Source organism: Streptomyces sp. NPDC055749 (genome assembly GCF_053617235.1).
Map to the genome: position 1 here is coordinate 9,235 of NZ_JBSHFH010000038.1, position 57,031 is coordinate 66,265.

A 57,031-nucleotide genomic window follows, 5' to 3' on the forward strand; every position below is an offset into this window, starting at 1 on the left:
CGCCGGGCCCCGCCCGCCCCCGGGCGGCGGCCTTTGCCCCCTACCCGCCGTTCCCCTAACCGGGGGTTCGGCCCGGCCCCCGGATCCTCAAACGCCGGAGGGGCTGGAGGGTGGGCCGAGGGGTGGGGTAGGTGGGCCGAGGGCCTGGAGGGGGAGGCGGGTGGGGCGAGGCGCCGGGTAGGCCGGGGGCTGGGGGCAACGGGCTGGGGGGCCGGGGCTGGGAGCAACGGGGTGGGGACCGGGGGCTGGGTGAGCACAGGGCGAGGTAAGCACCGGGCGAGGTAAGCACCGGGGGGACTCGTGGCCCCGGAGGGACCCGTGACCCCAGGGGCTGATGGGCCCGAGCCGAGGTCAGGCGGAACCGGCTGAAGCCGGCGCAGCGATTAACGGACCAGACGTGCGTCAGGCTCGGATCAGGGTCAGGACCTCGTCGCGTACCGCCGTCAGCGTCTTCTCGTCCCGGGCCTCCACGTTCAAGCGCAGCAGTGGTTCCGTGTTGGAGGCGCGGACGTTGAACCACCAGTCGTTGGACGTCACCGTGAGGCCGTCCAGTTCGTCGAACGTAACGTCCTCGCGGTTGCCGTACATCGCCTTGATCGCGGTCAGTCGGTCGGCCTGGTCCTCGACGGTGGAGTTGATCTCGCCGGAGCCCACGTACCGGTCGTACTGGGCGAGGAGTTCCGAGAGCGGGGTCTCCTGGCCGCCGAGGGCCGCCAGGACGTGGAGGGCGGCCAGCATGCCCGTGTCCGCGTTCCAGAAGTCCCGGAAGTAGTAGTGCGCGGAGTGCTCGCCGCCGAAGATCGCACCGTGTTCGGCCATCTCGGCCTTGATGAAGGAGTGGCCTACGCGGGTGCGGACCGGCGTTCCGCCGTTCTCGCGGATCACCTCCGGTACCGACCAGGAGGTGATCAGGTTGTGGATGACGGTGCCCTTGCCACCGTTGCGGGCGAGTTCGCGGGCCGCGACCAGGGCCGTGACCGCGGACGGGGAGACGCCGGCGCCGCGCTCGTCGACCACGAAGCAGCGGTCCGCGTCGCCGTCGAAGGCGAGGCCCAGGTCGGCGCCCTCGGCCAGTACGCGGGCCTGGAGGTCGACGATGTTCTTCGGGTCGAGAGGGTTGGCCTCGTGGTTCGGGAAGGTGCCGTCCAGTTCGAAGTACATGGGGACGAGGTCGAACGGGAGGCCCGCGAAGACGGTGGGGACCGTGTGGCCGCCCATGCCGTTGCCCGCGTCCACGACGACCTTCAGGGGGCGGATCGAGGACAGGTCGACCAGGCCGAGGAGGTGGGCGGCGTAGTCGGTGAGGGTGTCGCGTTCGGTGATCGTGCCGGGGACCGTGGGGGGCCGGCCGGGGGCGCCGTGCGTGGACCAGTTCTCGACCAGCGTGCGGATCTCGGTCAGGCCGGTGTCCTGGCCGACCGGTGCGGCGCCTGCCCGGCACAGCTTGATCCCGTTGTACTGGGCCGGGTTGTGCGAGGCCGTGAACATCGCGCCCGGCAGGTCCAGTGCGCCCGATGCGTAGTACAGCTGGTCCGTCGAGCAGAGGCCGATCAGGGTGACGTCGGCACCGCGCGCCGCCGCGCCGCGGGCGAAGGCCGCGGCAAGGCCGGGTGAGGAGGGCCGCATGTCGTGGCCGATCACGATCGCGTCCGCGCCGGTGACCTGCACGAAGGCCGCGCCGAACAGTTCGGACAACGACTCGTCCCACTGGTCGGGCACTACTCCGCGCACGTCGTACGCCTTCACGAGCTGCGACAGATCAGCAACCACGGCCGGTCCTCCTGGGGTCTCTGCGGAGCGCCCAAACTACCCGGCCGGGGTGAAGGCTGCGGCGGGATGCCCGTCAGGGATGCGGCCAAGGGCCGGTAGGGCCGTGCTGTGCGCTTCTCAGGAGTCGGGCGAGCGGAGCACCCGCAGGTGGCCGCGGCGCGCGACCTCCACCGGGTCGGCCGTACGCGGTCCGCGGTTGCCGGCGCCCGGTCCGCGGTCATGCGGCCTCGCCGCTTCCCGTACCGCGTTGGCGAGGGCTTCGAGATCGTCACCGCTGGGGCGGGTGGGTGCGGAGGGGTCGGAGAGCCGGACCACTTCCCAGCCGCGTGGCGCGGTAAGCCGCTCACTGTGTTCGGCGCACAGGTCGTAGCAGTGGGGCTCGGCATAAGTGGCGAGCGGGCCGAGGACCGCAGTCGAGTCGGCATAGACGTACGTCAGTGTCGCGACGGCAGGACGGCCGCACGCGGTTCGCGAACAGCGACGTACAGGGCTCACGATGTTGGACGGTACCGCACTCTTGAGCGGGCTGCGACGACTCCCCCGCACCTCACCCCCACGTGTCGCCCTGTGACCTCCGGCACGACTCTCTTCCGGGCAACTGCCCTGACCTGCACGGCGACAGAGGGGCGACGGTCGCTGCCCCCGTCGATTCCGGTCATCGGCCCGAGCGCAAGCTGTCATGAGGCGCGGATCGGCTGTCGAAGTCGGGGCCTGATCCGGACTCACCTTGGCCGGAATGTTCAGGAGTGGACACACGCCGGGCCTGCGCGGGAGCCGCGATCGGCATGCCGCGCGGAGAGTTACGCTGCGTCGGTGATGGACAGTTCCGTACCTCCCCGCCCGTCCGAGCCCCACCCGTCCGAGCCCCGCCCCCGCCGCCGCGACCGCCACGGGCGCGGCATGCGGGGGCCCGTCGCGCCGCCCCAGGTGCCGCTGTCGGTGAGCAGGGCCGAGTCGTTCCGCGATCTCGTGCAGGACTCGGTGGAGCGGCTGGAGCGGCGCTGGCCGCAGCTGGCGGATGTCGACTTCCGGGTTCTCGACGTTCCGGGAACGCTGGGTGACAGCGTGCCGCTGGGGCGTGCGGTCGCCGCCGAGAAGGGGCAGCCCGCGCAGGTCGTCGTCTACCGGCGCCCCGTCGAGATCCGCACCAAGAGCCGCGACGAGCGCGCCATGCTGGTGCACGAGATCGTGGTCGAGCAGGTCGCGGAGCTGCTCGGGCTGGCGCCGGAGTCGGTCGATCCGAGGTACGGGCAGGAGTAGGGGCCCCGGGGCCCCTGACGGCGGATCAGTCGTCCAGCAGTGAGAGGTCCTGTTCCGCCCTGGGGACCTCGACCGTGCCGCCGTCGTCGGCCGGTGTCTGCACCGTGAACATCTCGACGCCGTCCTCCGGAAGAGCGAGCGTGCGGGCCGCGTGGACCGGGCCGCCCGACTCCGGCTCGACCGTCAGCGCGTAGCTGCCCTTGAGGCCGGAGGGGACCGGCGGGGTGACGGCGATCGTGGTGCCGCCCTTGACCGTGTACGTCTTGACGACCTGTTCGCCGCCCTCGGTGCCCGCCGACGCGGTGACCTTCACCTCGGCCGTCGCGCCCGGGGCCGTGAGGGAGAGGACCGAGCCCTTGGCCCTGTTGTCGGCCACGGTCGCACGGGTGCCCACCGGGCCGGTCGCCGGGATGAAGGCGACCTCCCGCTTGGCGCCGGTGCCCCGGACCACGCGCAGCGCGGCGACGATCGGGGTGGCGCGGCTGCTCTCCACGGGCGTCAGCCGCAGTGAACCCGGTTCACCCTTGGTGACGTCCCGCAGGTCGACGCTCGCGGTCATGTTCGACTTGATGTGCAGGGTGTCGTTCCCCGCCGGGGAGAACGTCGCGTTCTTCCCCATCAGCTGGACCTTCACATCGGCGTCGTCGTCGCCCGGCGCGAAGGCCACCAGCTGTACGGAGGTGGCGTCGGCCGGGATGCCGGGCAGCACGAGTGTGCCCGTCGGATCGACGGAGGAGGCCAGCCAGTCGCTTCCGGCGGTGTCGTCGGCCGCTCTGATGAGGGCCCCGATCCGTCCGGTACGGGTGGTGACGTGGACCGCCACGTCGTCGACGGCCTCGCTGGTCAGGGTGGAGATCAGCAGCGCGACGCTCGAGCGGGCGGGGATGGTGGTGCCCTCGCCCCCCTCGGACTTGAGCGGGCCGTCGGGGCCGTACAGCTCGATGTCGGCCACGGCCGGGGTGTCGTCGGGGTTGGTGAGGTGGACGTAGTCCTGGCGCGCCTTCGATGTGCTCGCGCCGGGGAACCAGAAGTCCGTGTCGGGGCGGGTGCAGCTCGCCCCGAGCAGACCGCGCGCGCCGCCCGCGGTGACCGTGGTGGTCTGCTGGGCGGTCCAGCCGGGTGCCAGGCGGCCGGTGGCGGTGCCGATCAGGGCGGGGGCGTCCGACTCCGAGGTCTCGGCGCCTGACGGCTTGCCGGGCTCCTTGAGGGCGACGACCGGCTTGTCGGCCTTCGCCGCGGCCTTCTTGTCCTCCTTCGGGTCCGGTTCGGTCCCCTCGTCCGGGGGGAGGGGGGTGGCGGGCTTCAGCTCGGCACCGTCGGCCTCGCCTTCGCCGTCGCCCTTGCCCGCCGGGGTGAAGGACGTGTACGTCGTGGATGCCAGGTCGGAGCTGCTGGGCGCCGGGCAGAGCAGGCTGGAGCGTTCGACGGGCAGGCGGGACGCGGCCTTGGCCTCCGTGGTGACCGCTTCGCCGGGCGCGTTGAGCGCGGCGAAGCCGGTGACGGCGGCGAGGGCGGCGGCGCCCACGATGAGGGAAAGGGGGGTGGACTTCACTCGGACTCGCCTCGCGATGCGTTACCGGTATGCCACGGGCCCTCGCCCGGGGCGGTGCTTTCGTCCTGCTCGTCGTTCTGGGTGGTGTGCGGCTGCTGGTAGTGGCCCTGGCTGTCGTACGGGGCGGCTTCGCCCGTACCCGTGGCGTAGGGCTGCTGGGCGTAGCCGTACGGGTCGTACGCGGCGTTCTGCTGGTAGGGGTCGGCCTGGTACTGACCGGCCGCCGGGTACTGCTCGCCGCCGTACTGGCCGCTCTGGTACTGCCCGGCCTGGTACTGCCCGTCCTGGGGCTGGGTGCCGTCCTGGTACTGCGTGTAGTCGGCGTTCTGGTACTGCTGCGCGTCCCACTCGGCGTACTGCTGCTGCGGCACCGCCGCGTACGTACCGGTGTCACCCTGCTGGGAGAAGGCGTCCGATCCGTCCGGGGCCGCGGCGTACGGGTCCGCGGACTGCTGCGCCGGGATGTACTCCTGCGGCGCCGCCATCGGTTCCGGAACGAGCGCGTCGCCCTCGTCACCGTCCTCCGCCTCCGCCTGGGCGGCTGCGCGGAGCCTGCGGGCCCTGCGGCCCTCCCCCGCGACCGGCTCCAGCGGCACGGCGACGGCCTCATCGGGCAGGTCGTCGTCGATCTCCCGGCGCCGGCCGGGCAGGGCCAGTACCAGCAGGACGACGGCGAACAGGGCCTGCGCCCAGATCCACGCGGTGTGCGTGACCGGGGTGTCGTACGTGAGGTCCAGCGTGCCGCCCCCGGCGGGCAGTTCGAAGCCCTGGGCCCAGCCGTCGACGGTCTTGCCCGTCAGGGGCTTCCCGTCGAGCGTGGCCTGCCAGCCGGGATCGGCGGCGTCGGCGATCCGCAGCACGCGGCCGGAGCCGCCCGAGGGGATCTTGGAATGCGCGTCGACGGGGAGCGAGGAGACGGGCAGCCACTCGCCGCCCTCACCGGAGGCCCCGTTCTCGCCGGACGCCGGGACGATCATGACCCGGGCGACCTGGCGGTCGACCCGCCACAGGGCGCTGCCGTCCAGCTGGCTGAGCCGGCTCAGGCCAGGGGTCGAGTCGAGCACCCGGCTCATCTGCCGCGGCGCCCCGTCCCGTACGAGGACGTAACGGATCGCGAAGCCGCTGAGCTGGCTGCCCTGGTCGGCGCCGGAGCCCGCGACGAGATTGGCGACGACCTTGTCGAGGTGGGTGTTGCTGCCGCCCGACTCGGTCAGTTCCGCGTCGCCGAGGCGGGCGCCGGAGCCGCGGACCAGGGTGTAGGTGACGGAGGCCGGCGACGTACCGCCGAGTACCAGGGTGCGGGGCTGGTCGCGGGTGACGCTCTCCTCCGCGACGAACGCGGGCACCTGCACCGGGTCGCGGCGCTCCAGCGGCCCGGTCGCTCCGCCGGCCATCCAGACGAACGCGGCCAGGGCGGGAGCGGCCAGCGCGGCAAGGGCGATCAGGGCGGCGACGGGCTGGCGCCAGCCGAAGCTGAGCTCGGCGACCCGGACCCGTGCGCCGTCGGCGCCGAGCAGGGCGGCGGCGATCAGCGCGATGCCGTAGACGAGCGTGGCGGGTCCGGCCCACGTCGAGCCGTTGGCGATGCCCGCGAAGAGCAGCGCGACGAGCGCGACGGCCCAGGCGGTACGGATCGCGAACTGCCGCTCGCCGCGCAGCAGGGCGGCCAGGGCGGCGAGCACGATGCCCAGGAGGAGGACGCCGCCCGCCGCCTTCGGGCCGCCGGGGCTGATCCCGAGGAGGTCCAGGGGGGAGGCGGAGCCCGTACCCATGTCGAGGCCCGCTTCCCTGAGGAAGCTCGACGGGCTGGTCAGCAGGGTCAGCGACCAGGGCGCCAGGACGAGCAGCGGGGTGCCGACGGCGGCCAGGAAGCGGAGCCCGTACGCGGTGATGTCGCCCCTGCGCAGGACCAGCACGCCGATGCCGAGTGCGACGGCGAGCGGCCAGACGATGGGGGTGAAGGCCATCGCGAAGGTGAGCAGCAGGGTGTACGCCCAGGTGGCGCGCCAGCTGCCGCGGGCGGTGCCCGAGCCGGGTGCGCCGTGCAGCCCGTGGGCCGATACGGCGGCGCGGGCGATCAGCGGGAGCAGGATGGCGAGGACGGCCGTGCCGAGGCGGCCGGTGGCCAGTGCGCCGGTCGCGGCGGGCAGGAAGGCGTACGCGATGCTCGCCCAGGCCCGCAGCAGCCGCGATTCGATCAGCGGCCGGGAGACGAAGTACGCGGTGATTCCGGCGAGCGGGACCGAGCAGACGAGCAGCAGGGTGAGCGCGAAGCCGGTGGAGCCGAGGAACAGGGCCGACAGGGCGGCGATCACGGCGAGGTACGGCGGTGCCGTCTGGGTGCCGCCGGTGCCGACCGGGTGCCAGTCGTCCGCGTACCGCCCCCAGAGTTCGGAGACGTCCCCGGGCGCGGGCAGCAGTGCGCCGCCGGCGAGTGCGCCGCCGCTGAGGAGGCCGCGGCAGGCGATGAGGGAGACGAGGAGCAGGAGAGCGAAGAGGACGGGTCCCGGCCTGCGTGCCAGCCGCTTCAGCCGGGCGAACTGCTCGATCTCCAGGAAGTCGGCGTCGTCACCGCCGGGTCCCGACTCGACGACTCCGTGGCGGGAGCCGCCGGATTCGGCGTCGGACCGGCCGCCGAAGTTGCCCGCGACCTGTTCGACGGTGGCGCGGACGGTCGCGCCGGGCGGCGGGAAGAGGGAGCGCAGTTCGCTCGCCTCGACCACCGCTCTGCCGCGTCGGCGCCGGGCCGCGATGATCCTGCCGGGCCGCAGCAGGGTGCCGAGGAGGCCGGTGACCTCGTCGACGGCCTGTCCGGGGACCTTGCCGACCAGGTAGGCGAGGGTACGGAGCAGGGTGCCGAGCACCAGCCGGAGCAGGACCCAGGGCAGGGCTTTGGCGTGGGCGTTGACGAGCATCGCGTAGACGGCGCCCGCCTTGTCGACGCGGTGCGGGCTGGAGACGGAGCGCCCGGCGCAGTCGATGGGACGGCGTTCCCGCGCGGATGCCTCGGCATGCCGCAGGATCGCGTCGGGGGCGATGAGCACCCGGTGTCCGGCCATGTGGGCACGCCAGCAGAGGTCCACGTCGTCACGCATCAGCGGGAGACTGCGGTCGAACCCGCCGAGCTCCTCCCAGACGTCACGGCGGATCAGCATGCCGGCGGAGGAGACGGAGAGCACGGTACGGACCTGGTCGTGCTGGCCCTGGTCCTGCTCGCGGCGGTCGAGTCCGGTCCAGCGGCGCCCGCTGTTGGCGATGGAGACGCCGACTTCGAGCAGTTGCTTGCGGTCGTACCAGCCGCGCAGCTTGGGTCCGACGATCGCGGCATGACGGTCGCCGTCGACGATGCGGAGCATCTCGGCGAGCGCGTCGGGCTCGGGTGCGGAGTCGTCGTGCAGCAGCCAGAGCCACTGGACCGGTTCGCCGTGCGGGAGCTCGGGCAGGTCGTAGTTGTCGTCGCGCCAGGAACGGCTGACCGGGTCCCAGCCGCTGGGGCGCTTCAGGTACGGCAGCTCTTCGGGAGTGAGGACACCGGCCGTACGGACCGCCTCGTCGACGGCCGTGCCGAAGCTCGTACGGCGTGCGAGATGAAGGACCCGCTCGTCGCCGAGCGCCTCGGTGGTCAGCCTGGCGGAGTCGTCGGCGCTGCCGGTGTCGGCCGCGACGGCGTTCTGTACGGGGCGTTCCTGCCCGAGCAGCCCGGCGAGCACGTCGGGCAGCCAGCGTGCGCCGTCATGGGAGACGAGCACGGCGGTGACGACATGCCGGGGGAACTCTGGGGCGGCGGCGGCCGGGTTCGGCGCCGCCGAGTGGCTGTGCACGGACATCGAGGTACGGGCCCTCCGGCCGGGTCCGGGGGGCGTCCCCCCGGGGGCTGCATCGGTGTACACGCGCGCCCCGGCGGGGCGTTGGCGCGTCTCGGACGGGGCCCCACACTAACGGTACGGATAACTGCGGCGGCGCCGAGCGGCTGAACGGGGGCCGGGGCACGGGTTCCGGGGCCCTGCCGCGTGGTGGTGGCGCGGGCTGCGGACATGGCGATGGCCCGTGGTCCGGGCCCTGCGGGGCAGGGTGCGGACCACGGGCCATCGGCCGATTGCACGGGCCTGGACGGCGGCCTCAGATAGAGGCCTTCTTCAGACGTCGTCGCTCACGCTCGGAAAGCCCGCCCCAGATACCGAACCGTTCGTCGTTGGCAAGCGCGTACTCAAGGCATTCGGAACGGACTTCACAAGCGAGACAGACCTTCTTGGCCTCGCGGGTGGAACCGCCCTTCTCGGGAAAGAAGGACTCGGGATCGGTCTGGGCGCACAGTGCGCGCTCCTGCCAGCCGAGTTCCTCGTCCGCGTCCTCGACCAGCAGTTGCTGGAACAGCTCGGTCATGTGCGCCCCTCGTCTGTCTCTTGCGTCCCCGTGTTGCGGCCGTTACTGATTGCGGCCGAACGACACGAGTGAAATTACAAGTGTGTAGCTCCGGGCCAGTCAAGCGGAGATCTGGTATTGGCCCCGGGATTCACTCTGCGGAACCAAGGGTATGCGGAAAGTGTTCAAATCACCAAAAACCTGACATATGCCATGCGCCTGGCGCGTCATCCACTCTCACCGTGTGAGACGACCGGAACCCTCGCCGTGTTGCGATTCGATCACCGAAGCGATCAAGATCACATTCGGGTCACGGGACCTCAACGGCGTTTACGGGTGCGGTTGATGCGCCACATCTCCGCTCCGTCGGCTGCACAAACCTTTCTCCGGACTCAACAACCGGATGAGGTGAAACATAGACCCCAAATCGGGCATTGGGTTGACAGGGGTGCATGTAGCCGGTCTCCTTGACTTCATGCCAGCGACCGCAGCGATGTACGCCACCCACGTCCGTGGGTTCCGCACCGCTGTCCAGGCCCGCTGTTGCTGTTCCAGCTGTCACAGCTGTTGATGCCCTAGTGCTCCAGCTCTGATCCAGCTCTTCGTTTCCGCGCGACTCCTGCTCCCGCGACTCGTTAGCCCCGCGATTCCTTCTCCCGCGACTCACGCGACGCCCCCCGCACGTGCCACCCACGCCGAGGAACCACGCACCGATGAACAGCGACAGCGACCTCCAGATCGCAGGCGACATCCTTGAGGTCCAGCACCTCCTCCAGCCCGCCCGCGAGCACCCCTCCACCGTGGCCGAGTTCGTCGGCCTGGCCCGTTCCCTCGCGGCCGACCGCGCCCAGTGGGCGCCCCTCGTCCAGTACGACACCGCGTCCCGCTGGTACCACCGCCTCCGCACCGGCCCCGGTTACGAGGTCTGGCTGCTGAGCTGGGTGCCCGGTCAGGGCAGCGGGCGCCACGACCACGGGCTGTCCTCCGGCGTACTGACGGTCCTGGACGGAGAGTTGACCGAGCACACCAACCGCGGTGCGCGGCCCCTGAACGCCGGTGCGCAGCGTGTCTTCGCGCCCGGTTACGTCCACGAGGTCGTCAACGACTCGCTGGAACCGGCCGTCAGCCTGCACGTCTACTTCCCCGGACTGACCGACATGCCGATGCACGCGGCGCAGTGCGCCCCGGCCGCCGCGGATGTCGTACCCGCCTGACAAACTGCTCCGCATGCGCATTGTGGTTCTGGCCGGCGGTATCGGTGGTGCTCGTTTTCTGCGTGGCCTCAAGCAGGCCGCGCCCGACGCGGACATCACGGTGATCGGCAACACCGGCGACGACATCCATCTGTTCGGGCTGAAGGTCTGCCCCGACCTGGACACCGTGATGTACACCCTCGGCGGTGGCATCAACGAGGAGCAGGGCTGGGGGCGTACCGATGAGAGCTTCCACGTCAAGGAGGAACTCGCGGCGTACGGCGTGGGACCGGAGTGGTTCGGGCTCGGCGACCGTGACTTCGCGACCCATATCGTCCGTACGCAGATGCTCGGCGCGGGCTTTCCGCTGAGCGCGGTGACCGAGGCGCTGTGTGCGCGCTGGAAGCCGGGGGTCCGGCTGCTGCCGATGTCCGACGACCGCATCGAGACGCATGTGGCGGTCGATGTCGACGGCGAGAGCAAGGCGATTCACTTCCAGGAGTACTGGGTGAAGCTGCGCGCCTCGGTCGAGGCGCAGGCGATCGTGCCGGTCGGCGCGGATCAGGCCAAGCCGGCGCCGGGCGTGCTGGAGGCGATCGCGGAGGCCGATGTCATCGTCTTCCCGCCGTCGAACCCGGTGGTCTCGGTGGGGACGATTCTGGCCGTGCCCGGGATCCGGGAGGCGATCGCCGAGGCAGGGGTTCCGGTCGTCGGGCTCTCGCCGATCGTGGGGAACGCTCCGGTGCGGGGCATGGCCGACAAGGTGCTGACCGCGGTGGGTGTCGAGACGACGGCCGCGGCGGTGGCACAGCACTACGGTTCCGGGCTGCTCGACGGCTGGCTGGTCGACACGGTGGACGCCGGTGCGGTCGACGAGGTGGAGGCGGCGGGCATCCGGTGCCGCGCCGTGCCGCTGATGATGACGGACGTGGACGCGACGGCCGAGATGGCGCGGCAGGCGCTGGCGCTGGCCGAGGAGGTACGGGCGTGAGCGACGCTCCTGCCGAGGCGCCCTCGTACCGGGTGTGGGCGCTGCCCGGCATGCCGGAGGTACGGGCCGGGGACGACCTCGCGAAGCTGATCGCGGGTACGGAGCCGGGGCTTGTGGACGGGGACGTCCTGCTCGTCACCTCCAAGATCGTCTCCAAGGCGGAGGGCCGGATCGTGCGGGCCGCCGACCGGGAGGCGGCGATAGACGACGAGACGGTGCGGGTGGTCGCGCGGCGCGGGACCCTGCGGATCGTGGAGAACCGGCAGGGACTGGTCATGGCGGCGGCCGGGGTCGACGCTTCGAACACGCCGTCAGGGACGGTGCTGCTGCTGCCCGAGGACCCCGACGCGTCGGCGCGGGCGATCCGGGACGGGCTGCGGGACACGCTCGGCGTCGAGGTCGGAGTGATCGTCACGGACACCTTCGGGCGTCCCTGGCGCAACGGTCTGACGGATGTCGCGATCGGGGCGGCGGGGGTGCGGGTGCTGGACGACCTGCGCGGCGGCACGGATGCGTTCGGCAACCCCTTGAGCGCGACGGTCGTCGCCACCGCGGACGAGCTGGCCTCGGCCGGTGACCTGGTGAAGGGCAAGGCCGCGGGGCTGCCGGTCGCGGTGGTGCGGGGTCTTTCGCACGTGGTGGATCCGGACGAGGCGGTGGGCGGCGCGCGGGCGATGGTGCGGGTCGCCGCCGATGACATGTTCCGGCTGGGGACGTCGGAGGCGGTGCGCGAGGCGGTGACCCTGCGTCGGACGGTCCGGGAGTTCACGGACGAGCCGGTGGACCCGGGGGCGGTGCGGCGTGCGGTGGCGGCTGCGGTGACGGCTCCCGCGCCGCATCACACGACGCCGTGGCGGTTCGTCCTGCTGGAGTCGGCGGAGTCACGGACCCGGCTGCTCGATGCGATGCGGGATGCGTGGGTCGCCGATCTGCGGCGCGACGGTCGCAGCGAGGAGTCGATCGAGCGGCGCGTGCGGCGGGGCGATGTGCTGCGCCGGGCGCCGTATCTTGCGGTGCCGTGCCTGGTGATGGACGGCTCGCACACGTACGGGGATGTGCGGCGCGATACCGCGGAGCGCGAGATGTTCGTGGTCGCTGCGGGTGCGGGGGTCCAGAACTTCCTGGTGGCACTGGCGGGCGAGCGGCTGGGCTCGGCGTGGGTGTCCTCGACGATGTTCTGCCGTGACGTGGTGCGGGAGGTGCTGGAGCTGCCGGCCTCGTGGGATCCGCTGGGTGCGGTTGCTGTGGGGCATGCGGCGACCGCGCCGGCCGAGCGGGCCGGGCGTGCCGTGGAGGACTTCGTCGCGGTGCGGTGAGGCCTGATCCGGGTCGGGTGATGCCTGATCCGGGTCAGATGCGGGCGATGTCGCCTCTGGTCATTCGGGGTGCTCTGCGGGGCGGGGTGTGGCCCGAGAGCAGGATCAGGCGGGTCGCCCGGTGGCGTTGGCCCTCGTACGGGGAGAGCAGCGCCAGCATCTCTTCGTCGTCGGCGTTTCTGTTGTCCGCCAGGGCGTAGCCGACGATGCCCGGGAGGTGGAGGTCGCCGACCGTGACCGCGTCGGGGGCTCCGTTCGAGCGCTGGAGGGTCTCGGCCGAGGTCCAGGGGCCGATGCCCGGGATCAGTTCCAGGCGGGCGGTGGCCTCGGGCAGGGCCATGGACGCCGCCTCCTCCAGCCTGCGGGCCACCCGGACCGCGCGCAGGACCGTCCCCGAGCGCTTGGCGTCGACGCCCGCGCGGTGCCACTCCCAGGAGGGGATCAGGGACCAGGTCCGGGCATCAGGCATGACGTACAGCTGGAGTGCGGTGAAGCGGGGGTCCGCGGGGCCGGGGGCCGGGGTGCCGTGGGCCCGGATCAGGAGGCGCCAGGCGCGGTACGCCTCGTCGGTGGTGACCTTCTGTTCCAGGATCGACGGGATCAGGGATTCCAGGACCAGGCCGGTGCGCAGCAGGCGCAGCCCGGGGCGGCGGTGCCGGGTCAGGGCCAGCAGGCGGTGGCGCGGGCGGAAGGCGTCCGGGTCGTCCGTCTCGCCGAGCAGCACCGGGAGCTGGTCCAGGAGCCACTGCGCGCCGGGGCCCCAGGCCGATGCCTCGATGCGGCCGTCGCGGGCGGTGAGCCGGAGTGTGCCGGGGCCGGCCGGGGTACGGGTGGCCCGCCAGACCGACCCGTCGGGCAGCGCCCGGAAGGTGGGGTCCGCCGGGCCTCTGCGCAGCGGACCGAGGACCAGCCGCAGGTCCAGCGGTCCCGGCGGGGTCCATTCCCGGGTAAGAGCCTCCACCGGGGCGCCCGCGGCCGGCGTCGTCGCCTGGTGCGGCAACGTCGCTCGGTGGGTGCGGGGTACGAAACGTCCTGCCACGGGTGCGGTCCTCGGATTCGGTGGGTGCCTATCGAGGGTAAGGCCGGCCGGCCTCAAGGCGGTGCGCGTCCGTTTACTGGTCGGAGGAGAAGCGGACCGATGCGTCCGGGAGGACGGCGCCGCACCAGACGCGGACTCCGTCGCGCAGTTCGTTGTCGGCGCCGACGGTGGCCCCGTCGCCGATGACCGCGCCCGCCAGCACCGTACGGCCGCCTATGCGGGCGCCCGCTCCGACCAGCGAGTCGGTGATCACCGCGTAGGGTTCCACGACCGCGTCGGCCAGCACCGTCGATCCGTGGATCCGGGCGCCCTCGCCGATCACCGCGCGGTCGCCGATGACCGTGCCGCCGGTGAGTTTGGCGTCGGGGGCGACGGTCGCGGTGGGCAGGACCAGACGGTCGCCGCAGCGGCCCGGGACCGCCGGGGAGGGTGCGCGGCCGAGGACGAGGTCGGCGGAGCCGCGTACGAACGCCTGCGGGGTGCCGAGGTCCAGCCAGTACGTGGAGTCGACCATGCCCTGGAGGTGGGCGCCCGAGGCGAGGAGTCCGGGGAAGGTCTCACGTTCCACGGAGACCGGGCGGTCGGCCGGGATGGTGTCGATGACCGACCTGCGGAAGATGTACGCCCCCGCGTTGATCTGGTCGGTGACTATCTCCTGTGGCGTCTGGGGCTTCTCCAGGAACGCGGTGACCCTGCCCGTGTCATCCGTCGGTACGAGACCGAAGGCGCGCGGGTCCTCGACCCGGGTGAGGTGCAGGGAGACGTCCGCGCCCGATGTGGCGTGCGAGGTGACCAGCGCGCGGATGTCGAGGCCGGTGAGTATGTCGCCGTTGAAGATGAGGACCGGTTCGTCGGGTCCCGAGGTGAGCCGGGAGGCCACGTTGCGGATGGCGCCCCCGGTACCGAGCGGCTCGCGCTCGGTGACGTACTCGATGGAGAGGCCGAGCGAGGAACCGTCGCCGAAGTACGGTTCGAAAACCTCCGCCAGGTAGGACGTGGCGAGCACGATGTGCTCCACACCCGCCGCCCTGGCGCGTGCCAGCTGATGGGTGAGGAACGGGACGCCCGCCGCGGGCACCATCGGCTTCGGGGTGTGCACCGTGAGCGGACGCAGCCGGGTGCCCTTGCCGCCGACCAGGAGGATCGCTTCTTTTGCCTCTGTCACAGCACTGTCTCTGCTTCCTGCTGGGGCCGGGCCTCGATTCGGCTGGCCAGTGTATGCAGACCCGGGGATCGACCCCGGTCAGCGGCCCTGCAGGCGGGCGGAGGTGGACCGGGCCGTGCCGAGCTTCTTGTAGAGACGCCATCCGGGGCATTCGGTTGCGAATCCGTCCCGATGTCCTGAGATGACGTTGAGGCTGACCTTCTTGCCCTTCTTGAACCGGTTGCCCCCGCCCGACACCAGCTTGGTCCTGCCCTTGGGGTTGGCGCCGAACAGACCGAGCTTCCAGGCGGTGAGCTTGGCGACCGCCTTCACGGAGGCCGCGGGCGGGTTCGACGAACCGTACGTCCCGAGGACCGCGATGCCCATGCTGTTGGTGTTGAAACCGAGCGTGTGTGCTCCCAGGACGGGCTTCGCCACGCCTCCCGCGCGGCCCTCGTAGATGTTTCCGCACCTGTCGACGGCGAAGTTGTAGCCGAAGTCGCGCCAGCCACTGCTCTTGACGTGGTAGCGGTAAATACTGCGGAGGACGGAGGGCGACTGTGAGCAGCGGTAGTTGTTGCCCGTGGCGGTGTGGTGCACGAAGGCGGCCTTGACCCGCTTGGTGTACGCGAACTCGCGCTCGCGGAGCTTCTCGTCCGCGCCCCAGCCCTTGCGCGTGACGATGCGGGGGCGGGGTCCCACGAACGGCTTGGCACCTGCCGCGACTCCGGCCTGTTCTTCCGTCTCGGCCTTGCTGAGGGCGGGGATCACGGTGGCGCCCAGGGGGGCGAGGTCGGCGTTGACGGCCGCCGCGGCGGCGGACTCGGCGGTGAGCGGTGCGAGCGCCGCGGACTCGGTGGTGCGGCCGGCGCCGGGGGTGCCTCCGGCGGGGGGCCGGGGCGAGTCCTCGCCCGGGTCGACGAGTTCCAGGCGCAGGCCCGCGGGGAGTTCCTGCGGGGCGGCTGCCCGGTGTCGCGGACGGTCGGCCTCGGGCCGTACGCGGACCTCGACGCCGTCGGAGTCGCCGACCCAGAGCGGGGCCGTCGAACCTCGTACCGTGCCCGCCTCGCGTTCGGCGGTGCCGGGGTCGGCGGCGTGCTCGGAGTTGTGCGTCTCGACGTCCTGCCAGCCGGACCACCGGGTGCCGCCGGTGGCGCGGGTACGGACCTGGACCGTGCCGTGGAGTTCGGCGTCCGCGTCGTCCCAGACCACGCCGACGAGCGAGAAGGGGCTGACGTCCTGCTGCCGCAGCCCTTGTCCGGCGGAGGCGGTGGGACCTGTGGGCGCGCCGGTGGCCCGGGGCGCCGCGGGAGTCAGCGGCGACAGGGGCAGGGACTGGGTCGAGCCCGGCAGTTCGGCTGCGGAGGGCTCCGCCGACGCGGCTGCTTCGGCGGACTCCGCCGTCCCGGAGCTCTCGGCGCGATCGGCGGCGGGGGCGGGGGCGGCATGGGTGGCGGAGGTGCGGACGACGGGGACGGCATGGGCGGGCGCGGCGAGCGGCAGGGTGAGGGCCGCCGCACAGGTGACGCCGATCGAGGTTGCAAGAAATGCACGCATACACATGATCCTTGGCATACAGGGACAACTCCGGCCACCGGGGCGTACGAGGGTTCCTGACGCCTCGTCTGCCGAACCGGTGTACGCGAGGCGCGGTACACCATTCCCCGCCGCCTCGGCCCGCGTACCCTTGCGCGGATGAACTCCAGCGACCGCACCCCCGCCGACCTGCTGCGATCCGCGCTCGCCGCGGACCCGGCCCGTCCCCTGATCACTTTTTACGACGACGCCACCGGAGAGCGTGTCGAACTGTCGGTGGCCACCTTCGCCAATTGGGTGGCGAAGACCGCCAATCTGATCCAGGGCGACCTGGCCGCGGAACCGGGCGACCGGCTCGCTCTGTTGCTTCCGGCGCACTGGCAGTCCGCCGTCTGGCTGCTGGCGTGTTCGTCCGTCGGTGTCGTGGCCGATGTCCAGGGCGACCCCTCGTCGGCCGACCTCGTCGTCACCGGCCCGGACACGCTGGACCGCGCCCGCGCCTGCCGCGGCGAGCGGGTCGCACTGGCCCTGCGTCCGCTGGGCGGGCGTTTCCCGCAGCCGCCGGAGGGGTTCCAGGACTACGCGGTTGAGGTGCCGAGCCAGGGCGACCGCTTCGCTCCGTACGCGCCCGTGGACCCGGACGCGCTCGCGCTGGTCGTGGGCGGTGTCGAGCTGACGGGGGCACAACTGGTCGGCCGGGCCCGTGAGGACGCCGCCGGGCTGGGGCTCGCACCCGGGTCGCGCCTGCTGTCGGGACACACGTACAACACCTGGGAGGGACTCTCCGCCGGGCTCTTCGCGCCGCTGGCCTCCGGGGCGTCCGTGGTGCTGTGCCGGCACCTCGGACAGCTGGACGAGGAGGGGCTCGCGAAGCGCGTCGAGAGCGAGCGCGTCACCAACACCGCGGTATGACAAGCGCCCTGAGTGTCACCTGTACGGCCCATGACGGGCCGAGCCCCCAGGGCTGAGCGACAACCGCGGTACATGATCGGCGGTACAGACCAGTCTCCCGAGATGCACAACCAAGCGTGAGGTTCAGCCGTCTACTCCTGCGACCGGCGGCCCATCGCGCCGCCGACCGTGAAGGATGGACGCAGACGTGACGGACAGTGCTGGCACGCCGGCCGACCCGGATCAGCCGGGCCACCAGGCCGAGGACGAGCCGCGGGCCGGGGAGCAGGACGGGTCCGGGGCCGCCGCCCCGCAGGACGGACCGCGTGCGGGTGAGGAGGACGCGGCCGACGCGGAGGGCGCGGACGGGGCGAGCGGGTCCGATGACGGTGCCGTGCAGACCTGGTCCGAGCGGTCCGAGCTGGAGCTCCCTTCCGGGTACAAGCGCCACTGGCTCCGCTGGACGGCCCTCGCCGCCTCGTTCGTCGTGCTGATCGCCGCCGGTGGCGGCTGGTGGCTGTACAAGAAGCTCGACGGGAACATCAAGACCGATACGAGCGCCGCCGCCGAACTCAAGGCGTACGAGAAGGAACGGCCCACGCCCATCGCGGTGGACGCCCAGAACATCCTGCTCATCGGCTCCGACAGCCGGTCCGGTGACAACAGCAAGTACGGCCGCGACGACGGCGGCAGCCAGCGCTCGGACACCACGATCCTGCTGCACCTCGCAGCGGACCGGAAGAGCGCCACCGCCGTATCCATCCCGCGCGACCTGATGGTGGACATCCCCACCTGTCACACGGCTGACAAGAAGACCACGAAGGAACAGTTCTCCCAGTTCAACTGGGCCTTCGAGGTCGGCGGCACAGCCTGCACGATCCGCACCGTGGAGCGGATGACCGGCATCCGTATCGACCATCACATGGTCGTCGACTTCAACGGTTTCAAGGACATGGTCGACGCGGTGGACGGCGTCGAGGTCTGCCTGAAGGAGCCCATCAAGGACGCGGACGCCCATCTGGAGCTCCCCGCGGGGCGGCAGAAACTCGATGGCGAGGAGGCGCTCGGATACGTACGCGCCCGTAAATCCATCGGCAACGGCAGCGACACCGAGCGAATGGACCGGCAGCAGAAGTTCCTGGGGGCTCTGGTCAACAAGATGCAGAGCAATGGCGTTCTGCTGAACCCCACGCGTCTCTATCCGGTCCTGGACGCGGCGACCAAGTCGCTGACCACCGACCCGGGGCTCGACTCGCTGCGGGATCTGTACGACCTGGTGCGCGGAATGCGGAACGTACCGACCGACAAGGTGCAGTTCCTGACCGTGCCCCGCCAGCCCTACAGGGCGAACCCCAACCGGGACGAGCTCGTCGAGCCGGACGCGGGCCGCCTGTTCAAGCAGCTGCGCGAGGACGCGCCCGTCGCCGTGGTTCCCGCCGACGAAATCAAAGCGTCGAAATCGCCGGAGAGCGACACGGCCGGGAACGACGCATCCGACGGAAAGCCGGACGATTCGGGCTCCACGAATCCGAGCCCCGCGCCGACCTTTTCGGGCTCGAATGCTGCGGATGACCTGTGTAATCAGTAAAGCAATTCCCAAGGCACCGACAGCAATCGGCGAGGAATGGGAAGTATGCCCGGTTGTAAGGGGCGTGGAATGTGTCACGACCGTCCCTCAAGGGCTTAGTGGCCGGATAGTGTGACGCGATCCGGTGCTCCCGACCCCAGGTCGCGCACTGCTTCAGCGAAGGACCGAGCGCCTTTTCGGGGGAGGCGCCTCGCGTGGCACCGACGGAGGACCCAAGCAACCGTGGATGCGCATAGCCGTGGGCGGGCGGACGGAACCGACCCCGCAGACCAGTGGGTTCTCAACCCGCAGACCGGTGATTACGAACTGCGACTGGACCACTCCGGACCGCGTCCGGCGGCGGACCGTCCAGGCACCGGCCGCAGAAGCGACTCCCCCGCCGGTGACCCCCGTGACGGCTCCGACGAGCTCTCCGATCCGCAGCCCCGGCTGCCCGGCCAGCGCAGGCGCCGCGCGGCGGAGAACGGCCGCACCCCCGAAGCCGCCGGCGCTCCCGTCGGCCGCCGTAAGCGCAAGCCTTCGAAGTCCGGCAAGAAGAAGGCACTGCTGTGGACGGGCGGGGTGATGGCCTTCGTCGTCGTCGCCGGTTCCACCGGTGCGTACGCGCTCTACCAGAAGTTCAACGGGAACCTCGACACCATCGATGTCGGCGACGCCGGAAGCAAGAGCGTCACCGCCGACGGCCCGCTCAACATCCTCATCATCGGTACGGACAAGCGGACGGGTGAGGGCAACGAGGGGTACGGCGACAAGGGCAGTACCGGCCACGCCGACACCAACATCCTCTTCCACGTCTCCGAGGACCGCACCAACGCGACGGCGATGAGCATCCCCCGCGACCTGATGACGGACATACCGGACTGCGAGACGAAGCAACCCGACGGCTCCGAGAAGGTCATTCCGGGCACGGAGAACGCGCGCTTCAACGTGAGCCTCGGCCAGGAGGGCCGCGACCCCGGCTGCACCATGCGCACGGTCAAGGAGATCACCGGCATAGCGCCGAACCACTTCATGATGGTGGACTTCAACGCCGTCAAGGAGCTCTCCACCGCTGTCGGAGGCGTCAAGGTCTGTCTGGCCAAGCCGGTCAAGGACCCCGACTCCCACCTCGACCTGCCGGCGGGAGTGTCCAAGATCCAGGGCGAGCAGGCCCTTGCCTTCGTACGCACCCGGCACAGCTTCGGCAATCAGAGCGACCTCGACCGGATCAAGATCCAGCAGCAGTTCCTCGGCTCGATGATCCGGCAGATGAAGTCGGACGACACACTGACCAGTGCCCCGAAGCTCTACAAGCTCGCGGACGCGGCGACCAAGGCCCTCACGGTCGACTCCGGCATAGGCTCGATCAACAAGCTGACGTCCCTCGCCCAGGAACTCGGCAAGGTCGACACCAAGAACATCACCTTCGTCACCATGCCGGTGATCGACAACCCTGCCGAACCCACTCCGATCACCGTGGTCGTGGCTCCGCAGAAGGGCGAGCAGCTGTTCGCCATGATGCGCAACGACACCTCGCTGACCGAGGTGAAGAAGCAGGAGACGAAGAAGAAGCAGGCCGCCAAGAACAAGCAGGCGGCGCTGCTGGAGGGCCCGCAGGCCGAGGCGGCAGATGTGCGCGTCGACGTCCTCAACGGCGGCGGCATCGCCGGCGCCGCGGGCGCGACCGTCACCTGGCTGCAGAACGAGCAGGGCGTCCTCAAGTCCACGAACAAGGCGAACGCCCCGGCGAAGATCAGCGAAACGACGCTGGAGTACGCGCCGAACCAGGCGGACCAGGCCCGCAAGCTCGCCGAGCTGATGGGGCTGCCCGCCACAGCGATGAAACAGGGCACCACCGACGCCGAGGGGCTTCAGGCGATGGTGCTGACCCTGGGGGCCGACTTCAAGGGTGCGGGAGTTCCCGTCACCGGTCCGGCAAAGGCGCCGGACGACATTCAGAGGGCCAGCGCCGACAAGGCGGAGTGCGCCAAGTGACCTTGTGTCGGCGCGCTAAACGGAAAGTCTGAGCAGGGGGGCCTGGTGGGACGGAGCAGTACGCCTGGGGAGGGGACGCGATCGCGCGTCCGGCACGAACGTCAGCCCGCGAGGGACGACGATTTCCACCGGAGCGAGGACGGCGGAGGGCGGCGGGGGAACCGGGGCGGGGGGCGCCGGGGCCGCGGGGACGACGGCGGGCCGCCTGCCCCGCCGGAAGGCGGGCACCGGCGCGGCGGTCCCAACCGCCGCTCCAGGCGGTCGGCCAAACGCGGCAAGCGCCGGATACTCCGCTGGGTCGCGTCCGTTGTCGCCCTGCTCATACTCACCACCGGCGCCGCCGGTTACGTGTATTACGAGCACCTCAACAGCCAGCTCCGCAAGGGCAAGCGGAGCGCGGGCAACAGCGCGGCCAAGAAGACCGAACCGAACGCCGCCGGACAGACCCCCCTGAACATCCTGCTGATCGGCTCGGACAGCCGTAACTCGGCGGAGAACCTCAAGCTGGGCGGCTCGAAGAAGTCCGTCGGCGCCAAGCCGCTCGCCGATGTCCAGATGCTTCTGCACGTGTCCGCCGACCGTAAGAACGCCTCGGTGATCAGCATCCCGCGCGACACCCGGGTCGACATCCCCGCGTGCGAGGACCCGGACACCGGCGAGAAGTTCCCGGCCAAGAACACCCTCATCAACGAGACGCTGGGCCGGGGCGGTGCCGGCTGCACGCTCGACACCTGGGAGAAGGAAACCGGCATCTACATCGACCACTGGATGATGGTCGACTTCGCCGGTGTGGTCTCCATGGCCGATGCGATCGGCGGCGCCGAGGTCTGTGTGAAGCACGGCGTCTATGACGGCCCCAAGCCCAACGTGCCGGGTGGTTCCGGTCTGCGTCTCGAGGCGGGCAAGACCAAGATCAAGGGCAAGCAGGCCCTGCAGTGGCTCCGCACCCGCCACGCCTTCGAGAGCGACTTCGGGCGGGCCAAGGCCCAGCACATGTACATGAACGCGGTGATCCGCGAGCTGAAGAGCCAGAACGCCTTCACGGACACCGGCCGGCTGACGAACCTCGCGGAGACGGCCACCGAGTCGCTCCAGGTGTCCGAGGAGATCGGCACGGTCAAGAAGCTCTTCGACCTCGCCATGCAGCTGAAGAACGTGCCGCTGGACCGCCTCAACATGCTGACCATGCCCCGCATCCCCGACCCGTTGGACCCCGACAGCCGGGTGCTGCCGAAGCCCGGTGCGGCCGAGAAGCTCTGGTCGCTGCTGCGCGACGACCGGCCGCTCGACGCCAAGGGCCGTGACGCGGAGGCCGAGAAGCGCAAGAAGGAGCAGGCCAAGCTGGAGGCGGCGAACGCGCCCGAGCCCGCGGCCGCCGGTTCCCTCGACGTGACCGTGGTCAACGGCACGGCAGCGGACGGCGCCGCGGCGACCCAGGGGCGGGCGTCCACGGTGGCGGGGCTGCTCCAGACGGACGGCTTCACCAAGGCGGAGGCGTCCCAGGAGGCCGGATCGGCCCTCACCAGCCAGGTGACGTACCCGAAGTCGGCCGGAGTCCAGGGCAAGGTGGACGCGCTCTCGCTCACCAAGGCGCTGGGGATGCCGGACTCCGCGGTGAAGGTGTCGTCGGAGGTCGAGTCCCTGACGCTGACCGTCGGTTCGGACTGGCGGACGGGCAACGCCTACCCCAAGGCGCTGGACGACGACAGCGACCCGCTGGAGGACACCGAGGCGGAGAACGCGGCCGACAAGGAGGCGTGCATGCCCGTCTACTGGCCCTACCGCACGTGACTCCGACGCTGTGACGAGAGGGGGCCACCCGGCGATCCGGGTGGCCCCCTCTTCCGTACAGATACGTACCGGCGCGCGTCAGGCGGGCTGGTTCACCGCCGGGCGGCGGCTGGCGATGACCTTCTTCGCCAGCGAGCGCGGGCTCGTCAGGAAGCCGTATCCCCAGCACATGTGCATGGTGGCCAGCGCCACGGGAATCTGGGCGCGCGCCTTCAGCGACAGGCCCTTCCCGGCGGGCAGCGACCCGGCGACGATGGCCGCGGCATAGCCGGCGGGCACGACGAGGGCCCACGGGGCGACGGCCACACCGGCCACGATGCCCGCCGCTATGGCGACGACGGCGGTCGGCGGAGCCAGGTAACGCAGGTTGATCGAGCCGGAGTGGTAGCGGGCGACGACGTGGCGCCAGCGGCCGTAGTCCTTGTACTGCTTCGCGAGCGCCTTGACGGACGGGCGGGGGCGGTACTGGACCTTCAGCTCGGGCGAGAACCAGATCAGCCCGCCCGCCTCACGGATCCGGAAGTTCAGCTCCCAGTCCTGGGCGCGGATGAACTCCACGTTGTAGCCGTCCGCCTTCTCCAGGGCCTCACGGCGGAAGACGCCCAGATAGACGGTCTCGGCCGGTCCCGCCTGGCCACCCGTGTGGAAGGCCGCGTTGCCGACGCCGATCTTCGACGTCATCGCGGCGGCGACGGCGTCCTCCCAGGCGTTCTCGCCCTCGGCGTGCATGATGCCGCCGACGTTCTGCGCGCCCGTCTCCTCCAGGAGGCGGACGGCGGTCGCGATGTAGTTCGGCGAGAGCATGCCGTGGCCGTCGACCCGCACCACGACGGGGTGCCGGGATGCCTTGATCGCCGCGTTGAGGGCGGCAGGGGTGCGGCCGGTGGGATTGGGGACGGTGTGGATACGGGAGTCCTCCCGTACGAGCTCGGCGGCGATCTCGTCGGTGCGGTCCGTCGAGGGGCCGAGCGCGATCACCACCTCCATCTCACCGGCGTACTCCTGCTCCAGGATGTGCCGGACCGAGTTCCGGAGGTGACGCTCCTCATTGAGCACCGGCATGATCACGGAGACGGCGGGGTACTGCGCGGCAGACATGTGGTCCTCAGAAAGTCCTCGGGGGCGCCGGGGGTCCGTACCCCGGAGGGCGGCGCGATTCGGCCGCCACGTTACCGCGAACGAGGGACACGGTCGCGCGCCGCCGGGTCGCAGCCCGGAATGCAGATCGTATGGGCCTACTGTGCGAACGGTCCCCCTTGCACCGCGGAGGTGTCCCCCCGTGCCCACGCCTCACCGCTCGCCCCGTCCACCGCACCCCCGCACCGCTCCCCCGCAGCGCAGGCCGAGAAAGCAGCAGACGGCGGCACCCCGCCCGGCGCCCCGCTCCCGTAAACAGGACGAGCGGCCCCGGTGGGGCATGCGCGTGGCCACCGGCATCTCCGTGCTGGTGCTCGGCGCGGGTGGCATCGGTCACGCGGTGGTGAGCAGTCTGGAGACCGGGATCGACCGCGTCGACGCGTTCAAGGACATGAAGAACCGGCCCGCGGCCGGTCACGGCACGAATCTCCTGCTCGTCGGCACGGACGGCCGGGACAAGATCACCCCGGCGGAGAAGAAGAAGTACCGGCTCGGCGGTGCTCCCTGTCACTGCACCGACACGATCATGCTGGTGCACCTGTCGGCCGACAAGAAGCGGGCGAGCGTCGTGAGCCTGCCGCGCGACAGTTACGCGGAGATGCCCGCCCATACGGACGGGACGACCGGGGAGAAGCACGAAGGCCACCCGGTGAAGCTGAACGCCGCGTACGCGGAGGGCGGGCCGAATCTGACGGTCCGGACCGTCGAGCACATGACCGGCGTGAAGATCGACCACTATCTGGAGGCCGACTTCACCAGCTTCATGAAGACGGTCGACACCGTGGGCGGGGTGAAGATCTGCACGGCCCGGCCGATGAAGGACTCGTACACGGGTCTCGACCTCCCGGCGGGCACGCATGAGCTGGACGGGGGTCAGGCGCTTCAGTACGTACGCTCCCGCCACATCGACGGCGCGGCCGACCTGGGGCGGATGGAACGCCAGCAGAAGTTCATGGCGGCGCTGATCAACAAGACCACCAGCAGCGGCGTGCTCCTGAACCCCGTGAAGTTCCAGCAGGTCGTCTCCTCGATGCTGAGCTCGGTCCGGGCCGACAAGGGCTTCGGTACGGAACAGATGCTGGCGCTCGGCAAGGCGATGCGCGGATTCACCGCCGCCTCGTCCGAGTTCACCTCCGTACCGATCGAGAACACCTCGTTCGCGGTCAAGGGCATCGGCTCGACGGTGAAGTGGGACGCGAAGAAGTCGAAGAGGCTGTTCCAGGCCCTGCGCGAGGACAAGCCGCTCGCGCCGGCGCGGCCGAAGCAGCCCAAGGCGACCCTCGTCGACGTCTCGCCGAAGCAGATCCGGGTGCAGGTCTACAACGGCACTCCGAAGGACGGGCTCGGCATGGACGTCGACGCGGCGCTGCGGGGTACGGGATTCAACACGACACGCGCCCCGCTCAACGGTGACCTGCGCGATCTGAAGCGGACCCTGGTGACGTACGACCCTCGCTGGGACCGCTCGGCGAAGTCCCTGGCCACCGCGTTGCCGGGGTGCGAGCTGAAGGCGGTGAAGGGCCAGGGCGCGACGATGAAGGTGACCGCCGGGTCCGATTACCGCAAGGTGCAGCGCGTGAAGGCGGAGAGCCCGCAACAGGGCGAATTCGGTGCGCTGACGGGCGACGAGGTGGTGTGCCCGTGATCGGGCATCCCGGCATCCGGCATCCGGCATCCGGCATCCGGCCGGAGGGTGATCAGTCGTCGATGCCGTCGGCCACGCGCTTCTCGCGCAGTTCCTTGATCGCGCGCCGCCTGGCCAGCCGGTGCGTGCGGCGGATCTGGGCCTCCTGGTAGCGCCGCTTGTCGCGCTCCGTCTCGGGGATCACCGGCGGTACGGTGCGCGGCTTGCCGTCCGCGTCGACGGCGGCGAACACGAGGTACGCGCTGCCGACCTGCTGGGCGGGCGTCGACTCGTTCCAGCGCTCGGCCATGACGCGGACGCCGACCTCCATGGAGGAACGGCCGGTCCAGTTGACCTGGGCGCGTACGTGAACAAGGTCACCGACGCGGACCGGCTCCAGGAAGACCATCTCGTCCATGGACGCGGTCACGGCGGGCCCGCCGGAGTGCCGGCCGGCCACGGCGCCCGCGGCGTCGTCGACCAGTTTCATGATCACGCCACCGTGCACCGTACCGAGGAGATTGGTGTCGCTGCCGGTCATGATGTGGCTGAGAGTCGTCCGTGAAGCCGCGGTCGGCTTGCCCGGAATCTCGCCCTCCGGGCGTGGGGCCTGATCTGTCATGCCCTCCACCTTATGCGCGGGCTTGCGTACCGCAGAATGCATCAGCTTCGCAACAGCCCTGGACCGATTTCGCTCACCCCCTGTAAGACCTGTGGGCCCGACCTGCACACTGGTCCGCATGAATGATTGGCCCGAAGGACGGACCGGCGACCGCAACCGCTACGGCCGGGGAAGCTCCAGCCCCCAGCCGGAGGGCGCACGCGCCATGCCGCACATCCAGCGGCGCCCCGCGCCGCCGCAGGCGCCCCAGGTCCCCCCGCAGGGTCAGGGCTATGACGACCGTTACTCGAACAACCCCGGCTACGACAGCGGGTACAACACGGGCCAGGTCTACGGCGGCGGGAACGGCGGCGGCCAGGGCGGCGGCGGTTACGGCGGAGGTGGCGGCGGTCGCGGGTACGACGACGGCGGTTACGTCCAGGGCCGCCCGGCTCCCGACTGGCGGCGCCGGATCAAGGTGGGCGCGCTGACCCTGGTGGTCGTGCTGCTCGCCGTCTCCATCGGCACGTACTTCTGGGCCGATGGCAAACTCAAGCGCGAGGTCGACCTCTCCAAGGTCATCGAGCGCCCCTCCGAGGGCGACGGCACGAACTACCTGATCGTCGGTTCCGACAGCCGTGAGGGCATGACGGCCGAGGACAAGAAGAAGCTCCACACCGGTTCCGCGGAGGGCAAGCGGACCGACTCGATGATGATCCTGCACGACGGTTCCAACGGCCCGACGCTGATCTCGCTGCCGCGTGACTCGAACGTCGAAATACCGTCGTTCGTCGGCTCCGAGTCCGGCAAGTCGTACAAGGGCACCGGCCGTACGGTGAAGCTGAACGCCGCGTACGCGGAGGACGGCCCCGAACTGCTGGTCCGCACGGTCGAGTTCAACACCGGCCTGCACATCAACCACTACGTCGAGATCGGTTTCGGCGGCTTCGCCCAGATCGTGGACGCGATCGGCGGGGTGGAGATGGACATCCCGAAGGCGTTCAAGGACAAGAAGTCCGGCGCCGACTTCCAGGCCGGCAAGCAGACCCTGAACGGCGAGCAGTCCCTCGCCTTCGTCCGCACCCGGTACGCGTTCGCCAACTCCGACCTGGACCGTACGAAGAACCAGCAGAAGTTCCTCGCGGCGCTGGCGAGCCAGACGGCGACGCCGTCGACGATCCTCAACCCGTTCAAGCTGTACCCGACGATGGGCGCGGGCCTGGACACGCTGATCGTCGACAAGGACATGTCGCTCTGGTCCCTGAGCCAGATGTTCTTCGCGATGAAGGGCGTCACGGGCGGTGAGGGTACGTCGATGAACATCCCGATCTCGGGCAGCGTCAACGGCAACCTCGTCTGGGACAAGGAAAAGGTCAAGCAGCTGGTGCAGGAGCTCAACAACGACGAGAAGGTCACCGTCAAGGGCGACTGACTGATCGTATGCACGTATGACGGAGGGGCCCGGACGGTTTCGTTTCCCGTCCGGGCCCCTCCGTCATCACACGCTCAATCGACTGCTGCGACGGTCAGCTTGCACTGTCCGTCCTCGCAGCTGCGCTGCAGGCGGCCCCGCGAGATGGTCTGCATCAGGCCGATGGCCCAGCACATGGGACACCCGCGCAGTACCAGCGCACCGACCGGCAGAAGCAGCAGGCTGACCGGGCCGATGGCCGGGATGAGCGCGACCGAGGCGATCAGACTGCCGAAGCCGATCACGCCCCGGGCCAGGTGGCGGGGCAGGGACGAACTCGCGAAGTCAGGGCCGCCGGCCTTGGCTGTCGTCATGGGCATCTCCAGGCGCAGATTCAGATGCAGCTTCGGGTGTGGCTTCGGGTGTGGCAAGCAGGGACCGCTGCACCGCGGTGCGGGCGCGGTGCAGTCGCGATTTCATCGCGGCGGTACTGAGACCGAGCGCGTCAGCGGTCATCCGTCCGCTGCAGCCCTGGATGTCCCGCATGATCAGCACGCGGCGCTGCTCGTCCGGCAGAGCGGCGATGGCCGCCGCGACCTTGCCGGCCTCGATGCGCTGCAGAACCACGTCCTCGGCCGAACGCACGGCGGTGTCCGTCAGGGGTGCGTGGGTCCGCATCGTCCGCGCGCGCCGCAGGCACTCGTTGCGGACGATGCGGAACATCCAGGACGCCAGCGCACCGGACGCCCGTAGCATCCCGATCTTCCGATAGAGAATGATCAGGGCTTCCTGCGCCGCGTCCTCGGCATCCTCGGGAGTGGCGCAGAGCGAGCGTGCGAATCGCTGCACGTTCGGGTGCGAACCCGACACCAGCGCGGTGACCGAATCGACGTCGCCGCGCTGGGCGGCGACGATCAGCTGTTCACCGGGCCAGGACGAGGACGAGTCAGCCACGGGCTTGCTTTCGCTTGCGCAGGACGACGTAGCTGCACGTGCAGAGGAGCACGGCTCCGGCGGCGATGGCGATTCCTACGATCATGATGACCTCCCGATCCGGTCCCGACGTCTGTCGGCACATGTATAGGAGGCGGGGGCCCGCGAAAAGGATTCGGCCCGCGCCGGGAAATCACCGGGAGCGGCGCCTGCTTCGCGCGCTCACACAGTGCCCCCGGTCGGCCCCGACGGCTCCACTTCACTCAGGTCCTCGTAGAGCGCACCCAGGACGCGCCCAGTGGGCTCGCCCTGCGGGGACAGCTCGGCCAGGCGCCACCGGGGCAACTGAACCTCGACCTCGGGCGGGAGGTCGCCGTCCGCCGGGTCGGCCAGTCCGTAGAGCAGACCGAACGCGGTCTCCCTGGCGACCTCGCGGGCCAGCTCCCCCAGCTCACCGGGCGTCAGCCCGAGACTCAGCGCCCGCTCGACGACCCCACTCGCCGGGCCTTGCGCGCGGTACGCCTCGACCCACTGGGGCGCCGCCGAACTCCATGCGTCGATGTCCTGCCAGACCATGCGCAGGAACCGGTAGCGGGCCAGCTGAGGAATGTTCTCCTCGGCCTCGGATTCGGCCCAGCCCTGAGCGTCGTCGGCACCCAGCGCCTCGAAGAGGCGGGTGAGCTTGTCGATGTCGGTCATGGACAGGGAAGGTACGCCACGGGGCGCCCGAGAGCCCTGATCTGCCCGCCTGCGATGATGAGTTGGTTGCATACCTTCGCCCGCGAGGTGGTTTTTTGAGGAAGGTGGCGCTGCGTCCCTACGCATTGTTGCCTCGGCAGTACGACGACAAGAAGGTCCTGGCTACCACGGTGGACGCGTGGGGCAGGGCTCTGTGGCTGCTCTGCCCCACGGCGGAGCTCGTACCGAACCGGTGGGGGAATCCTTGGCCCAGGCCCCCGAGATACCCGTATGACGCACTGCTCGTCATCAGCGACGCGGGAGCTGTACGGGAGCGTGTGCTGCGGGACCTGACATTGCTGGCCCGGCGCATAGACGCTCTGCCCAACGGGCGGCTCGTTCTGCAGAGTCATGGTGCTGTGGGCGAGCAGAACGCGCAGATATTCGGCCGCGACGGCCGACGACGGCACAGCTTCGTCATGGGAAGCGCGATGGAGTTCATGGTCGCGGACCGGCGGAACAACCTGTGGAGCGCGTACTTCGACGAAGGGGTCTACGTCGACCCGGTCAGCTCTGCCGGCCTGGTCCGCTGGGACAGTGGTGGTAACCGGTTGTGGGGCTACTCGGCGCCGCCGGGCGTCGAATACATCGACACGGTCTATGCCTTCAACGTCACGGACAAAGTCGCGTGGGCCGCGTACTACCCCACTTTCCCTCTGCTCGAAGTGCGCGACAACGGGAACGTTCGCGTGCGGAAGAGCCCCGTTGCAGGCCCCCGGGGCCTGGCCGTCCAAGGAGACCAGGTGCTCATGCTGGGTGGAAGCACGCGCGGCGGCCGGGGGCGGCTGCATTACTGCCGCATGACCGACGACGAAGTCGTCGTGGTCGAGGAGGCGGACGCCACGATGCCCAACGGCGCCCCGCTCAAGCGGTACGCGCACCCCGTCGGACGGGGGCCGCGCCTCTATCTGCGTGGCCCATCGACCAGGCAGTGGTACATGTTGGGCATGTAGCCCGGAGAGCGTGGACGGGCGGGCGCCGCCCGTCCGGTCCGAACCGGCGCGTGCCGTTGGTAACTTGGGCGGCTTCTGCCTGTCTTCGCTCCTCGGGGGAACCATGAGCCAGCCGCCCCAGCCACCCCAGTACAACCCGTACAGCCAACCGCCCCCCATGCCGCCCCAGGCACCACCGGGATACGGCGCCCCGCAGCAGCCGCCCATGCAGTCCTGGCAGCAGCAGCCGATGCACCCGGGTCAGCCGTATCCGCAGCAGCCGATGCCCTTCGGGCAGCAGGAGAAGCTCGGCCACCCGGTCGGCGCGTTCTTCCTCGGATACTTCGCCTCGGTCGTCGTCTCGCTGGTCTACAGCGGCCTTGTCCTCGCGACGTACGAGGACCAGACGAAGGACGTCGCACAGATCCTGTACATAGCCCACGCCCTCCTCAACGGAGCGGTCGTGGGAACCCTGATCGGGCTGGTGGGGCGCCGCAGCGGCGGCGCCTGGATCTGCGGCGCGATCATCGCGCCGCTCGGTGTCTTCTTCGGCCACACCAACGCGGTGCCGATGATCATCGCCGACGTCAACGGGATGGCCGCCATCGGCGACATGATGGAGGCCGACCCGTTCATCCCGGCCAAGGCGTGGTGGGGCAGCGCGGGGGACACGGAATGGATCTCCCTGCTCGGCCTCGCGATCGCGGCGGCAACGGCGTGGGTACTGGCGTACGCAACCGGCCGGCGCCGCTGACCCGAACGCACGGGTCCGGACGACGAGCGGTGCGTCCGGACTTCGGGGGGTGCGGCGGTCAGTTAGTGGAGGCGTACGAGACGAAGGCCGCCCATGCTGTCGGGGCGAAGCCGAGCTGCGGGCCCGGGAGGTGCTTGGAGTCTCGGACGTGGACTGTTCCGGGGGCGGATCCGCGTACCGGGGCCGGGGCCGTGCTCAGCGACATCCACCCCACGCCGAACGGCCCGCGCTACGCCACGCGCAAGGACTTCCTGTACGGCGAGGACGTCACTATCGACAAGTGGACAATCTCCACGGAGAGCCTTCCCCGCTACGACGCGTAACGCCGTCGTTTGCGGATTCTTCGTTGCATCTGACGGTACGTCCGAGCACGCGCGCCGACGAACATCGCGAACTCTCTGCGCACGCTCGGTCACACCGCCTCCCCCGTACGCCACGTGCTCCCGCGGCCGGGAAGGATGAGCGCACCATCCACCAGCGGCCTGCGGTGCTTTCCCTCCGGGCCCGGTACTCAGAGGATCCACCCTTGATTCATCACCGGACGGCGACACTGATTCTGGCTCTCTCGGGGCTGATGCTCTCGGCGTGCGCCTCGGGCTCACCCGCGCGTCCGAAAACCGGTCAGCAGGTGGTCCGCGACCGGCTGGCCGCAGCCGACGACGCGCCCTACTCGGCCGCCCTCAGAGCCGTCACGCAGTCCGGGCCCAGACGACTGCAACTCATGGTCGGACGGATCAACCTCAACGCGCCCTTGACGGGGCGCACGAAGGACAAGACCGAGCAGTACACCGAAGACGTCGTCATCACCCGGCAGAAGGTGTACCGGCGCGCAAGCGGATCCCACGGTGTGTGGCAGAAGTTCCCTGCGTCGGCGGCCAAGGGCGGCATTCCCACGGACCGGCTTCCGGAGTACGTCCGCCTCATGCTCGGTCGCGGCAGCTCCGTGCACCGGGGGAACGAACCCGTCCGGGTGTCAGCCCGCCTCACCCCGAAAGACATCGAATCGGTCGACAGGACCGTCGGGCGCAATCTGCGCCCCGCCACCGCAATCGACGCCGACGTATGGATCGACAAGGAGGGCCGAATCGTACGCGTACGCCAGGACATCCACTTCGCGTCCGACCCCGACATTGAAAACACGCTCACGCTCACCGATTTCAAGAGCGCCATTTCGGTGAGCACACCCGTCGTGCGGTGAATCATCCAGGTCGCGGTGGGCCCCCCGTCGTAGCCGCCAACCGCAGCTGTGCCTCGATGTCCGGCACGGATGCCGCGCCGCAGGACATGACGACTACGAGCCTGCTGAGTTCGGTTCCCTCGGGCCGTTGGACGGACGACCATTGCCGCCCCGCCCGCAGAAGAGTCCGGAAGAGCATCTGCTGTCCGGCGGGATCATCCGAAAGTGCCTCGTCCGCGGCCTCGACGATCAGTACATAGTGGGTCGCGGACAGCCAATTCAGATCGCGCAGGCAGTCGTTGAGGGCGTTCCAGCTCCACCCGAAGTAGTCAGGCAGCCTCAGTGCGTCGTAGAACTGCTGGAAGACGGCGTCCGTATCGCGCATCTCCCGGCCGTCCAGACGCGCTACGTACGTCCCGCCGGTCGTGGGAAGCAGAAGATCGACCGGCAGCGCTCCTTGCTCCGGAATGACGTGCGCCCAGCGCGCGATGTCCACCGCCGACCTCCCTCAAAGTGATCCACGACGTGGTTGCTCCACTGTTGCGGATTCTTCGTTGCGTGTGACGGTACGTCCGCGCACGCAGGACGGCCCCCGGCTCAAAGTGCAAGCCGGGGGCCGTCTCGGTGGTCCGCAAAGCCGGGTTACGGCAGGTTGCGTGCCATGACGATGCGCTGGACCTGGTTCGTGCCCTCGTAGATCTGGGTGATCTTCGCGTCGCGCATCATGCGCTCCACCGGGTAGTCGCGCGTGTAGCCGTAGCCGCCGAGCAGCTGGACCGCGTCCGTCGTGACCTCCATCGCGACGTCCGAGGCGAAGCACTTCGCCGCGGCGCCGAAGAACGTGAGGTCGCTGTCGAGGCGCTCGGACTTGGCGGCTGCCGCGTACGTGAGCTGGCGGGCCGCCTCCAGCTTCATCGCCATGTCGGCGAGCATGAACTGGATGCCCTGGAAGTCCGCGATCGGCTTGCCGAACTGCTTGCGTTCCTGGACGTAGCCCTTGGCGTAGTCCAGGGCGCCCTGGGCGACGCCGAGCGCCTGGGCCGCGATCGTGATGCGGGTGTGGTCCAGGGTCTTCATCGCGGTGGCGAAGCCCGTGCCCTCCTCGCCGATCATGCGGTCGGCGGGGATGCGGACGTTGTCGAGGTAGACCTCGCGGGTCGGGGAGCCCTTGATGCCGAGCTTCTTCTCCGGGGCGCCGAAGGAGACGCCCTCGTCGGACTTCTCGACGACGAAGGCGGAGATGCCCTTCGAGCGCTTGGTCGGGTCCGTGACGGCCATGACCGTGTAGTACTCGGAGACGCCCGCGTTGGTGATCCAGCGCTTCACGCCGTTGAGGACCCAGAAGTCGCCGTCGCGGACGGCCCTGGTCTTCATGCCGGCGGCGTCGGAGCCCGCGTCCGGCTCGGAGAGGGCGTACGAGAACATCGCGTCGCCCTTGGCGAGCGGGCCCAGGTACTTCTTCTTCAGGTCCTCGGAGCCGGAGAGGATCACCGGGAGCGAGCCCAGCTTGTTCACGGCCGGGATGAGGGAGGAGGAGCAGCAGGCGCGGGCCACTTCCTCGATGACGATGACCGTGGCGAGCGCGTCGGCGCCCGCGCCGCCGTACTCCTCCGGGACATGGACGGCGTGGAGGTCGGCTGCGACGAGCGCGTCGAGGGCCTCCTGCGGGAAGCGGGCCTCCTCGTCGACCGCTGCCGCGAACGGGGCGATCTTCGCTTCGGCGAGCGAGCGGACCGTCTCGCGGAGCATGTCGTGCTCCTCCGCCGGACGGTACAGGTCGAAATCGGTCGAACCCGCCAAGACTCTCACTCCCCAAATGTGCTAACTACCGTTAAGTAACCCCAATTTTAGTGGTCCGGGTACGCAATGGCATACGCGCACGTCGCGTGAGCTTGATGACAGGGGTGGGGCAAAGAGGGCATGTGGGAGGGAGGACGTGCGGTGGGTGGCCGCTGGTGGGGGAAGGGCGGGTGAGGGGGCGCGACTATGCTCGGTCCGCACCGCCCGTCCGTATCTCCCAGGAGCACTCCATGGCCCTCAAGATCACCGTGATCGGCACCGGCTACCTCGGCGCCACCCACGCCGCGGCCATGGCGGAGCTGGGCTTCGACGTGCTGGGGCTCGACGTCGTGCCGGAGAAGATCGAGATGCTCTCGGCGGGCAGAGTGCCGATGTACGAGCCGGGGCTCGAAGAGATGCTGCAGAAGCATGTCGCGGGGATCGAGGGGTCCAGCGGGCGGCTGCGGTTCACTACCTCCTGGGAGGAAGTGGGGGCCTTCGGTGACGTCCACTTCGTCTGCGTGAACACTCCGCAGAAGCACGGCGAGTACGCCTGCGACATGAGCTATGTGGACAGCGCCTTCGAATCGCTCGCGCCTCAGCTGACGCGGCCGGCCCTCGTCGTCGGGAAGTCCACCGTGCCGGTGGGCTCCGCCGCGCGGCTCGCGAAGCGGCTGGCCGAGCTGGCGCCGGTGGGCGCGGATGCCGAGCTGGCGTGGAACCCGGAGTTCCTGCGGGAGGGCTTCGCCGTCCAGGACACCCTGCACCCGGACCGGATCGTCGTCGGGGTGGAGAGCGAGCGGGCCGAGAAGCTGCTGCGCGAGGTGTACGCCGGGCCGGTGGGGGAAGGGTCGCCGTTCGTGGTGACGGACTTCCCGACCGCCGAGCTGGTGAAGACGTCCGCGAACTCCTTCCTCGCTACCAAGATCTCGTTCATCAACGCCATGGCCGAGGTCTGCGAGGCCGCCGACGGTGATGTGGTGAAGCTGGCCGAGGCGATCGGGCACGACGAGCGGATCGGGAAGAAGTTCCTGCGGGCCGGTATCGGGTTCGGTGGCGGGTGTCTGCCGAAGGACATCCGGGCGTTCATGGCGCGGGCCGGTGAGCTGGGCGCGGACCAGGCGCTGACGTTCCTGCGCGAAGTCGACTCGATCAACATGCGGCGGCGCGGGCACATGGTCGAGCTGGCCCGGGAGGCCGTGGGGGGCGATTCGTTCCTGGGGCAGCGGGTGGCCGTGCTCGGCGCGACGTTCAAGCCGGACTCCGACGACGTACGGGATTCTCCCGCGCTCAACGTGGCCGGTCAGATTCACCTTCAGGGCGGCCAGGTGACGGTGTACGACCCGAAGGGCATGGACAACGCGCGGCGGCTGTTCCCCACGCTGGCCTACGCGGACTCGGCGCTGGAGGCCGTGCGCGGCGCGGATGTGGTGCTGCACCTGACGGAGTGGCGCGAGTTCCGTGAGCTCGATCCGGCCGAGCTGGGCGGGGTGGCTTCGCGGCGGATCATTCTGGACGGGCGCAATGCGCTGGATCCGGTGTCGTGGCGCGAGGCGGGCTGGACGTACCGGGGCATGGGTCGGCCGAAGGCGTAGGCCGGGGTGTGCGTGTTCGGGTGAGCATGTTCGGGTGAGCACTCGTCCGCCGGACGGGCTGATGTGCCCGTCCGGCGGTTGAGGGGGCCTGCTATGCCTCCGGGTCCAGCTCCTCGATCGTGGCCGTGCTCGGGGGTCTGCGGAGGCGGGCCGCCCGGGCGGTGAATTCCGCTTCCCTGATGACCCTGGCCGCGTTACCCCACGTCAGGCCCGCGATCTCGGACTCCGTCCAGTCGCGGTCCAGTAGTTCCGCGATCAGGTGCGGGTATCCCGAGACGTCCGTGAGTGTCGAGGCGTGGGTGGTGTCCGTGTCGTAGGCGGCGCCGAGGCCCACGCAGTCCGGGCCCGCCAGGTCGCGTACCCGGTCCAGGTGGTCGGCCACGTCGTGAACCGTGGCGTCCGTGTGCGGGCGGGCGACCTGGTCGGCGGCGAAGCTGACCATGCAGATGCCGTTGTTGTCGCGCAGCATCCGCAACACCTCGTCGGGGACGTTCCACGGGTGGTCGGTGAGCGCGCGGGCCGCCGAGTGCGAGAAGATCACCGGCGCCTTGGCCACGGTGAGCGTCCGGCGCATCGTCCCGGGGGACGCCCCGGTGAGGTCGGCGAGGATGCCGAGCCGGTTCATCTCCCGTACGACCTCCTGGCCGAAGCGGGTGAGCCCGTCATCGCCCTCGGTCCAGCGGGTGCCGGTGAGCGTGACGCTCCGTACGCCGAGCGCGTGGAACGCCCGGAGCGTGCCGAGCGAGTCGGCGAGGGCGTGGCCCGAGACCGGGCCGAGCAGTGCGGCGATCCGGCCGCAGTTGCGGGCGTGGGACATCTCGGCGCTGCCGTGTGCCAGGCGCAGCGCGTCGGGGTACTGGGCGACGAGCGCGCCGACCAGGTCGATCCGGTCGAGCGTGGCGCTCACCGCGCGGTCACCGAGGTGATCCGCAGGGACCTGAAGGGACCAGAACTGGGCGCCGACCCCGCCGGCGCGAAGCCGGGGCACGTCGGTGTCCAGGGATTCCTCGCCGAGTTCGAGATCGCACCAGGGGACGGAGCGCACCGCGTGCGCCAGTCCGTTGTGGCCGTCGACGACGGGGTGGAGCGCCAGCAGTTCACGGGCGCGAGCCAGCGGGTCGGGCGGCGAGGGGGACGGTGGTGGCTGTGAGGCCGGTGGGGTGGGTGCGGGGGCGGGGGGTAGAGGGGGTGATATGTGTGCGAGGTCCGCTTCGAGTGTGCCGACCGCGGTGGCGGTTGCGGCATCGTCCTGCAGATCTGCCATGAGATGACTCCGTGTTTCGGCGGCAGTACAGCCACCGTTTCACGGTCACGGCAGGGGGTCGCGGCACGTTGCTGCGTTCGGGGTACGGGCCCGGGGGCGCCCGGCCCGTACCCCGGACGTCTCAGACCGTGTGCCCGTCCATTTCGCCGATCGTGGCGTGGGAGGGGCCGTACCGTGCGCTGAGATCGCGGGCGACGGCTTCCGCGTCGCGCAGCACCCGTACGGCGTTCCGCCAGGTCAGCTTGGCGAGGTCGGCATCGGACCAGCCGCGGGCGAGGAGTTCCGCGATCAGGTTCGGGTAGCCGGAGACGTCCCGCAGGCCCTCCGGGAGGAAGGCGGTGCCGTCGTAGTCGCCGCCGATGCCGATGTGGTTGATCCCGGCGACCTCGCGCATGTGGTCGAGGTGGTCGGCGATCGTGGCGACGGTGGCCTCGGGGCGGGGGTACTCCGCCTCGAAGTCGGCGTGGATGCGCATGGCGGCCGAGGTGGTGTCCAGGTGGTGCAGGCCGTGTTCGCGCATGTTGCGGTCGGCGGCCAGCGTCCAGGCGACGGCTGCCGGGAGGACGAACTTCGGCACGAAGGTCGCCATGGCCACACCGCCGTTGGCGGGGAGCTGTGCCAGCACGTCGTCGGGGATGTTGCGCGGGTGGTCGCAGATCGCGCGGGCCGAGGAGTGCGAGAAGATCACCGGCGCGGTGGAGGTGGCGAGCGCGTGGCGCATGGTCGTGGCCGCCACGTGGGAGAGGTCGACCAGCATGCCGATGCGGTTCATCTCCCGTACGACCTCGCGGCCGAACGCCGACAGGCCACCGATGCGCGGGGAATCGGTCGCCGAGTCCGCCCAGTCGATGTTGTCGTTGTGCGTCAGCGTCATGTAGCGCACGCCGAGGGTGTGCAGGGCGCGCAGGGTGCCCAGCGAGTTGTTGATGGAGTGGCCGCCCTCGGCGCCCATGAGGGAGGCGATCCGGCCTTCGGCGCGGGCGGCCTCCATGTCGTCGGCGGTCAGGGCGCGCCGCAGGTCCGCGGGGTAGCGGGCCAGCAGCTCGGTGACCACGTCGATCTGTTCGAGGGTGGCGCTGACGGCTGCGTCACCGGTCAGGTCGGTGCGGACGTAGACCGACCAGAACTGCGCGCCGACCCCGCCGGCGCGCAGCCGGGGGATGTCGGTGTGCAGGGTGCCGGTCAGGTCGGTGGCGATGTCCCGTGCGTCCAGGTCGTAGCCGACCTGTTCGCGCAGGGCCCACGGCAGGTCGTTGTGGCCGTCGACGACGGGGTGGACGGCGAGGAGTTCCCGTGCCCGGTCCAGATGGTCCACGGTCCCCTACTTCCCGAAGCCGAAGGAGTCGGAGCCCTCGACCTTGGCCCGGAGCCGTTTCCCCTTCTCTGTGGCCTGGTCGTTCAGTTCCTGGAGGAAGTCGTTCATCCGGGCCTGCAGCTCGCTGTCGTGGGCGGCGAGGATGCGGGCGGCCAGCAGGCCCGCGTTGCGCGCGCCCGCGACGGAGACGGTGGCGACCGGGATGCCGGCGGGCATCTGCACGATGGACATGAGGCTGTCCATGCCGTCCAGGTACTTCAGCGGGACGGGGACGCCGATGACGGGCAGCGGGGTCACGGAGGCGAGCATGCCGGGCAGGTGGGCCGCGCCGCCCGCGCCCGCGATGATCGCCTTGAGCCCGCGGCCTGCGGCCTGCTCGCCGTACGCGATCATCTCGCGCGGCATGCGGTGGGCGGAGACGACGTCGACCTCGTACGGGATCTCGAACTCGTCGAGGGCCTTCGCGGCTGCTTCCATGACGGGCCAGTCGGAGTCCGAGCCCATGACGATGCCGATGACAGGGGCGGTACCGGGGGAAGTCATTCGGTGATTGTTCCTCGCAGGTAGTCGGCCGCGTGCCGGGCGCGCTCCCGCACGTCCGCCAGGTCGTCGCCGTAGGTGTTGACGTGTCCGACCTTGCGGCCGGGCTTCACGTCCTTGCCGTACATGTGGATCTTGAGCTGCGGGTCGCGGGCCATGCAGTGCAGGTACGCCTGGTACATGTCCGGGTAGTCCCCGCCGAGGACGTTGCACATGACCGTCCAGCGGGCGCGCGGGCGCGGGTCGCCGAGCGGGAGGTCCAGGACGGCCCGCACGTGGTTGGCGAACTGCGAGGTGATCGCACCGTCCTGGGTCCAGTGCCCGGAGTTGTGCGGGCGCATCGCCAGCTCATTGACCAGGATGCGGCCGTCGGCCGTCTCGAAGAGTTCGACGGCGAGGTGGCCGACGACGCCGAGCTCGGCGGCGATACGGAGCGCGAGCTGCTGGGCCTCGCCCGCCAGTCGCTCGTCCAGCTCGGGGGCCGGGGCGATGACCGTGTCGCAGACGCCGTCGACCTGGATCGACTCGACGACGGGGTAGGCGACGGCCTGGCCGTGAGGCGAGCGGACGATGTTGGCCGCCAGCTCCCGTACGAAGTCGACCTTCTCCTCGGCGAGGACGGGAACACCGGCACGGAACGGCTCGGCGGCGTCCTCCTCGGAGCGGACCACCCACACGCCCTTGCCGTCGTAGCCGCCGCGGACCGTCTTGAGGATCACGGGGAAGCCGCCGACCTCCGCGGCGAAGGCCGCGGCGTCGGCCGGGTCCGCCACGATGCGGTGGCGGGGGCAGGGCGCACCGATCTCGGTGAGCTTGGCACGCATGACCCCCTTGTCCTGGGCGTGCACCAGGGCGTCGGGGCCGGGGCGCACGGGGATACCGTCCGCCTCCAGGGCCCGTAGATGCTCGGTCGGGACGTGCTCGTGATCGAAGGTGATCACGTCGCAGCCGCGCGCGAAGGCTCGCAGCGTGTCCAGGTCGCGATAGTCGCCGATGACGACTTCGCTCACCACCTGGGCGGCCGAGTCCTGTGGGGTGTCACTGAGGAGCTTGAATTTCAGGCCGAGGGGGATACCCGCCTCGTGGGTCATACGGGCGAGCTGTCCGCCGCCGACCATGCCGACTACCGGGAACGTCACTCCTCCAGGGTATCCGCCGCGCCGGGGCTTCCCGGACGGTGGACCGGCGGGGGCCCGCGGTGGGCCGCGAGGGGCCTCGACGGACCTCGATGGGGCCTTGATGGGCCCGGCAGCGGGCGCACGTCACAGCATCGCCACCCTGCACGCTGCTCACGGGCATCACACGGGAGGGCTGGTTAGCATGGCCGGGTTGACGAAACCGAGCGGACGGGGCTGAGCGATCACCATGGACGAACGTGGCGCATTGCGGGCCCGCATCGAACTGCTGGGCCGGGAGGTCGCCAAGTTCGGCGCGGTCGGTGCGTTCGGGGTCCTGGTCAACATCGCCGTCTCCAACCTCATCTGGCGCACCACGGACATTCCGGTGGTCCGGGCCGGCCTCATGGCGACCTGCGTGGCCATCCTCTTCAACTACGTGGGGTTCCGTTACTTCACCTACCGGGACCGCGACAAGAGCGGCCGGACGCGGGAGCTGATGCTCTTCCTGGCGTTCAGCGCCGTGGGTGCGGTGATCGAGGTCGGGGTGCTGTACGCGGCGACGTACTGGTTCGGCTGGGACACCCCGCTCCAGAACAACATCTTCAAGATCGTCGGCATCGGGATCGCCACGCTGTTCCGGTTCTGGTCCTACCGGACCTGGGTGTTCAGGGCGCTGCCTGCCAAAGGGGTGGAGCTGAGCGGGGAGAGCTTTCCGGCTCCTGAGGAATCCGTGACGGCGGCGGAGTCGGTGACGGCGGTGGAGTCCGTGACGGGGGTGCCGCCCGTGACGGTGGTGCCGCCCGTGGCTCAGGTGCCGCAGATGCCTCCGGTGCCGCTCGTCGAGCAGGTGGCGCGGGTGGAGTCCGACCCCGTACGCCACTGAGCCCCTCGGCCTCGCCGGCCCTCAGCGCACCGGGCGGTCCGGGTCCTTGCGTTTCCTGGACACCCGGCTGAGGAAGAGGGCGAATACCGGAGGCTGCTGCTGAAGCAGTTCCAGCCGGCCGCCGTCCGCCTCCGCGAGGTCCCGGGCGACCGCGAGGCCGATCCCGGTGGAGTTACGGCCGCTGATGGTGCGCTCGAAGATCCGCGCACCGAGGTCGGCGGGCACGCCAGGACCCTCGTCCGTCACCTCGATGACCGCCTGGTTTCCCGTGACGCGGGTACGCAGCGCGACGGTGCCGCCCCCGTGCATCAGCGAGTTCTCGATCAGCGCGGCGAGCACCTGGGCCACCGCGCCGGGAGTGCCGACGGCCCGCAGCCCGTGCTTGCCCGAGCAGACGACGGCGCGGCCCGCGCTGCGGTAGGCGGGGCGCCACTCCTCGATCTGCTGCTTGACGACCTCGTCGAGGTCGAAGACGACGGCGGAGCCGGTGCGCGGGTCGCGGGAGTTCGTCAGGAGCCGTTCCACCACGTCGGTCAGCCGCTCGACCTGGGTGAGGGCGATATGGGCCTCCTCCTTCACCGTTTCCAGGTCGTCGGTGACGGAGATCTCCTCGATCCGCATGGAGAGCGCGGTCAGCGGAGTGCGGAGCTGGTGCGAGGCGTCGGCCGCGAGGCGTCGTTCCGCCGTCAGCATCCGGGCGATCCGTTCGGCGGAGGAGTCCAGGACGTCCGCGACGCGGTCCAGCTCCGGGACCCCGTACCGCTTGTGGCGGGGGCGGGGGTCGCCGGAACCGAGGCGTTCCGCCGTCTCGGCGAGGTCGGTCAGCGGTGAGGCGAGGCGGTTGGCCTGGCGTACGGCGAGGAGCACCGCGGAGACGATCGCGAGCAGCGCCACCCCGCCGATGATCAGCAGGGTGCGGCCGAGTTCACGGGTGACGGCCGAACGGGACTCCTCGACGGTGACCTTCTCGCCCTGCTCCCCCGTCGCCGTACTGCTGATGACGCTGCCGCTGGGGCGCTCGCCGACCTCGATGGGGGCCCGGCCGGGGATCTCGACCCGTGCGTAGCGGTTGGAGTCGACCTGCTCGGCCAGTACGTCCGAGGTGATCCGCTCCTCGCCCAGCAGCCGGCTGTCGACGACGCTGATCAGCCGCAGCGCCTCGGAGTCGACGCTCTCCTGGGCGCTGGTGCTGATGGTGCGGGTCTCCACGATGACGAGGGAGACGCCGAAGACGGCGATCACCACGAGCACCACGGCGAGCGTGGAATTGATCAGTCGGCGGCGCATGACTGTCTCTGTACGTCAGCTCTTCTCGAACCGGAAGCCGACGCCCCGCACCGTCGCGATGTAGCGGGGATTGGCGGCGTCGTCGCCGAGCTTCTTGCGGAGCCAGGAGATGTGCATGTCGAGCGTCTTGGTGGAGGACCACCAGGTCGTGTCCCAGACCTCGCGCATGAGCTGGTCGCGGGTGACGACCCGGCCGGCGTCGCGGACCAGGACGCGCAGCAGATCGAATTCCTTGGCGGTGAGTTGCAGTTCCTCCTCGCCCATCCAGGCCCGGTGCGATTCGACGTCGATCCGGACGCCGTGGGTGGCGGGCTGCACGGCGGGCTCGGTGGCGCCGCGGCGCAGCAGGGCGCGGACCCGGGCGAGCAGTTCGGCGAGACGGAAGGGCTTGGTGACGTAGTCGTCGGCGCCGGCGTCGAGACCGACCACGGTGTCGACCTCGTCGGCGCGGGCGGTCAGCACCAGGATCGGTACGGCGAGTCCGTCGCCGCGCAGCCGGCGTGCGACTTCGAGGCCGTCCATCCCGGGCAGCCCCAGGTCGAGCACGACGAGATCGATGCCGCCCTGGAGTCCGGCGTCCAGCGCGGTCGGGCCGTCCTGTCGGACTTCGACCTCGTAACCCTCCCGACGCAGTGCGCGGGCCAGCGGCTCCGAGATGGATGCGTCGTCCTCGGCGAGCAGTACACGGGTCATGGGGTGATGGTAGTCCGCACGGAGGGCGCGAGGTGAGGTGCTCATGAAGGCCTGTGTACCTGGGCAGGAAACTCTGCGTAAGCCTTTGAATCTGGGAGTCTGGTTCCAACATCACCTGTGATCCATGTCTCAAGTCCTTTCATATGCCGCAGTGTCGTGTCGTATGGTGTCCCGACGCCTGATGCACTAATGAAGGACCTTTGCGCTGTTTTGAGCGCCGGGGTCTCTTTTCTGTGCGAGCCGGTACCCGCCGGCCTTCAGGTGCATGACCTGTGGGCCGGGCCCGGTACGTACGCGTGCCGGGTGTGGATCCCGAGTGCGGTGGCCTGAGCCAGTCCCCTTCGAGTGGAGGGGTGGGGCACGTCCGCGCCGGTGCCGGCCGCCCCCCACCGGGCGCATCACGCTCACGAGGCGTCGCGTCCCGACCAGCAAGGATCGACCATGGCTTCCAGCCTGACGAAGGATTCCGCCAGTACAACCGGCGGTAAGACCTTCTTCGGCCACCCCCGCGGCCTGGCCACTCTCTTCATGACGGAGATGTGGGAGCGCTTCAGCTACTACGGAATGCGCGCACTCCTCCCGCTCTACCTGATCGCCCCCAACGGGCTCGACATGGACGCGGGTACGGCCACCGCGATCTACTCGGTCTACCTGTCCCTGGTCTACCTGCTCGCCATGCCCGGCGGCTGGTTCGGTGACCGCGTCTGGGGCCCGCGCAAGACCGTCGCCATCGCCGGTGGCGTCATCATGATCGGCCACCTGACGCTGGCGCTGCCGTCCGAGGGCACCTTCTTCGCCGGTCTCGGACTGGTGGCGATCGGCTCCGGTCTGCTGAAGTCCAACATCTCGACGATGGTCGGCCACCTCTACGACGGCCCGGACGACCCGCGCCGCGACGGTGGCTTCACGATCTTCTACATGGGCATCAACATGGGTGCCTTCGCGGCGCCGCTGATCATCGGCACCGTCGGCGAGAACGTCAACTGGCACCTGGGCTTCGCCCTCGCCGCGCTCGGCATGGGTCTGGGTGTCGCCCAGTTCCTGCTCGGTACGCGCCACCTGAACGAGCGCAGCCTCGTCGTCCCGAAGCCGCTCGACGCGGCCGAGCGCGCCTCCACGCTGCGCAAGGCCATGATCTGGATGGGCGTCGCGGCCGTCTTCTACATCGGCACGGTCGTCACCGGCGTCTACACGCTCAACTGGCTGCTGGTCCCGATCACCGTCGCCGGTCTGGTCATCCCGGTGGTCGTCCTGGCGCGCATCAAGCGCGACAAGGAACTGAGCACCGCCGAGCAGTCGAAGATGTCCGGCTACATCTGGTTCTTCGTCGCCGCCGCCATCTTCTGGATGATCTACGACCAGGGCGGCTCGACGCTGGCGATCTTCGCCGAGTCCTCGGCCGACAACTCGGTCCTCGGCTGGAACTTCCCGGTCTCCTGGTACCAGTCGGTCAACCCGGTCCTGATCATGGCGCTGGCCCCGGTCTTCGCCGCCTTCTGGCTGGCGCTGAACCGTCGCGGCAAGGAGCCGAGCACGATCGTGAAGTTCAGCTCCGGTCTGGTGCTGGTCGGTGCGTCGTTCTTCGTCTTCCTGCTGCCGCTGACGATCGCGGGCGACGGCCACAAGGCCGCCGCGATGTGGCTGGTCGCGATCTACTTCATCCAGACCGTCGCCGAACTCACGCTCTCCCCGGTCGGTCTCTCCGTGACCACGAAGATGGCTCCGGCCAAGTACGCCAGCCAGATGATGGGTGTCTGGTTCCTGGCCGTCACCGCCGGTGACTGCACCACGGGTCTGCTGTCCATCGCCGGGGTCGACCTCAACGGTTCCGGGGTGGTCGCCCTCCAGGCGGCCCTCGCGGTGATGGCGGGTATCGCGATCTTCATGTACCGCGGCAAGGTCAAGCAGCTGATGGGCAACGTCCGCTGACGTAGCTCGCAGCTCGCGACTCGTAGCTCGCGCTGAGGGCCGCCGCACCGATTCCGGTGCGGCGGCCCTCAGTCATTTTCTCAGCGGATTCCTCGCAGCCTGCGCCACGGGGTGAAGGTGAACACCGCGCCGCCGAGCAGGATCGCCGTACCGGCGACCAGCCCGAGTGCGCGCAGTGCGCCGTCGTCCTCGGCCCCGGTGTCGGCGAGGCCGCCGCCGGAGTCCGTACCGCCCGCGCTCGCCGCACCACCGGACGACGATCCGCCGCCGGACGCACCGCCCGGCTGGGCGGCCGTGTCGAGTTCCAGCGACGGGGCGACCGACCCCTTGACCTTGCAGGGAATGTTGATCTTCGAAGCGCCCAGGGTCACATCGATGGTCAGGGTGCCGGGGCTGAGCGTGGACTTCCCGGACGCGCCCGGCTTGTAGGTACCGGTCATGTCGGCCAGATCGACCGGCTTGCCCTGCTCCAGCGGTTCGGCGTTGGCGGGTCCTGTGACCTTCACCGAGCCCTTGTCGGCGCCGCCGACGACGACGTCCATGGACGGCTTGAGCGCACCGGCGGGCAACGCGGCGGGGCTGTCCATCACGCCCTTGGCCGTCTTGACCGTGAGTGCGTAGCTCCCGCCGTCCTTCTTGGCGCTGATCGTCACCTTGGAGGCGATCTCGGCCGGTCCGGGGGAAGTGCAGGCGAAGTTGACCGCGACCTCCTTGCCGGGGAAGTCGGTCTGGCCGCCACCGCCGCCGGTGCCGCCGGAGTCCGTACCACCGGAGTCCGTACCGCCCGCGTCGCTGCCTCCGGCATCACTGCCACCGGCGGTGGTGCCGCCGGACGTGGTGCCGCCCGCTGTCGTACCTCCTGCCGTCGTACCTCCTGCCGTCGTACCGCCGGCCGTGGTTCCGCCTGCCGTGGTGCCACCGGCCGTCGTGCCGCCCGTCGTGCCGCCACCGCCTTCCGTCACCTTGATCGTGGCGCCTGGCTGGACCGCCTCCTTCGGGGTGCACTTGGTGTCGGTGGAGATCGGCTTGGACACGTTGATGTTGTACGCGTCCGGCGTCAGCGTGAGGTCGCCCGCCTTCTCCAGCTTCAGGGTGCCCTTCATGTCGGGCAGCACCATGGGGCTGTTCTTGGGGATCGGCGGGTTCTGCCGCGGGCCTTCGAGCTTCAGGTCACCGCTCGCGGCCCCGCCCAGTTTGACCGTGCCGGTCGGCTTCACCGTGTTCGCGTCCAGGTCCAGGACGTCGGGGTTCTTGGAGGCGGCCTCGACCGTCTTCCAGACGACCTCGACCGTGTCCCCGACCTTCGCCTCCGCCGGTGCGGTCAGCTGCACCTTGGTGGTGCCCTGGACGGGCGGCAGTCCGGAGATCGGGGGCGGAATGCACTCCGTCTTGTACGAGACGTCGGCGGCCTGGGCTGGGCTCGCGGCCAGCAGAATCCCCGCCCCGCCGAGCATCAGCGCGACTCCTGCCGCGCTCATCCTCCGTTGCGTGCTCACGAATGTCCCTTCGTCGTGGGTCTGTTCTCTGACGGTGCGGAATCCGGGGTGAACCACGGCAGCGCGGCCGTGGTCGTGGTGCTCACGGGCGGGGCGGCCTCGGTACGCCGCCGGGGGCGGTGACGTGCGAGGCGCGGACGGCTCGCTGCCGTACGGGGCCGCACCTTGTCGACGACCGCCATGCCGATACGGAAGACGGCGGCCGGCACGACGACGCACAGCAGGATCCAGAAGAGCGTCACGCCCCAGGGGCGGCCCACCCGCCACGGCTGCTCGGCCAGCACCTTCGTCCCGTACCGCAGGGAGACCTGGTAGTCACCGTGCGCACCGGCGGCCAGTTCGACCGGCAGCTCGATCTGCGCCTTGCGGCCGGGGGCGACGGTGCCGCGCCACTGGCGTTCCTCCCACTGCGGGGCGTAGACGCCGTGCGCGGTGCCGACCTCGAACACGGGGTCCTTGACCGGTGCGGAGCCGAGGTTGCCGACGGTGAAGACCAGCTTCCGGGAGGCCGGGGCGCCGAACCAGGTCAGCAGCCCGCTGTCGCCGGCCAGCCGTGTGGTCGCCAGCACGGCGAGCTTTCCGCCGCCGGTCTGCTGGGGCAGCGGGGCGGTCGGGTGCCCGGCGACCTTGAACACCGCGTCGGCGGTGGCCTGTTCACCGGTGACCGTGGCGACGTGGACGACGCACGGGCAGGGCACGGGCGGCTCGGCGACCGGCATCTCCTTGGTGAAGGCTCCCTCCTTGTCGGTGGTGACGGCGCGGCCGTCCGCGTTGGCACAGGAGTTGGTGCCGCCGATCACTCCCTTTGCGGGTGTGGACTGCCCGCAGATCAGCATCATCAGCAGGGTGCCGGGGCGCCAGTCGCGGCCCTTGACGGTGATCTCGCCGCCCTTGCCCGCCTGTTGCGCGGAGAGCGTGACGGCGGGCTCGCCTTCCGCGGCGGATGCGCCGGGGGCGGGCAGGAGCAGGAGGACGGACAACAGGGCGGGAAGGAGGGCGAGGAGGCGTACGGTGGCCCGGCCGCTGCCTCGCCGCAGGGGTGCCGATCCGGCCGTTCCGGCTTCTCCAGCTTTTCCGGCTTTTGCGGTCACGAGTGCGCTCCTGCCTTCGCCAAGTGCCTGTCGGATGTGTCCGGTCGGTGGGCCGGCTCCGGGTCGGGCAGGTCCTCGCCCAGTGCCCCGCGGTGTGCGCGGCGCCGCAGGGCGTACGCACCCGTTCCGGCCGCCACGAACACCAACAGCGCGCCGCCTGTCAGCGGGGCCCAGGGGACGTACACCGCCGATGCCGACGCCTCGCCCCGCGCCCCGCCCCCCGCTGTGACGCTCAGCCGGACGGTGACCCGGTCGAAGGCGGGGGCGTCGGGCCAGGGTTCGGCCAGTTCGACCCGCTGTCCGGGGAGGAGCTCCAGCGGGAGTGTGCGCGCCTTTCGGTGCGGGAACGCACCGGTCAGCCCGTCGGCGGTGACGGCCAGGCGTGGCACGAGGGCCGCGTTGCCTCGGTTGACGAGGGCGTAACGGATGGTCCGGCCGGACACGGTGACGTCCTCGACGGTGAGCGCCGCCAGGGTCGGCCCGCTCACCCGCAGGTGCACGCGCACGCCCACCTCGCGCTCCCCGCTCACGGCGAGGACGGCGCCGGGGTGGTCACCGGGCGTCGCACCGGAGGGCACGGTGACGGCGAAGGGGACCTCGGCGCGGGTCCTGGCCGGTACGGTCACCGCGCGCGAGGCGAGCCGCAGCCAGGACCCCGTACCGGTCGAACGTTTCGTCCCGCGCACGGCGAAGCCGCCGTCCCCGGTGTTGTACGCGTCGGCGGCCCGCAGTCGTACGGTGATCGGTTCGCGCCCGGGATTGGCCACCGAGAGCCGGTCCTCCAGCACCGCGCCGGGCGCGCCCTCCAGGTAGAAGTACGGCCGGCCGTCGTCGCTCGGCCGCGCGCCGCCGCCGGTCGGCCCCGCGGTCCAGGCCGGAGTCGCGGCGTCCCGGTCGGCGCCCGCCGCCGGGGTGACGGCCAGGGCGCCCAGGAGTACGGCGAGCGCCGCTCGGGCGGCGTGACCGGTCGACAGCGACATGGGCGGCTCCCTGGTGCGGGTGCGTGCGGGTGCGTACAGCAGCGGTGGGGGTGGTGGCGTACGTGGGCTCAGCCGGTGGCCCGCTGCCCGCGCCGGGTCAGCCACAGCACTCCGGCCGCGCCGGTCAGCAGGACGGTGCCGCCGAGCGTGCCGAGCGCGGCGGCCGAGTCGAGCGGGCCGGTCTTCGGCAGCTCGCCGCCGCCCGCCGGGGCGTCGTTCGAGGTGGCGTCGCCCGCCACGTCGAGTTCGAGCGAGGGCTTGGGGTTGTTCTTCGGCGTACAGGTCGTGGTCGTACCGAGCGCCTTGATGGTGAGCACTCCGGCGGTGAAGGTGACCTTGCCGCTCTTCTTGGGGGTGTACGTACCCGACAAGTCACTGATCTTGATGGGGGTGTTGGCGGGGATGGCCTCCGCGTTCGCCGCCCCGGAGACCTGGACCTGACCGCTCTCGGCCCCGCCCAGCTTGATCACCGCGCTCGGTTTCATTGCGCCCTTGCCCAGCTCGACCGGGCTGGACGAGACGCCCTTCTGGAAGGACATGGTGAGCGTGTAGCCGGAGCCGCTCTTGACGCCCTTGATATCGATGGGCGACACCGCCCCTTTGGGGCCGATCGGCGTCTGGCACTGGTAGTTGACGTCCACGACCTCGGCGTGGGCGACGGGTGCGGCCAACAGCACCACCGAGCCCGCCACCGCGGACACCGCAGCGAGAGCTGTCCTCTTCTGGTTCGACACCTCGAGTTCCCCTCATGCCGGGAGTCGCCGCGCGGGCCGTATTCCGTACGGCCGCGATTTGCTGACGACGCATCAGATCGGCGCCCAAGGTACGCCTGGGGCCTTTTGGAGGGAAGACAAAAGAGCGCACCGATCCGGTGCGCTCTTTCGGGTGTACGAATCCGGGCGGGGCCCGGGGCAATCACAGGGGCGCGGCCAGGCGGGAATCACACGGCGCGGCCCGGCGGGAATCACACGGGCGCGGCCAGCTCCGCCCAGACGGTCTTGCCCGGCTCGTCGGGAGTGCGCATGACACCCCAGTCCAGACAGAGCCGCTGGACGATAAACATTCCGTGGCCGCCCGGCCGGCCCGCGCGGTGCGGCGTACGTGGTGCGGGCTGACCCGCGCCCCGGTCGACGACCTCCACCCGCAGCACCTTCGGCGAGCAGCCGATACGGAGCTCCTCGGGGCCCTCCGCGTGCAGGCAGGCATTGGTGACCAGCTCGGAGACGACCAGCAGGACGTCCTCGGCCGCGGCCCGCCGGTCGGCGCCCGCAGCCGGGAGCCAGCCCCAGTCGTGCAGTGCCTGCCGGGCAAAATCTCGTGCCATCGGCACAATGCCGCTGGCCTGCCCCAGTGAGAGCGTGCGCCACTGCCGCTTCTCCGGAACGGCGGAGGCTGCGCCTACGCCGTCCGGCTCGCGGCCGAGGTCGCCCGGCGGATGCTGCCGGGTGGTGCTCATCAGCGCTTCACCTCACCGATTCACCATGTCGCCATTGAACGGATACTGATCAGATACAGAGTGTGCGGGCCGTCAGGACCCCACCGGGGTGTCTCCTGCCCGGTCGAATCGTGACAACACCCACTTAGCCGACGGGATTGCGTGACGAGAGCGACACGCGGGGCGTCCGAGGTGTCGCGGACGGGGTCACCGTCAGGATTCGAGGGCGTCTTCGAGCGAGTCATGGACGGTGAAAACCGCCTCGGCCCCGGTGATCTCGAAGACTCGCGCCACGACGGGCAGCATCCCGGCCAGATGGACGCCGCCACCGGCGGCCTCCGACTTGAGACGGGCGCCGAGCAGCACATTCAGCCCGGTGGAGTCACAGAACTCGAGTCGCGAGCAGTCGACCACCAGGCGTACACGCCCTTGCTCGACCGCACTCTCCAGGGGTTCACGCAGCAGATCGGCGGTGTGGTGATCGAGCTCACCCACCGGCGTCACAACCTCGCTGCGCCCCTCGGTCCGGACCTCGACGTGAAGCCGACCCCGGTTCGCACTGCCGACCGTCCCGCGGTCCATGCCGTTCCTCTTCGTCGTCCGTAACCGTCCGTGCGGATGTCCGCACGGCCGCCTGCATAGCTGTCGCCGACGTTCGTAAAACAGTACGCGTTCCGTACGCCACGCGGTAGCCGAAGACCCGAACAAAGCGGACATAGCGCTGTATTTGGCGCTTGTAAGTCACGGCAGGAACCGGGTAAGGGTAGAGGGATACCAATTTTCGTGGCTTTGGAGGCGCCGCTTCACCGCAGGAACACGTATGGGCATCGGCAGCCATATGCCGAGAACGATGGAGGAGAAGCATGTCACCCCGGCTCGACGAATCGCGTACCCACAACGCGCCGTCGGTATGTCCTCAGGGACCGACCAATTCCGACTCCCGTGCCGCGATCGCCGTACCCGGCCCGCGCACCAGCACTACAAGCACCACCAGCACCACCAGCACCACCAGCACCACCAGCACCACCGAAAGCGCTGACAGCACCGATCTCTCCGCCGTGCAGTACGGCGAGGGGCTGGAGGAGCTGTCCGACATCCCGCCCTATGCCGAGATGGGGGCCCTGGACGCCAGGGCGCTGTCGAAGACGCTCTTCGCGCGGCTCGAATCCCTCGAAGAGGGCACCCACGAGTACGCGTACGTACGCAACACGCTCGTCGAGCTGAATCTGGCCCTGGTCAAGTTCGCCGCCTCCCGGTTCCGCTCACGCAGCGAGCCGATGGAGGACATCATCCAGGTCGGCACCATCGGGCTGATCAAGGCGATCGACCGCTTCGAGCTCAGCCGCGGCGTCGAATTCCCGACCTTCGCCATGCCGACCATCATCGGCGAGATCAAGCGTTTCTTCCGCGACACCAGCTGGTCCGTGCGCGTCCCGCGCCGGCTGCAGGAGCTGCGGCTCGACCTGGCCAAGGCGGGCGACGAGCTCTCCCAGCAGCTCGACCGGGCACCCACCGTGGTCGAGCTCGGCGAGCGCCTCGGCATCACCGACGACGAGGTCGTCGAGGGCATGGCCGCGAGCAACGCGTACACCGCGAGCTCGCTGGACGCCAAGCCCGAGGAGGACGACCACGAGAGCGCGCTCGCGGACCGGATCGGCTACGAGGACAACGGGCTCGAAGGCATCGAGTACGTCGAGTCCCTGAAGCCGCTCATCGCCTCGCTCCCGCTGCGCGACCGCACGATCCTCTCGCTCCGCTTCGTCGCCAACATGACGCAGTCGGAGATCGGCGAGGAGCTCGGCATCTCCCAGATGCACGTCTCCCGGCTGCTCTCTCGGACTCTGGTCAAGCTCAGGAAGGGCCTGACCCTGGAGGAATGACCTGCGGCTCCGGGCGCTGTCGGCCCGGCACCGGTGAAGCCTTGCGGAAGGACCTGCCCGGCAACGGGCGGGTCCTTCCGCATGTGTGAGGGCGTGTCACGGTGGTCAGAGGGTGCGTTCTCCGCGCTGCCAGACCGCGCTGACCAGCGGCACTCCGGGCCGGTAGGCGAGGTGCACGTGGCTCGGGGCGTCGAGGAGGACGAGATCCGCGCGGACGCCGGGCGTGATGCTGCCGATGTCCGTACGTCGCAGTGCGGCGGCGCCGCCCGCGGTCGCGGACCAGAGGGCCTCGTCGGGCGTCATGCCCATGTCCCGTACGGCGAGGGCGATGCAGAAGGGCATGGAGGACGTGAAGGACGAGCCCGGGTTGCAGTCCGTGGAGAGCGCGACGGTGGCGCCCGCGTCGAGGATGCGGCGGGCGTCGGGCCAGGCAGCGCGGGTGGAGAACTCGGCGCCCGGCAGCAGGGTGGCGACCGTGTCGCCCTGGGCCAGCGCGTCGACGTCGGCGTCGGTGAGGTGGGTGCAGTGGTCGGCGGACGCGGCGTCGAGCTCCACGGCGAGCTGGACGCCGGGGCCGTAGCTGAGCTGGTTGGCGTGGACGCGCGGGTGCAGGCCCTTGGCCCGGCCCGCGGTGAGGATGGCGCGGGCCTGGTCGCCGTCGAAGGCGCCCTTCTCGCAGAAGACGTCGATCCAACGGGCGTACGGGGCGCAGGCGTCCAGCATCGGGCCGGTGACCAGGTCGACGTAGCCGGCCGGGTCGTCGGCGTAGTCGGGCGGTACGACGTGCGCGCCGAGGTAGGTGACCTCTTCGGTGTGGCGGGCGGCGATGCGCAGGGCGCGGGCCTCGTCCTCGACGGTGAGGCCGTAGCCGGACTTGGTCTCGAAGGTGGTGGTGCCCTGGCGCGCCGCCTCGGTGAGATAGCGGGAGACGTTGGCGGCGAGCTCGTCGTCGGTGGCGGCCCGGGTCGCGGCGACGGTCGTCCTGATGCCGCCCGCGGTGTAGGGCAGGCCCGACATCCGGGCGTTGAACTCCTGGGTGCGGTCGCCCGCGAAGAGCAGATGGGAGTGGGAGTCCACGAAGCCGGGGATCACGGCCCGGCCGCCCGCGTCGACGGCGTTGTCAGTGGCGGGTGCTTTGCTTGATTCACCGGTCCAGACGATGCGGTCGCCTTCGATGACGACGGCCGCGTCCCGGATCAGGCCCAGGGGGGTCCCGTTTCCGAGGGAGGGGTCGTTGGTGACCAGGCTGGCGATGTTGGTGATGGCGGTCGTCGTCATGGGGAGGCTGTTTCTCCTTGCGCGAGGGGCCGGGGGGTCCGGGATCAGCCGTGCAGGGCGGCGATGGCCGAGGCGAGTGCTGCGGGCACGTCCGGGACCCGGGTGTGGTGACCGTCCCGGACGATGTGCCGGCCTGCCACGAGCGTGTGCCGCACATCAGCGGCGGAGCCGGCGAATACGACTGCTTCGGCGGCCAGCCGGGGCAGCGGTCCCGCTGTTCTGACGGAGTCCAGGGCGACGGTGGTCAGGTCGGCGGGCGCACCGGGTTCGATGACGCCCGCGTCGGGGCGGCCGAGTGCGGCGTGCCCGTCGGCGGAGGCGGCCCGGAGCAGGGCCGCCGCGGTCCAGTGACCCCGGATGTGGGTCCGCAGCCGCTCGTTGAGCTCCATCGCGCGGGCCTCTTCGAAGAGGTCGATCACGGCGTGGCTGTCGCTGCCCAGCGACAGCGGGGAACCCGCGCGCTGGAGGGCGACGGCGGGGCCGATGCCGTCGGCGAGGTCGCGTTCGGTGGTGGGGCACATGCAGGTGCCGGTGACGGAGGAGCCCAGCAGCTCGATGTCCTCGGCCGTGAGATGCGTGTTGTGGATGCCGGTGGTGCGGGGGCCGAGCACGCCGTGGTCGGCGAGGAGCTGGGTGGGGGTGCGGCCGTGGGCGGCGAGGCATGCCTCGTTCTCCGCGATCTGCTCGGAGAGGTGGACATGGAGCGGGGCGTCCCGCTCCTCGGCCCACCGGGCGACGGTGGCGAGCTGCCCGGCCGGCACGGCTCGTACGGAGTGGATGGCCGCGCCGATCAGCGCGTGGTCGTCGCCCTTGAGGAGCGAGGCGCGCTCGGCCCAGGCGTCCGCGGTGGTGTCGGAGAAGCGGAGCTGGTGGCGGCCGGGCTTCTCGCCGAATCCGGCGGCGAGGTAGGCGGTGTCCAGCAGGGTGATGCGGATCCCGGCCTCGGCGGCTGCGGCGATGAGCGCTTCGCCCATCGCGTTCGGGTTGTCGTAGGGGGTGCCGCCGGGCGCGTGGTGCAGATAGTGGAATTCGCCGACGGAGGTGATGCCGGCCAGGGCCATTTCGGCGTACGTGGCGCGGGCCAGGTCGTAGTACGTGTCGGGGGTCAGCCGGGAGGCCGCCTGGTACATGAGCTCGCGCCAGGTCCAGAAGGTGCCGGAGCCCACCTGGACGCTGCCGCGCAGGGCCCGGTGGAAGGCGTGCGAGTGGGTGTTGGCGAGACCGGGGAGCGTCAGGCCGCGCAGCACCGTGGCGCCGGGCGGGGGTGTGGCGACGCCGGTGCGCACACCGGTGATCCGGCCCCCGGACACATCCAGGGTGACGCCCGGCTCGACGTGGTCGCCGAGCCAGGCGTGGGACAGCCAGAACATGGTGGTCGTCGGTGTCGGCTCGGTCGTCAGCGGCACGCGAGGCCCTCCAGTACGTCGGCGAGTGCGAACACACCGGCCACGCAGTCGTCCTCGGCGGCGAATTCGGCCGGTGAGTGCGAGATCCCGGTGGGGTTGCGGACGAACAGCATGGCGGTAGGCACCGAAGCGGACAAAATACCCGCATCGTGCCCGGCTCCGGTGCCCAGGACGGGTACGGCGCGGTCCGTGTCGTGGGAAGGGCGGCCGGTGAGGATCCTGGCGATCTCGTCCCGCAGGGCGTGCTCGAACTCCACCACGGGCGTGAAGGACTCCCGTACGACATCGAGATCGATTCCGGCCCGCTCCCCGTACTCCCGGGCGGCGCGCTCGATGCCGGTGACGACGGTGTCCAGGGTGGTCTGGTCGGCGGCGCGGGAATCGAGCCAGCCGCGTACGAGGGAGGGGATGGCGTTGACGCCGTTCGGCTCGACGGAGATCTTCCCGAACGTGGCCACGGCCCCGGCGAGCTCCGCCTCCCGGCGGGCGGCGAGCACGGTCTCGGCGTACGTGAGCATCGGGTCGCGCCGGTCGGCGAGCCGGGTGGTGCCCGCGTGGTTGGCCTCCCCCCGGAAGTCGAACCGCCAGCGCCCGTGCGGCCAGATCGCGGAGGCGATGCCGACCGGGTCGCCGGTGAGGTCGAGGGCGCGGCCCTGCTCCACGTGCAGCTCGACGAACGCGCCGATACGGGCGAGCCGTTCGGGGTCCGGGCCGATGGCGTCGGGGTCGTACCCGGCGGCTTCCATGGCCTGCGGCAGGGACACGCCGTCACCGTCACGGAGCCGGTGGGCGTTCTCGACGGTCAGCTGCCCGGCGGCGAGCCGGGAGCCGACGCAGGCGAGCCCGAAGCGGGCCCCCTCCTCGTCACCGAAGTTGGTGATGGCCAGGGGCCTGACGAACTCCGCTCCCCTGCGGCGGAGTTCGTCGAGCGCGGCGAAGGAGGAGACCACGCCGAGGGGGCCGTCGAAGGCGCCGCCGTCCGGCACGGAGTCGAGGTGCGAGCCGGTGACGACGGCGTCGCCCGCGAGGGGGTCACCGAGCCAGGCCCACTGGTTGCCGTTGCGGTCGACCTCGCAGTCGAGGCCGCGGGCCTCGGCCTGCATCCGGAACCAGAGCCGGCAGTCGGCGTCGGCGCCGGTCCATGCGTAGCGCCGGTAGCCGCCGGAGTCCGCGTTGCGGCCGATCTTTTGCAACGACGCCCACATGGCGTGGAAGGTGGGCGAGCCGGCGGCGGGACTCCTGGGAACGTGCGGGGTGGGGGAGTTCACTCGCCCTCCGTCATCGGGACGCGCACGCCCTTGTCGTCGGCGACCGACTCCGCGATGTCGTATCCGGCGTCGACGTGCCGGATGACACCCATCCCCGGGTCGTTGGTGAGCACCCGGCGGATCTTCTCGCCCGCCAGCTTCGTACCGTCGGCGACGGTGACCTGGCCCGCGTGGATGGAGCGCCCCATGCCGACGCCGCCACCGTGGTGGATCGACACCCAGGACGCCCCGGACGCCACGTTGACCATGGCGTTCAGCAGCGGCCAGTCGGCGATCGCGTCGGAGCCGTCGAGCATGGCCTCGGTCTCGCGGTACGGCGAGGCGACCGAGCCGCAGTCCAGGTGGTCGCGGCCGATGGCCAGCGGGGCGGCCAGTTCGCCACTGGCGACCATGTCGTTGAAGCGCTCGCCCGCCTTGTCGCGCTCGCCGTAGCCGAGCCAGCAGATCCGTGCGGGCAGGCCCTGGAAGTGGACCCGCTCACCGGCCATCTTGATCCAGCGGTGCAGCGACTCGTTCTCCGGGAAGAGTTCGAGCATCGCCTTGTCCGTCTTGTGGATGTCCGACGCCTCACCGGACAGCGCGGCCCAGCGGAAGGGGCCCTTGCCCTCGCAGAAGAGGGGCCGGATGTACGCGGGCACGAAGCCCGGGAAGTCGAATGCCCTGCCGTACCCGGCGAGCTGGGCCTCACCACGGATCGAGTTGCCGTAGTCGAACACCTCGGCGCCCGCGTCCATGAAGCCGACCATCGCCTCGACGTGGGCGGCCATCGACTCCCGCGCCCGCTGGGTGAAGTCGGCGGGCTTCTCGGCGGCCAGCGAGGCCATGTCGTCGAAGTCGACGCCGAGCGGCAGGTAGGCGAGCGGGTCGTGCGCACTGGTCTGGTCGGTGACGATGTCGACCGGGGCGCCTTCGGCGAGCATGCGGGGCAGCAGTTCCGCCGCGTTGCCGAGCAGGCCGATGGAGAGCGGACGCCGGGCGTCGCGCGCCTCGACGGCGAGCTGGAGCGCGTGCTCCAGGTTGTCGGCCTTCACGTCCAGGAAGCGGTGCTCGATGCGGCGCTCGATGGCGCGCGGGTCGCAGTCGATACAGATCGCGACGCCGTCGTTCATGGTCACGGCCAGCGGCTGGGCGCCGCCCATGCCGCCGAGCCCGGCCGTCAGGGTGATCGTCCCCGCGAGCGTGCCGTTGAACTTCTTGGCGGCGACGGCGGCGAACGTCTCGTACGTGCCCTGGAGGATGCCCTGGGTGCCGATGTAGATCCACGACCCGGCCGTCATCTGCCCGTACATGGTGAGTCCGAGGGACTCCAGGCGGCGGAACTCCTCCCAGTTCGCCCAGTCGCCGACCAGGTTGGAGTTGGCGATCAGGACGCGCGGCGCCCACTCGTGGGTCTGCATGACGCCGACCGGCCGCCCGGACTGGACGAGCATCGTCTCGTCCTGCTTGAGCGTCTGCAGCGTACGGACCATGGCGTCGAACGAACGCCAGTCGCGGGCCGCCTTGCCCGTGCCGCCGTAGACGACGAGCTTGTCGGGGTGCTCGGCGACCTCGGGGTCGAGGTTGTTCTGCAGCATGCGGAGGGCGGCTTCCTGCTGCCATCCCAGGGTGCTCAGTTCGGTACCGCGCGGTGCCCGTACGGGGCGGGGTCCTGACATGGCAATGCCTCCTCGCGACTGTGAACCTTCTATTCACATCCTGAAGGTCTGAATACTTGTAGTCAACAGGTGAGCCCGCGCCACGCCCGGGCAGATGTGTGGCACCACATCCCCGGGGAGGAATCCGTGACCGCGTCACACACACCCGAATCGCCTGCCACAGCGGAAACACCGGCACTCAAGCGGGCCATCGGCCCCAGATTGCTCATCCTGTTCGTGATCGGCGACATCCTCGGCACCGGCATCTACGCCACCACCGGCAAGGTCGCGGGCAAGGTCGGCGGAGCACTCTGGCTGCCGTTCCTGATCGGCTTCGTCGTCGCGATCCTGACGGCCGCCTCGTACGTGGAACTCGTCGGCAAGTACCCCAAGGCGGCCGGGGCCGCGCTCTACACCCAGAAGGCGTTCAAGGTCCCGTTCCTGAC

50 protein-coding genes and 1 pseudogene (1 of these 51 cut by a window edge) are annotated in these 57,031 nt (G+C 70.4%); 19 read left to right on the top strand and 32 right to left on the bottom strand.

The genetic code is table 11. The features are described 5' to 3' along the window. Positions 1-402: 402 nt before the first annotated feature. The gene (locus tag ACWGO0_RS25465; protein WP_453539419.1) at positions 403-1,770 is read right to left on the bottom strand and encodes a phosphomannomutase/phosphoglucomutase; all 1,368 of its coding nucleotides are present in this window, start codon (positions 1,768-1,770) and stop codon (positions 403-405) included. A gap of 117 nt (positions 1,771-1,887) precedes the next feature. Beyond that, a complete protein-coding gene (locus tag ACWGO0_RS25470; protein ID WP_185300479.1) occupies positions 1,888-2,265 on the bottom strand; it encodes a DUF3499 domain-containing protein in 378 nt (125 codons plus the stop codon). 321 nt (positions 2,266-2,586) lie between these two features. Between ACWGO0_RS25470 and ACWGO0_RS25475 the strand changes: the two genes are divergently transcribed. Beyond that, on the top strand, positions 2,587-3,030 hold the full coding sequence (locus tag ACWGO0_RS25475) for a metallopeptidase family protein (protein WP_453539423.1): 444 nt from the start codon (positions 2,587-2,589) through the stop codon (positions 3,028-3,030). A 25-nt stretch (positions 3,031-3,055) separates the two neighbouring features. On the opposite strand, the gene ACWGO0_RS25480 is transcribed toward ACWGO0_RS25475, so the two are convergent. The 3 genes from ACWGO0_RS25480 to ACWGO0_RS25490 form a co-directional block, all read right to left on the bottom strand. After that, positions 3,056-4,582 carry a DUF5719 family protein gene (locus ACWGO0_RS25480; protein WP_453539426.1) on the bottom strand — a complete coding sequence of 509 codons (1,527 nt, stop codon included), beginning with the start codon at positions 4,580-4,582 and terminating at the stop codon, positions 3,056-3,058. Continuing rightward, a complete protein-coding gene (locus ACWGO0_RS25485) occupies positions 4,579-8,409 on the bottom strand; it encodes a glycosyltransferase (protein WP_453539429.1) in 3,831 nt (1,276 codons plus the stop codon). The genes ACWGO0_RS25480 and ACWGO0_RS25485 overlap by 4 nt, the downstream gene beginning before the upstream one ends. A gap of 292 nt (positions 8,410-8,701) precedes the next feature. Continuing rightward, complete coding sequence (locus ACWGO0_RS25490; RefSeq protein WP_453539432.1) at positions 8,702-8,965, bottom strand: WhiB family transcriptional regulator; 264 nt, start codon at positions 8,963-8,965, stop codon at positions 8,702-8,704. 692 nt (positions 8,966-9,657) lie between these two features. On the opposite strand from ACWGO0_RS25490, the gene ACWGO0_RS25495 reads away from it, so the two are divergent. Genes ACWGO0_RS25495 through ACWGO0_RS25505 form a run of 3 tightly spaced genes read left to right on the top strand, consistent with a single transcriptional unit; the run spans position 9,658 to position 12,444 of the window. After that, positions 9,658-10,158, top strand: coding sequence for a cysteine dioxygenase (locus ACWGO0_RS25495; RefSeq protein WP_453539435.1), 501 nt, complete (start codon positions 9,658-9,660; stop codon positions 10,156-10,158). 13 nt (positions 10,159-10,171) lie between these two features. After that, entirely contained in the window at positions 10,172-11,128 is a 957-nt protein-coding gene (gene cofD / locus ACWGO0_RS25500) for a 2-phospho-L-lactate transferase (protein ID WP_453539438.1), read from the top strand. Then, positions 11,125-12,444 carry a coenzyme F420-0:L-glutamate ligase gene (locus ACWGO0_RS25505; RefSeq protein WP_453539441.1) on the top strand — a complete coding sequence of 440 codons (1,320 nt, stop codon included), beginning with the start codon at positions 11,125-11,127 and terminating at the stop codon, positions 12,442-12,444. Before cofD ends, ACWGO0_RS25505 begins: the two co-directional genes overlap by 4 nt. A gap of 34 nt (positions 12,445-12,478) precedes the next feature. Here the strand turns inward: ACWGO0_RS25505 and ACWGO0_RS25510 are convergent, their stop codons facing one another. From ACWGO0_RS25510 to ACWGO0_RS25520, 3 genes are all read right to left on the bottom strand, one after another. Continuing rightward, positions 12,479-13,483, bottom strand: a complete 1,005-nt coding sequence (locus ACWGO0_RS25510; RefSeq protein ID WP_453539444.1) for a DNA-3-methyladenine glycosylase family protein — start codon at positions 13,481-13,483, stop codon at positions 12,479-12,481. Between the two features lie 73 nt (positions 13,484-13,556). Continuing rightward, entirely contained in the window at positions 13,557-14,648 is a 1,092-nt protein-coding gene (locus tag ACWGO0_RS25515; RefSeq protein WP_453539447.1) for a sugar phosphate nucleotidyltransferase, read from the bottom strand. Positions 14,649-14,726: 78 nt separating this feature from the next. After that, positions 14,727-16,184 carry a peptidoglycan recognition protein family protein gene (locus tag ACWGO0_RS25520; protein ID WP_453539450.1) on the bottom strand — a complete coding sequence of 486 codons (1,458 nt, stop codon included), beginning with the start codon at positions 16,182-16,184 and terminating at the stop codon, positions 14,727-14,729. A gap of 138 nt (positions 16,185-16,322) precedes the next feature. On the opposite strand from ACWGO0_RS25520, the gene ACWGO0_RS25525 reads away from it, so the two are divergent. The 4 genes from ACWGO0_RS25525 to ACWGO0_RS25540 all read left to right on the top strand — a co-directional run bounded on the left by ACWGO0_RS25525 (position 16,323) and on the right by ACWGO0_RS25540 (position 22,407). Next, the gene (locus tag ACWGO0_RS25525) at positions 16,323-17,075 is read left to right on the top strand and encodes a TIGR03089 family protein (RefSeq protein WP_453539453.1); all 753 of its coding nucleotides are present in this window, start codon (positions 16,323-16,325) and stop codon (positions 17,073-17,075) included. A 175-nt stretch (positions 17,076-17,250) separates the two neighbouring features. Next, positions 17,251-18,642: an LCP family glycopolymer transferase gene (locus ACWGO0_RS25530; protein ID WP_453539456.1), complete on the top strand. Its 1,392-nt coding sequence runs from the start codon at positions 17,251-17,253 to the stop codon at positions 18,640-18,642. 222 nt (positions 18,643-18,864) lie between these two features. After that, positions 18,865-20,616 (top strand): LCP family glycopolymer transferase, encoded by a 1,752-nt coding sequence (locus tag ACWGO0_RS25535; RefSeq protein WP_453539458.1) that lies wholly within the window; start codon positions 18,865-18,867, stop codon positions 20,614-20,616. Between the two features lie 45 nt (positions 20,617-20,661). Beyond that, positions 20,662-22,407: an LCP family protein gene (locus tag ACWGO0_RS25540; protein WP_453539461.1), complete on the top strand. Its 1,746-nt coding sequence runs from the start codon at positions 20,662-20,664 to the stop codon at positions 22,405-22,407. Between the two features lie 78 nt (positions 22,408-22,485). Here ACWGO0_RS25540 and ACWGO0_RS25545 read toward each other — a convergent pair whose 3' ends face one another. Beyond that, a complete protein-coding gene (locus tag ACWGO0_RS25545; RefSeq protein ID WP_453539464.1) occupies positions 22,486-23,505 on the bottom strand; it encodes a glycosyltransferase family 2 protein in 1,020 nt (339 codons plus the stop codon). Between the two features lie 181 nt (positions 23,506-23,686). Here ACWGO0_RS25545 and ACWGO0_RS25550 point away from each other — a divergent pair, with 181 nt between their 5' ends. Beyond that, positions 23,687-25,189 carry an LCP family protein gene (locus ACWGO0_RS25550; RefSeq protein WP_453539467.1) on the top strand — a complete coding sequence of 501 codons (1,503 nt, stop codon included), beginning with the start codon at positions 23,687-23,689 and terminating at the stop codon, positions 25,187-25,189. Between the two features lie 52 nt (positions 25,190-25,241). Here the strand turns inward: ACWGO0_RS25550 and ACWGO0_RS25555 are convergent, their stop codons facing one another. After that, positions 25,242-25,790, bottom strand: coding sequence for an acyl-CoA thioesterase (locus ACWGO0_RS25555; RefSeq protein WP_453539470.1), 549 nt, complete (start codon positions 25,788-25,790; stop codon positions 25,242-25,244). Between the two features lie 118 nt (positions 25,791-25,908). On the opposite strand from ACWGO0_RS25555, the gene ACWGO0_RS25560 reads away from it, so the two are divergent. Then, complete coding sequence (locus ACWGO0_RS25560) at positions 25,909-27,201, top strand: LCP family protein (protein WP_453539473.1); 1,293 nt, start codon at positions 25,909-25,911, stop codon at positions 27,199-27,201. 74 nt (positions 27,202-27,275) lie between these two features. Here ACWGO0_RS25560 and ACWGO0_RS25565 read toward each other — a convergent pair whose 3' ends face one another. The 3 genes from ACWGO0_RS25565 to ACWGO0_RS25575 form a co-directional block, all read right to left on the bottom strand. After that, positions 27,276-27,554: a hypothetical protein gene (locus ACWGO0_RS25565; RefSeq protein ID WP_453539476.1), complete on the bottom strand. Its 279-nt coding sequence runs from the start codon at positions 27,552-27,554 to the stop codon at positions 27,276-27,278. Beyond that, on the bottom strand, positions 27,526-28,134 hold the full coding sequence (locus ACWGO0_RS25570; RefSeq protein WP_453539479.1) for an RNA polymerase sigma factor: 609 nt from the start codon (positions 28,132-28,134) through the stop codon (positions 27,526-27,528). The genes ACWGO0_RS25565 and ACWGO0_RS25570 overlap by 29 nt, the downstream gene beginning before the upstream one ends. Positions 28,135-28,335: 201 nt before the next feature. Next, complete coding sequence (locus ACWGO0_RS25575; protein WP_453539482.1) at positions 28,336-28,812, bottom strand: hypothetical protein; 477 nt, start codon at positions 28,810-28,812, stop codon at positions 28,336-28,338. Positions 28,813-28,916: 104 nt separating this feature from the next. Between ACWGO0_RS25575 and ACWGO0_RS25580 the strand changes: the two genes are divergently transcribed. Further along, positions 28,917-29,804 carry a hypothetical protein gene (locus tag ACWGO0_RS25580; RefSeq protein ID WP_453539485.1) on the top strand — a complete coding sequence of 296 codons (888 nt, stop codon included), beginning with the start codon at positions 28,917-28,919 and terminating at the stop codon, positions 29,802-29,804. Positions 29,805-29,907: 103 nt separating this feature from the next. Next, complete coding sequence (locus tag ACWGO0_RS25585; protein ID WP_453539488.1) at positions 29,908-30,537, top strand: hypothetical protein; 630 nt, start codon at positions 29,908-29,910, stop codon at positions 30,535-30,537. 58 nt (positions 30,538-30,595) lie between these two features. Here ACWGO0_RS25585 and ACWGO0_RS25590 read toward each other — a convergent pair whose 3' ends face one another. Next, positions 30,596-30,742 carry a DUF397 domain-containing protein gene (locus tag ACWGO0_RS25590; RefSeq protein WP_453539491.1) on the bottom strand — a complete coding sequence of 49 codons (147 nt, stop codon included), beginning with the start codon at positions 30,740-30,742 and terminating at the stop codon, positions 30,596-30,598. Between ACWGO0_RS25590 and ACWGO0_RS25595 the strand changes: the two are divergent. Both ACWGO0_RS25595 and ACWGO0_RS25600 read left to right on the top strand, forming a co-directional pair. Beyond that, positions 30,705-30,860 (top strand): annotated as a pseudogene (locus ACWGO0_RS25595) (Uma2 family endonuclease); the annotation flags it as partial. The gene ACWGO0_RS25590 and the pseudogene ACWGO0_RS25595 sit on opposite strands and share 38 nt — an antisense overlap. 203 nt (positions 30,861-31,063) lie before the next feature. Further along, positions 31,064-31,735 (top strand): hypothetical protein, encoded by a 672-nt coding sequence (locus tag ACWGO0_RS25600; protein WP_453539494.1) that lies wholly within the window; start codon positions 31,064-31,066, stop codon positions 31,733-31,735. A gap of 1 nt (position 31,736) precedes the next feature. Here the strand turns inward: ACWGO0_RS25600 and ACWGO0_RS25605 are convergent, their stop codons facing one another. Both ACWGO0_RS25605 and ACWGO0_RS25610 read right to left on the bottom strand, forming a co-directional pair. Then, positions 31,737-32,210, bottom strand: coding sequence for a barstar family protein (locus ACWGO0_RS25605; protein WP_453539497.1), 474 nt, complete (start codon positions 32,208-32,210; stop codon positions 31,737-31,739). A gap of 146 nt (positions 32,211-32,356) precedes the next feature. Then, positions 32,357-33,514 (bottom strand): acyl-CoA dehydrogenase family protein, encoded by a 1,158-nt coding sequence (locus tag ACWGO0_RS25610; RefSeq protein ID WP_453539500.1) that lies wholly within the window; start codon positions 33,512-33,514, stop codon positions 32,357-32,359. A gap of 230 nt (positions 33,515-33,744) precedes the next feature. Between ACWGO0_RS25610 and ACWGO0_RS25615 the strand changes: the two genes are divergently transcribed. Next, positions 33,745-35,088: a UDP-glucose dehydrogenase family protein gene (locus ACWGO0_RS25615; protein WP_453539503.1), complete on the top strand. Its 1,344-nt coding sequence runs from the start codon at positions 33,745-33,747 to the stop codon at positions 35,086-35,088. A 91-nt stretch (positions 35,089-35,179) separates the two neighbouring features. On the opposite strand, the gene ACWGO0_RS25620 is transcribed toward ACWGO0_RS25615, so the two are convergent. From ACWGO0_RS25620 to ACWGO0_RS25635, 4 genes are all read right to left on the bottom strand, one after another. Next, positions 35,180-36,352, bottom strand: coding sequence for a dipeptidase (locus ACWGO0_RS25620; protein ID WP_453539506.1), 1,173 nt, complete (start codon positions 36,350-36,352; stop codon positions 35,180-35,182). A 121-nt stretch (positions 36,353-36,473) separates the two neighbouring features. After that, positions 36,474-37,667 carry a dipeptidase gene (locus ACWGO0_RS25625; protein WP_453539509.1) on the bottom strand — a complete coding sequence of 398 codons (1,194 nt, stop codon included), beginning with the start codon at positions 37,665-37,667 and terminating at the stop codon, positions 36,474-36,476. Between the two features lie 6 nt (positions 37,668-37,673). Beyond that, entirely contained in the window at positions 37,674-38,210 is a 537-nt protein-coding gene (gene purE / locus ACWGO0_RS25630; RefSeq protein ID WP_453539512.1) for a 5-(carboxyamino)imidazole ribonucleotide mutase, read from the bottom strand. Further along, the gene (locus tag ACWGO0_RS25635; protein ID WP_453539515.1) at positions 38,207-39,346 is read right to left on the bottom strand and encodes a 5-(carboxyamino)imidazole ribonucleotide synthase; all 1,140 of its coding nucleotides are present in this window, start codon (positions 39,344-39,346) and stop codon (positions 38,207-38,209) included. The genes purE and ACWGO0_RS25635 overlap by 4 nt, the downstream gene beginning before the upstream one ends. A gap of 226 nt (positions 39,347-39,572) precedes the next feature. Between ACWGO0_RS25635 and ACWGO0_RS25640 the strand changes: the two genes are divergently transcribed. Beyond that, complete coding sequence (locus tag ACWGO0_RS25640; protein ID WP_453539518.1) at positions 39,573-40,208, top strand: GtrA family protein; 636 nt, start codon at positions 39,573-39,575, stop codon at positions 40,206-40,208. 21 nt (positions 40,209-40,229) lie between these two features. Here the strand turns inward: ACWGO0_RS25640 and ACWGO0_RS25645 are convergent, their stop codons facing one another. Both ACWGO0_RS25645 and ACWGO0_RS25650 read right to left on the bottom strand, forming a co-directional pair. Continuing rightward, entirely contained in the window at positions 40,230-41,495 is a 1,266-nt protein-coding gene (locus tag ACWGO0_RS25645; protein WP_453539521.1) for an ATP-binding protein, read from the bottom strand. A 15-nt stretch (positions 41,496-41,510) separates the two neighbouring features. Beyond that, positions 41,511-42,188, bottom strand: coding sequence for a response regulator transcription factor (locus ACWGO0_RS25650; protein WP_362844067.1), 678 nt, complete (start codon positions 42,186-42,188; stop codon positions 41,511-41,513). A gap of 441 nt (positions 42,189-42,629) precedes the next feature. On the opposite strand from ACWGO0_RS25650, the gene ACWGO0_RS25655 reads away from it, so the two are divergent. Then, a complete protein-coding gene (locus ACWGO0_RS25655; RefSeq protein ID WP_453539524.1) occupies positions 42,630-44,117 on the top strand; it encodes an oligopeptide:H+ symporter in 1,488 nt (495 codons plus the stop codon). Between the two features lie 80 nt (positions 44,118-44,197). Here ACWGO0_RS25655 and ACWGO0_RS25660 read toward each other — a convergent pair whose 3' ends face one another. From ACWGO0_RS25660 to ACWGO0_RS25685, 6 genes are all read right to left on the bottom strand, one after another. Continuing rightward, positions 44,198-45,595 (bottom strand): hypothetical protein, encoded by a 1,398-nt coding sequence (locus tag ACWGO0_RS25660; protein ID WP_453539592.1) that lies wholly within the window; start codon positions 45,593-45,595, stop codon positions 44,198-44,200. Between the two features lie 14 nt (positions 45,596-45,609). Further along, on the bottom strand, positions 45,610-46,650 hold the full coding sequence (locus ACWGO0_RS25665) for a hypothetical protein (protein WP_453539595.1): 1,041 nt from the start codon (positions 46,648-46,650) through the stop codon (positions 45,610-45,612). Between the two features lie 50 nt (positions 46,651-46,700). Next, a complete protein-coding gene (locus tag ACWGO0_RS25670) occupies positions 46,701-47,684 on the bottom strand; it encodes a COG1470 family protein (protein WP_453539527.1) in 984 nt (327 codons plus the stop codon). Between the two features lie 68 nt (positions 47,685-47,752). Continuing rightward, positions 47,753-48,418, bottom strand: coding sequence for a peptidase (locus ACWGO0_RS25675; RefSeq protein WP_453539529.1), 666 nt, complete (start codon positions 48,416-48,418; stop codon positions 47,753-47,755). A 230-nt stretch (positions 48,419-48,648) separates the two neighbouring features. Next, positions 48,649-49,140 carry an ATP-binding protein gene (locus ACWGO0_RS25680; protein ID WP_453539532.1) on the bottom strand — a complete coding sequence of 164 codons (492 nt, stop codon included), beginning with the start codon at positions 49,138-49,140 and terminating at the stop codon, positions 48,649-48,651. A gap of 192 nt (positions 49,141-49,332) precedes the next feature. Next, complete coding sequence (locus tag ACWGO0_RS25685) at positions 49,333-49,701, bottom strand: STAS domain-containing protein (RefSeq protein WP_453539535.1); 369 nt, start codon at positions 49,699-49,701, stop codon at positions 49,333-49,335. Between the two features lie 281 nt (positions 49,702-49,982). Here ACWGO0_RS25685 and ACWGO0_RS25690 point away from each other — a divergent pair, with 281 nt between their 5' ends. Beyond that, complete coding sequence (locus ACWGO0_RS25690; protein ID WP_453539537.1) at positions 49,983-50,999, top strand: RNA polymerase sigma factor SigF; 1,017 nt, start codon at positions 49,983-49,985, stop codon at positions 50,997-50,999. A gap of 105 nt (positions 51,000-51,104) precedes the next feature. On the opposite strand, the gene hutI is transcribed toward ACWGO0_RS25690, so the two are convergent. Genes hutI through hutU form a run of 4 tightly spaced genes read right to left on the bottom strand, consistent with a single transcriptional unit; the run spans position 51,105 to position 56,606 of the window. Next, on the bottom strand, positions 51,105-52,277 hold the full coding sequence (gene hutI / locus ACWGO0_RS25695; RefSeq protein ID WP_453539540.1) for an imidazolonepropionase: 1,173 nt from the start codon (positions 52,275-52,277) through the stop codon (positions 51,105-51,107). A gap of 44 nt (positions 52,278-52,321) precedes the next feature. Further along, the gene (locus ACWGO0_RS25700; RefSeq protein WP_453539543.1) at positions 52,322-53,683 is read right to left on the bottom strand and encodes a formimidoylglutamate deiminase; all 1,362 of its coding nucleotides are present in this window, start codon (positions 53,681-53,683) and stop codon (positions 52,322-52,324) included. Beyond that, on the bottom strand, positions 53,674-54,888 hold the full coding sequence (locus ACWGO0_RS25705; RefSeq protein WP_453539598.1) for an allantoate amidohydrolase: 1,215 nt from the start codon (positions 54,886-54,888) through the stop codon (positions 53,674-53,676). Before ACWGO0_RS25705 ends, ACWGO0_RS25700 begins: the two co-directional genes overlap by 10 nt. Positions 54,889-54,947: 59 nt before the next feature. Next, the gene (gene hutU / locus ACWGO0_RS25710) at positions 54,948-56,606 is read right to left on the bottom strand and encodes a urocanate hydratase (RefSeq protein ID WP_453539546.1); all 1,659 of its coding nucleotides are present in this window, start codon (positions 56,604-56,606) and stop codon (positions 54,948-54,950) included. A 126-nt stretch (positions 56,607-56,732) separates the two neighbouring features. On the opposite strand from hutU, the gene ACWGO0_RS25715 reads away from it, so the two are divergent. After that, a protein-coding gene (locus ACWGO0_RS25715) for an APC family permease (protein ID WP_453539549.1) crosses the window boundary here: on the top strand, positions 56,733-57,031 show its 5' end (the start). The gene runs 1,060 nt beyond the window's last position; the window shows 299 of its 1,359 coding nt (coding positions 1-299); it begins with the start codon at positions 56,733-56,735; its stop codon lies beyond the right edge, outside the window.

Excerpts from the sequence above, each read along its gene's own strand:
- hutU (WP_453539546.1), bottom strand. The coding sequence starts at position 56,606 with ATGTCAGGACCCCGCCCCGTACGGGCACCGCGCGGTACCGAACTGAGC.
- ACWGO0_RS25645 (WP_453539521.1), bottom strand. The coding sequence starts at position 41,495 with ATGCGCCGCCGACTGATCAATTCCACGCTCGCCGTGGTGCTCGTGGTG.
- cofD (WP_453539438.1), top strand. The coding sequence starts at position 10,172 with ATGCGCATTGTGGTTCTGGCCGGCGGTATCGGTGGTGCTCGTTTTCTG.
- ACWGO0_RS25545 (WP_453539464.1), bottom strand. The coding sequence starts at position 23,505 with ATGTCTGCCGCGCAGTACCCCGCCGTCTCCGTGATCATGCCGGTGCTC.
- ACWGO0_RS25555 (WP_453539470.1), bottom strand. The coding sequence starts at position 25,790 with ATGACAGATCAGGCCCCACGCCCGGAGGGCGAGATTCCGGGCAAGCCG.
- ACWGO0_RS25690 (WP_453539537.1), top strand. The coding sequence starts at position 49,983 with ATGTCACCCCGGCTCGACGAATCGCGTACCCACAACGCGCCGTCGGTA.
- ACWGO0_RS25680 (WP_453539532.1), bottom strand. The coding sequence starts at position 49,140 with ATGAGCACCACCCGGCAGCATCCGCCGGGCGACCTCGGCCGCGAGCCG.
- ACWGO0_RS25530 (WP_453539456.1), top strand. The coding sequence starts at position 17,251 with ATGGACGCAGACGTGACGGACAGTGCTGGCACGCCGGCCGACCCGGAT.
- ACWGO0_RS25705 (WP_453539598.1), bottom strand. The coding sequence starts at position 54,888 with ATGTGGGCGTCGTTGCAAAAGATCGGCCGCAACGCGGACTCCGGCGGC.
- ACWGO0_RS25615 (WP_453539503.1), top strand. The coding sequence starts at position 33,745 with ATGGCCCTCAAGATCACCGTGATCGGCACCGGCTACCTCGGCGCCACC.
- ACWGO0_RS25560 (WP_453539473.1), top strand. The coding sequence starts at position 25,909 with ATGAATGATTGGCCCGAAGGACGGACCGGCGACCGCAACCGCTACGGC.
- ACWGO0_RS25520 (WP_453539450.1), bottom strand. The coding sequence starts at position 16,184 with ATGCGTGCATTTCTTGCAACCTCGATCGGCGTCACCTGTGCGGCGGCC.
- ACWGO0_RS25590 (WP_453539491.1), bottom strand. The coding sequence starts at position 30,742 with ATGTCGCTGAGCACGGCCCCGGCCCCGGTACGCGGATCCGCCCCCGGA.
- ACWGO0_RS25525 (WP_453539453.1), top strand. The coding sequence starts at position 16,323 with ATGAACTCCAGCGACCGCACCCCCGCCGACCTGCTGCGATCCGCGCTC.
- ACWGO0_RS25620 (WP_453539506.1), bottom strand. The coding sequence starts at position 36,352 with ATGGCAGATCTGCAGGACGATGCCGCAACCGCCACCGCGGTCGGCACA.
- ACWGO0_RS25495 (WP_453539435.1), top strand. The coding sequence starts at position 9,658 with ATGAACAGCGACAGCGACCTCCAGATCGCAGGCGACATCCTTGAGGTC.
- ACWGO0_RS25565 (WP_453539476.1), bottom strand. The coding sequence starts at position 27,554 with ATGACGACAGCCAAGGCCGGCGGCCCTGACTTCGCGAGTTCGTCCCTG.
- ACWGO0_RS25575 (WP_453539482.1), bottom strand. The coding sequence starts at position 28,812 with ATGACCGACATCGACAAGCTCACCCGCCTCTTCGAGGCGCTGGGTGCC.
- ACWGO0_RS25475 (WP_453539423.1), top strand. The coding sequence starts at position 2,587 with ATGGACAGTTCCGTACCTCCCCGCCCGTCCGAGCCCCACCCGTCCGAG.
- ACWGO0_RS25660 (WP_453539592.1), bottom strand. The coding sequence starts at position 45,595 with ATGAGCGCGGCAGGAGTCGCGCTGATGCTCGGCGGGGCGGGGATTCTG.
- ACWGO0_RS25490 (WP_453539432.1), bottom strand. The coding sequence starts at position 8,965 with ATGACCGAGCTGTTCCAGCAACTGCTGGTCGAGGACGCGGACGAGGAA.
- ACWGO0_RS25640 (WP_453539518.1), top strand. The coding sequence starts at position 39,573 with ATGGACGAACGTGGCGCATTGCGGGCCCGCATCGAACTGCTGGGCCGG.
- ACWGO0_RS25670 (WP_453539527.1), bottom strand. The coding sequence starts at position 47,684 with ATGTCGCTGTCGACCGGTCACGCCGCCCGAGCGGCGCTCGCCGTACTC.
- ACWGO0_RS25655 (WP_453539524.1), top strand. The coding sequence starts at position 42,630 with ATGGCTTCCAGCCTGACGAAGGATTCCGCCAGTACAACCGGCGGTAAG.
- hutI (WP_453539540.1), bottom strand. The coding sequence starts at position 52,277 with ATGACGACGACCGCCATCACCAACATCGCCAGCCTGGTCACCAACGAC.
- ACWGO0_RS25650 (WP_362844067.1), bottom strand. The coding sequence starts at position 42,188 with ATGACCCGTGTACTGCTCGCCGAGGACGACGCATCCATCTCGGAGCCG.
- ACWGO0_RS25685 (WP_453539535.1), bottom strand. The coding sequence starts at position 49,701 with ATGGACCGCGGGACGGTCGGCAGTGCGAACCGGGGTCGGCTTCACGTC.
- ACWGO0_RS25485 (WP_453539429.1), bottom strand. The coding sequence starts at position 8,409 with ATGTCCGTGCACAGCCACTCGGCGGCGCCGAACCCGGCCGCCGCCGCC.
- purE (WP_453539512.1), bottom strand. The coding sequence starts at position 38,210 with ATGACTTCCCCCGGTACCGCCCCTGTCATCGGCATCGTCATGGGCTCG.
- ACWGO0_RS25585 (WP_453539488.1), top strand. The coding sequence starts at position 29,908 with ATGAGCCAGCCGCCCCAGCCACCCCAGTACAACCCGTACAGCCAACCG.